The organism is Actinosynnema sp. NPDC020468, from assembly GCF_040642015.1.
In the GTDB taxonomy this organism is placed as follows: domain Bacteria; phylum Actinomycetota; class Actinomycetes; order Mycobacteriales; family Pseudonocardiaceae; genus Actinosynnema.
Genome location: NZ_JBFAEO010000023.1, coordinates 56,924 through 114,594, shown reverse-complemented (window position 1 = coordinate 114,594; position 57,671 = coordinate 56,924). Strand labels below are relative to the sequence as shown.

General features: G+C 73.0%; 49 protein-coding genes and 1 other RNA gene. 22 read left to right on the top strand and 28 right to left on the bottom strand.

What is annotated here, in order from left to right:
- Positions 1 to 128 precede the first annotated feature (128 nt).
- Positions 129 to 977 carry a helix-turn-helix transcriptional regulator gene (locus AB0G50_RS18450; protein ID WP_360109567.1) on the top strand — a complete coding sequence of 283 codons (849 nt, stop codon included), beginning with the start codon at positions 129 to 131 and terminating at the stop codon, positions 975 to 977.
- 20 nt (positions 978 to 997) lie between these two features.
- Positions 998 to 1,186: a DUF397 domain-containing protein gene (locus tag AB0G50_RS18445; protein WP_360109564.1), complete on the top strand. Its 189-nt coding sequence runs from the start codon at positions 998 to 1,000 to the stop codon at positions 1,184 to 1,186.
- Here AB0G50_RS18445 and AB0G50_RS18440 read toward each other — a convergent pair.
- Positions 1,183 to 2,064 (bottom strand): helix-turn-helix transcriptional regulator, encoded by an 882-nt coding sequence (locus AB0G50_RS18440; protein WP_360109561.1) that lies wholly within the window; start codon positions 2,062 to 2,064, stop codon positions 1,183 to 1,185. The two genes, AB0G50_RS18445 and AB0G50_RS18440, sit on opposite strands and share 4 nt — an antisense overlap.
- A gap of 121 nt (positions 2,065 to 2,185) precedes the next feature.
- Here AB0G50_RS18440 and AB0G50_RS18435 point away from each other — a divergent pair, with 121 nt between their 5' ends.
- Positions 2,186 to 2,935, top strand: a complete 750-nt coding sequence (locus tag AB0G50_RS18435; RefSeq protein ID WP_360109558.1) for an SDR family oxidoreductase — start codon at positions 2,186 to 2,188, stop codon at positions 2,933 to 2,935.
- A 3-nt stretch (positions 2,936 to 2,938) separates the two neighbouring features.
- Here the strand turns inward: AB0G50_RS18435 and lysX are convergent, their stop codons facing one another.
- Positions 2,939 to 6,247: a bifunctional lysylphosphatidylglycerol synthetase/lysine--tRNA ligase LysX gene (gene lysX, locus AB0G50_RS18430; protein ID WP_360109555.1), complete on the bottom strand. Its 3,309-nt coding sequence runs from the start codon at positions 6,245 to 6,247 to the stop codon at positions 2,939 to 2,941.
- On the opposite strand from lysX, the gene AB0G50_RS18425 reads away from it, so the two are divergent.
- The 3 genes from AB0G50_RS18425 to pip all read left to right on the top strand — a co-directional run bounded on the left by AB0G50_RS18425 (position 6,246) and on the right by pip (position 9,493).
- Positions 6,246 to 7,052 (top strand): alpha/beta hydrolase, encoded by an 807-nt coding sequence (locus AB0G50_RS18425; RefSeq protein WP_360109552.1) that lies wholly within the window; start codon positions 6,246 to 6,248, stop codon positions 7,050 to 7,052. The genes lysX and AB0G50_RS18425 overlap by 2 nt on opposite strands.
- A gap of 578 nt (positions 7,053 to 7,630) precedes the next feature.
- Positions 7,631 to 8,491 (top strand): 3-methyl-2-oxobutanoate hydroxymethyltransferase, encoded by an 861-nt coding sequence (panB, locus tag AB0G50_RS18420; protein ID WP_360109549.1) that lies wholly within the window; start codon positions 7,631 to 7,633, stop codon positions 8,489 to 8,491.
- Positions 8,492 to 8,554: 63 nt separating this feature from the next.
- On the top strand, positions 8,555 to 9,493 hold the full coding sequence (gene pip / locus AB0G50_RS18415; protein ID WP_360109546.1) for a prolyl aminopeptidase: 939 nt from the start codon (positions 8,555 to 8,557) through the stop codon (positions 9,491 to 9,493).
- Here pip and AB0G50_RS18410 read toward each other — a convergent pair.
- The 10 genes from AB0G50_RS18410 to AB0G50_RS18365 form a co-directional block, all read right to left on the bottom strand.
- Positions 9,490 to 10,239, bottom strand: a complete 750-nt coding sequence (locus AB0G50_RS18410) for a helical backbone metal receptor (protein WP_360109543.1) — start codon at positions 10,237 to 10,239, stop codon at positions 9,490 to 9,492. The genes pip and AB0G50_RS18410 overlap by 4 nt on opposite strands.
- Positions 10,240 to 11,655, bottom strand: a complete 1,416-nt coding sequence (locus tag AB0G50_RS18405; protein WP_360109540.1) for an RNB domain-containing ribonuclease — start codon at positions 11,653 to 11,655, stop codon at positions 10,240 to 10,242.
- 19 nt (positions 11,656 to 11,674) lie between these two features.
- Positions 11,675 to 11,866, bottom strand: coding sequence for a hypothetical protein (locus tag AB0G50_RS18400; RefSeq protein ID WP_360109537.1), 192 nt, complete (start codon positions 11,864 to 11,866; stop codon positions 11,675 to 11,677).
- A 72-nt stretch (positions 11,867 to 11,938) separates the two neighbouring features.
- Positions 11,939 to 12,442, bottom strand: a complete 504-nt coding sequence (locus AB0G50_RS18395; protein WP_360109534.1) for a hypothetical protein — start codon at positions 12,440 to 12,442, stop codon at positions 11,939 to 11,941.
- A gap of 11 nt (positions 12,443 to 12,453) precedes the next feature.
- Entirely contained in the window at positions 12,454 to 13,455 is a 1,002-nt protein-coding gene (locus AB0G50_RS18390; RefSeq protein ID WP_360109531.1) for a C40 family peptidase, read from the bottom strand.
- 1 nt (position 13,456) lies between these two features.
- Entirely contained in the window at positions 13,457 to 14,059 is a 603-nt protein-coding gene (locus AB0G50_RS18385; RefSeq protein WP_360109528.1) for a hypothetical protein, read from the bottom strand.
- The gene (locus AB0G50_RS18380; protein WP_360109525.1) at positions 14,059 to 15,993 is read right to left on the bottom strand and encodes a hypothetical protein; all 1,935 of its coding nucleotides are present in this window, start codon (positions 15,991 to 15,993) and stop codon (positions 14,059 to 14,061) included. The genes AB0G50_RS18385 and AB0G50_RS18380 overlap by 1 nt, the downstream gene beginning before the upstream one ends.
- Positions 15,990 to 18,746 carry an ATP-binding protein gene (locus AB0G50_RS18375; RefSeq protein ID WP_360109609.1) on the bottom strand — a complete coding sequence of 919 codons (2,757 nt, stop codon included), beginning with the start codon at positions 18,744 to 18,746 and terminating at the stop codon, positions 15,990 to 15,992. Before AB0G50_RS18375 ends, AB0G50_RS18380 begins: the two co-directional genes overlap by 4 nt.
- Positions 18,747 to 18,828: 82 nt before the next feature.
- Positions 18,829 to 19,311, bottom strand: coding sequence for a hypothetical protein (locus AB0G50_RS18370; RefSeq protein ID WP_360109522.1), 483 nt, complete (start codon positions 19,309 to 19,311; stop codon positions 18,829 to 18,831).
- 4 nt (positions 19,312 to 19,315) lie between these two features.
- Entirely contained in the window at positions 19,316 to 19,594 is a 279-nt protein-coding gene (locus AB0G50_RS18365) for a hypothetical protein (protein ID WP_360109519.1), read from the bottom strand.
- 384 nt (positions 19,595 to 19,978) lie between these two features.
- Here AB0G50_RS18365 and AB0G50_RS18360 point away from each other — a divergent pair, with 384 nt between their 5' ends.
- Positions 19,979 to 20,323 carry a hypothetical protein gene (locus AB0G50_RS18360; RefSeq protein WP_360109516.1) on the top strand — a complete coding sequence of 115 codons (345 nt, stop codon included), beginning with the start codon at positions 19,979 to 19,981 and terminating at the stop codon, positions 20,321 to 20,323.
- Between the two features lie 248 nt (positions 20,324 to 20,571).
- On the opposite strand, the gene rnpB is transcribed toward AB0G50_RS18360, so the two are convergent.
- Positions 20,572 to 20,958: RNase P RNA component class A (gene rnpB / locus AB0G50_RS18355), an RNA gene on the bottom strand.
- Positions 20,959 to 21,179: 221 nt separating this feature from the next.
- Between rnpB and ssuE the strand changes: the two genes are divergently transcribed.
- A complete protein-coding gene (gene ssuE / locus AB0G50_RS18350) occupies positions 21,180 to 21,737 on the top strand; it encodes an NADPH-dependent FMN reductase (RefSeq protein WP_360109513.1) in 558 nt (185 codons plus the stop codon).
- A gap of 4 nt (positions 21,738 to 21,741) precedes the next feature.
- Here the strand turns inward: ssuE and AB0G50_RS18345 are convergent, their stop codons facing one another.
- The 5 genes from AB0G50_RS18345 to AB0G50_RS18325 all read right to left on the bottom strand — a co-directional run bounded on the left by AB0G50_RS18345 (position 21,742) and on the right by AB0G50_RS18325 (position 26,460).
- Positions 21,742 to 22,860, bottom strand: a complete 1,119-nt coding sequence (locus AB0G50_RS18345; protein ID WP_360109510.1) for a bifunctional RNase H/acid phosphatase — start codon at positions 22,858 to 22,860, stop codon at positions 21,742 to 21,744.
- Complete coding sequence (locus AB0G50_RS18340; RefSeq protein WP_360109507.1) at positions 22,857 to 23,594, bottom strand: C4-type zinc ribbon domain-containing protein; 738 nt, start codon at positions 23,592 to 23,594, stop codon at positions 22,857 to 22,859. The genes AB0G50_RS18345 and AB0G50_RS18340 overlap by 4 nt, the downstream gene beginning before the upstream one ends.
- A complete protein-coding gene (locus AB0G50_RS18335; RefSeq protein WP_360109504.1) occupies positions 23,591 to 24,736 on the bottom strand; it encodes a Nif3-like dinuclear metal center hexameric protein in 1,146 nt (381 codons plus the stop codon). Before AB0G50_RS18335 ends, AB0G50_RS18340 begins: the two co-directional genes overlap by 4 nt.
- Positions 24,733 to 25,770, bottom strand: a complete 1,038-nt coding sequence (cobC, locus tag AB0G50_RS18330; RefSeq protein ID WP_360109501.1) for an Rv2231c family pyridoxal phosphate-dependent protein CobC — start codon at positions 25,768 to 25,770, stop codon at positions 24,733 to 24,735. Before cobC ends, AB0G50_RS18335 begins: the two co-directional genes overlap by 4 nt.
- A gap of 222 nt (positions 25,771 to 25,992) precedes the next feature.
- Positions 25,993 to 26,460: a hypothetical protein gene (locus AB0G50_RS18325; RefSeq protein WP_360109498.1), complete on the bottom strand. Its 468-nt coding sequence runs from the start codon at positions 26,458 to 26,460 to the stop codon at positions 25,993 to 25,995.
- 54 nt (positions 26,461 to 26,514) lie between these two features.
- On the opposite strand from AB0G50_RS18325, the gene AB0G50_RS18320 reads away from it, so the two are divergent.
- Genes AB0G50_RS18320 through AB0G50_RS18305 form a run of 4 tightly spaced genes read left to right on the top strand, consistent with a single transcriptional unit; the run spans position 26,515 to position 29,188 of the window.
- Complete coding sequence (locus tag AB0G50_RS18320) at positions 26,515 to 26,970, top strand: low molecular weight protein-tyrosine-phosphatase (protein ID WP_360109606.1); 456 nt, start codon at positions 26,515 to 26,517, stop codon at positions 26,968 to 26,970.
- Complete coding sequence (locus AB0G50_RS18315) at positions 26,967 to 27,791, top strand: fructosamine kinase family protein (protein WP_360109495.1); 825 nt, start codon at positions 26,967 to 26,969, stop codon at positions 27,789 to 27,791. Before AB0G50_RS18320 ends, AB0G50_RS18315 begins: the two co-directional genes overlap by 4 nt.
- Positions 27,792 to 27,798: 7 nt before the next feature.
- A complete protein-coding gene (locus AB0G50_RS18310; RefSeq protein WP_360109492.1) occupies positions 27,799 to 28,362 on the top strand; it encodes a DUF1349 domain-containing protein in 564 nt (187 codons plus the stop codon).
- 16 nt (positions 28,363 to 28,378) lie between these two features.
- On the top strand, positions 28,379 to 29,188 hold the full coding sequence (locus AB0G50_RS18305) for an SURF1 family cytochrome oxidase biogenesis protein (RefSeq protein WP_360109489.1): 810 nt from the start codon (positions 28,379 to 28,381) through the stop codon (positions 29,186 to 29,188).
- A gap of 1,036 nt (positions 29,189 to 30,224) precedes the next feature.
- On the opposite strand, the gene AB0G50_RS18300 is transcribed toward AB0G50_RS18305, so the two are convergent.
- A complete protein-coding gene (locus tag AB0G50_RS18300) occupies positions 30,225 to 31,211 on the bottom strand; it encodes a cobalamin biosynthesis protein (protein ID WP_360109486.1) in 987 nt (328 codons plus the stop codon).
- A gap of 51 nt (positions 31,212 to 31,262) precedes the next feature.
- Here AB0G50_RS18300 and AB0G50_RS18295 point away from each other — a divergent pair, with 51 nt between their 5' ends.
- Genes AB0G50_RS18295 through AB0G50_RS18285 form a run of 3 tightly spaced genes read left to right on the top strand, consistent with a single transcriptional unit; the run spans position 31,263 to position 37,926 of the window.
- Entirely contained in the window at positions 31,263 to 32,741 is a 1,479-nt protein-coding gene (locus AB0G50_RS18295; RefSeq protein ID WP_360109483.1) for a DUF2397 domain-containing protein, read from the top strand.
- On the top strand, positions 32,741 to 33,913 hold the full coding sequence (locus tag AB0G50_RS18290) for a TIGR02678 family protein (RefSeq protein WP_360109480.1): 1,173 nt from the start codon (positions 32,741 to 32,743) through the stop codon (positions 33,911 to 33,913). Before AB0G50_RS18295 ends, AB0G50_RS18290 begins: the two co-directional genes overlap by 1 nt.
- On the top strand, positions 33,910 to 37,926 hold the full coding sequence (locus AB0G50_RS18285) for a TIGR02680 family protein (protein WP_360109477.1): 4,017 nt from the start codon (positions 33,910 to 33,912) through the stop codon (positions 37,924 to 37,926). Before AB0G50_RS18290 ends, AB0G50_RS18285 begins: the two co-directional genes overlap by 4 nt.
- A gap of 10 nt (positions 37,927 to 37,936) precedes the next feature.
- Here AB0G50_RS18285 and AB0G50_RS18280 read toward each other — a convergent pair whose 3' ends face one another.
- Positions 37,937 to 38,404, bottom strand: coding sequence for a MarR family transcriptional regulator (locus AB0G50_RS18280; protein ID WP_360109474.1), 468 nt, complete (start codon positions 38,402 to 38,404; stop codon positions 37,937 to 37,939).
- A 56-nt stretch (positions 38,405 to 38,460) separates the two neighbouring features.
- Between AB0G50_RS18280 and AB0G50_RS18275 the strand changes: the two genes are divergently transcribed.
- Complete coding sequence (locus tag AB0G50_RS18275; RefSeq protein ID WP_360109471.1) at positions 38,461 to 39,324, top strand: NmrA/HSCARG family protein; 864 nt, start codon at positions 38,461 to 38,463, stop codon at positions 39,322 to 39,324.
- On the opposite strand, the gene nudC is transcribed toward AB0G50_RS18275, so the two are convergent.
- From nudC to AB0G50_RS18255, 4 genes are all read right to left on the bottom strand, one after another.
- Positions 39,321 to 40,271: an NAD(+) diphosphatase gene (nudC, locus tag AB0G50_RS18270; protein ID WP_360109468.1), complete on the bottom strand. Its 951-nt coding sequence runs from the start codon at positions 40,269 to 40,271 to the stop codon at positions 39,321 to 39,323. The genes AB0G50_RS18275 and nudC overlap by 4 nt on opposite strands.
- Positions 40,268 to 41,656, bottom strand: coding sequence for a pitrilysin family protein (locus AB0G50_RS18265; protein WP_360109465.1), 1,389 nt, complete (start codon positions 41,654 to 41,656; stop codon positions 40,268 to 40,270). The genes nudC and AB0G50_RS18265 overlap by 4 nt, the downstream gene beginning before the upstream one ends.
- Positions 41,653 to 42,939 (bottom strand): pitrilysin family protein, encoded by a 1,287-nt coding sequence (locus tag AB0G50_RS18260; protein WP_360109462.1) that lies wholly within the window; start codon positions 42,937 to 42,939, stop codon positions 41,653 to 41,655. Before AB0G50_RS18260 ends, AB0G50_RS18265 begins: the two co-directional genes overlap by 4 nt.
- Positions 42,940 to 43,003: 64 nt before the next feature.
- On the bottom strand, positions 43,004 to 44,644 hold the full coding sequence (locus AB0G50_RS18255; RefSeq protein ID WP_360109459.1) for a DUF2207 domain-containing protein: 1,641 nt from the start codon (positions 44,642 to 44,644) through the stop codon (positions 43,004 to 43,006).
- A 135-nt stretch (positions 44,645 to 44,779) separates the two neighbouring features.
- Here AB0G50_RS18255 and AB0G50_RS18250 point away from each other — a divergent pair, with 135 nt between their 5' ends.
- Both AB0G50_RS18250 and AB0G50_RS18245 read left to right on the top strand, forming a co-directional pair.
- Positions 44,780 to 46,111, top strand: coding sequence for a neutral zinc metallopeptidase (locus AB0G50_RS18250; RefSeq protein WP_360109456.1), 1,332 nt, complete (start codon positions 44,780 to 44,782; stop codon positions 46,109 to 46,111).
- A 16-nt stretch (positions 46,112 to 46,127) separates the two neighbouring features.
- Positions 46,128 to 47,024, top strand: a complete 897-nt coding sequence (locus AB0G50_RS18245; RefSeq protein WP_360109453.1) for a neutral zinc metallopeptidase — start codon at positions 46,128 to 46,130, stop codon at positions 47,022 to 47,024.
- On the opposite strand, the gene AB0G50_RS18240 is transcribed toward AB0G50_RS18245, so the two are convergent.
- Positions 46,994 to 47,404 carry a hypothetical protein gene (locus tag AB0G50_RS18240; protein WP_360109450.1) on the bottom strand — a complete coding sequence of 137 codons (411 nt, stop codon included), beginning with the start codon at positions 47,402 to 47,404 and terminating at the stop codon, positions 46,994 to 46,996. The two genes, AB0G50_RS18245 and AB0G50_RS18240, sit on opposite strands and share 31 nt — an antisense overlap.
- Positions 47,405 to 47,823: 419 nt before the next feature.
- Here AB0G50_RS18240 and AB0G50_RS18235 point away from each other — a divergent pair, with 419 nt between their 5' ends.
- Both AB0G50_RS18235 and AB0G50_RS18230 read left to right on the top strand, forming a co-directional pair.
- A complete protein-coding gene (locus AB0G50_RS18235; protein WP_360109447.1) occupies positions 47,824 to 48,498 on the top strand; it encodes a response regulator transcription factor in 675 nt (224 codons plus the stop codon).
- Positions 48,499 to 48,509: 11 nt separating this feature from the next.
- Positions 48,510 to 49,793 (top strand): HAMP domain-containing sensor histidine kinase, encoded by a 1,284-nt coding sequence (locus tag AB0G50_RS18230; protein ID WP_360109444.1) that lies wholly within the window; start codon positions 48,510 to 48,512, stop codon positions 49,791 to 49,793.
- Between the two features lie 338 nt (positions 49,794 to 50,131).
- Here the strand turns inward: AB0G50_RS18230 and AB0G50_RS18225 are convergent, their stop codons facing one another.
- Both AB0G50_RS18225 and AB0G50_RS18220 read right to left on the bottom strand, forming a co-directional pair.
- Positions 50,132 to 51,202: a potassium channel family protein gene (locus tag AB0G50_RS18225; protein WP_360109441.1), complete on the bottom strand. Its 1,071-nt coding sequence runs from the start codon at positions 51,200 to 51,202 to the stop codon at positions 50,132 to 50,134.
- Entirely contained in the window at positions 51,199 to 52,611 is a 1,413-nt protein-coding gene (locus tag AB0G50_RS18220) for a M20/M25/M40 family metallo-hydrolase (RefSeq protein ID WP_360109438.1), read from the bottom strand. Before AB0G50_RS18220 ends, AB0G50_RS18225 begins: the two co-directional genes overlap by 4 nt.
- 59 nt (positions 52,612 to 52,670) lie before the next feature.
- On the opposite strand from AB0G50_RS18220, the gene AB0G50_RS18215 reads away from it, so the two are divergent.
- A complete protein-coding gene (locus AB0G50_RS18215; RefSeq protein ID WP_360109435.1) occupies positions 52,671 to 53,051 on the top strand; it encodes a hypothetical protein in 381 nt (126 codons plus the stop codon).
- 79 nt (positions 53,052 to 53,130) lie between these two features.
- Positions 53,131 to 53,673 (top strand): hypothetical protein, encoded by a 543-nt coding sequence (locus tag AB0G50_RS18210; RefSeq protein ID WP_360109433.1) that lies wholly within the window; start codon positions 53,131 to 53,133, stop codon positions 53,671 to 53,673.
- On the opposite strand, the gene AB0G50_RS18205 is transcribed toward AB0G50_RS18210, so the two are convergent.
- Positions 53,670 to 57,161 (bottom strand): UvrD-helicase domain-containing protein, encoded by a 3,492-nt coding sequence (locus AB0G50_RS18205; protein ID WP_360109430.1) that lies wholly within the window; start codon positions 57,159 to 57,161, stop codon positions 53,670 to 53,672. The two genes, AB0G50_RS18210 and AB0G50_RS18205, sit on opposite strands and share 4 nt — an antisense overlap.
- Between the last annotated feature and the right edge of the window lie 510 nt (positions 57,162 to 57,671).

The following is a 57,671-nucleotide window of genomic DNA, read 5'->3' as shown; positions in this document are numbered from 1 at the left end:
GTCACGTGGTTCCGGATATGTGTCGTCAAATCTTGACGGCAATACTTGATTCGTCTGCCCGATGGGAATGGCGTCCCCCGCCCCGGTGATCGTGCACACTGTTGCGCGATCACCGAGGAGAGCTGGGCATGGTGCGAGAGCAGAACCCGACGAGCTACAAGCTGCAACTGGGCGCGGCGCTGGAGAGGTTCCGGCTGCGTGCCGGTTTGCCGCGCAAGGCGGCGGCGGACGAGCTCGGGTGCAGCGAGGGGAAGATCGGCACGATCGAGCGCGGCGACGTGGCCATCCGCGCCGCGGAGCTCAAGGTCGTGCTGGACCTCTACGGTGTGACCGGCGACGAGCGCGCCGACGTGGAGCACCTCGCCTCGGAGGCCAAGCGCCGCCGGCCGCGAACACCGTGGGGCAGCGTGATCCCCGACCGGCTGAAGAAGTTCTTCACGACCGAGGAGACGGCGGTCGCCATCGACGCCTACCTCCCGGAACTGCTGCACGGGCTGGTGCAAACCGAGAACTACGCACGTGCGGTCCTTTCCACCAACTCCGCGTTCCGCCCGGAGGAAGTGGAACGGCTGGTCTACGCGCGAATGGCCCGACAGGCGTTGCTGGAGACCTCCGACGCGCCGGCACTCACCCTGGTGGTACCCGAATCGGTGATCCGGGCGCAGGTCGGCGGGCCGGCCGTGATGGTCGAACAGCTCGCCCACCTGCGCCGGCTGGCCCGCCGATCGGAGATCACCATCCGGGTGATTCCCACCGCCTTGGGTGCGCACGCCGGTTCGGGTTTGCCGTTCACGATTCTCACTCCCCCGCAGGGGCGACGCCGAATGGTGTACGTCGAAACGCTCACGGACGGGTTGTTCGTGGACGAGCCATTACGTGTGGCGAAATACGAGGTCGCCTTCCGGGAAATGCTCGGACAGGCACTCTCGCCGACCGCCTCCACCGCACTCATCGCTAGTGTCGCCGGGCAACTGTGAACACCAGCGGAGGAGTGGGCATGATCCCGCAACACGAAGAGGTGTGGCGCAAGAGCAGCCGCAGCGGCAACAGCGGTGGCCAGTGCGTCGAGCTGAGATCCGGGCTCACCGCCGTCCGGGACTCAAAGAACACCGACGGCCCCGTGCTCGAGTTCCGCAGGGGCGTTCTGGCGGTCTTCCTGTCCGCAGCGAAGACCGATCGCCTCTAGGCAGAAGCGGAACCCGGCCGCGTCCTCCCGCCGGGCGCGGCCGGCCCAGCGTCACCCGCCGCGGCCGACGCGGCCCAGCTCGCGAGCAGCTTCAGGCGCTCCTCGGTCGGCGAGCCCGCGGGCGCGGTGTAGAACGCGAGCGACAGGTGCTCCTCGCCGGGCAGCCGCAGGCTCTCGTAGTCCAGGTCGAGGTCGCCGACCACGGGGTGGCGCAGCAGCTTGGTCCCGTGGGTCTTCTCCAGCACCGCGTGCTGCGCCCACAGCTTGCGGAACCCCTCGTCCTTGACCGACAGCTCGCCCACCAACGCGGCCAGCCTGGGGTCTTCCGGGTGCGCCCCCGCGTCCAGCCGGAGGTAGGCCACCACGTCCGCGGCCACCGAGGGCCAGTCGCGGTAGAACGTCCGCGCCGCCGGGTCCAGGAACGCGTACCGGGCGCTGTTGCGCAGTTCCGGGTCCTGCTCGGCGAAGCCGTAGAGGGCGCCGGCCAGCGGGTTCCACGCCAGGATGTCCGACCGCCTGCCCATCACGAACGCCGGCACGTCGCCCGTCATCTCCAGCAGCCGCCGCACGCCCGGCCGCACCCGCTGCGGCGCGGGCCGCCTGACCTTGGCCGGGCGGACCAGGTTGCGCAGGTGCAGCCGCTCGGTCTCGTCCAGCCGCAGCACGCCCGCGACCGCGTCGAGCACCGCGTCCGACACCGCCGGGGTCCGGCCCTGCTCCAGCCGCATGTAGTAGTCCACGCTCACGCCGGCCAGCAGCGCCAACTCCTCGCGCCGCAACCCCGGCACGCGCCGCCGACCGCCTCCGGGCAGGCCCACGTCGTCGGGGCGGACGCGGGCCCGGCGGGTGCGCAGGAATTCGCCGAGGTCGTGGTTCACGCGTCCCAGTATGGCCGCGGACACCGGCACCGAACCTGGTCCTGCCAGTCCTAGGGTGCGGGCTTCCCCAGGACGAACGGGGCCTCGGGTACCGGCGCGCCCGGGGTCCACCGTTGGTCCCATGACCTACGACCTCACCAACCGGACCGCAGTCGTCACCGGCGCCGCGAGCGGCATCGGCGAGGAGACCGCGCTGCTGCTCGCCCGTTCCGGCGCGAAGGTGGCGCTGCTGGCCCGCCGGGCCGACCGGCTCGCCGACCTGGCCGCGAAGATCACCGCCGAGGGTGGGCGGGCGCTCGCCGTGGCGGCGGACGTGACCGCCGACCTGTCCGAGGCCGCCGCGACGATCCGCGACGCCTTCGGCCGGGTGGACCTGCTCGTCAACAACGCGGGCGTGATGCTCGCCAACCCGATCACCGAGGGTCGCTCGGACGAGTGGTCTCGCATGATCGACACCAACATCTCCGGTTTGCTCAACGTCACCAGGGTGTTCACCGAAGACCTGGTCGCGGCGGGTGTCGACGGACCCGCCGACCTGGTGAACATCTCCTCGATCGGGGCGCACCTCACGTTCCCCAACTACGCCGTGTACACGGCCACCAAAGCCGCCGTGACGCACCTGTCCGCGAACCTGCGCACCGAGTTCGGCCCGCTCGGCGTGCGGGTCACCACCGTCGAACCCGGCCTGACCGGCACCGAACTCGGCACCCACATGGACAACCCCGAGGTCGACGCGCACCTGGCGCGGTGGCTGGCCGCCGTCGAGCCGCTGGCCGCCGCCGACCTCGCCGACGCGGTGGCCTACGCGACCAGCCGGGCCCGGCACGTGAACCTGAGCCACCTCGTCGTGCAGCCCACCGCCCAGGTCTGAGCCCTACTCGGCGGGCCGGACGAACGGGAACAGCACGGTCTGCCGGATCGAGGTGCCGGTGAGCATCATCAGCACCCGGTCCACGCCCATCCCGAGCCCGCCGGTGGGCGGCATGCCGTGCTCCAGCGCGGTCAGGAAGTCCTCGTCCAGCTCCATCGCCTCGACGTCGCCGCTCGCGGCCTTGAGCGACTGGTTCTCGAGCCTGCGGCGCTGCTCCAGCGGGTCGGTCAGCTCCGAGTAGGCGGTGCCGATCTCCGCGCCGAACGCGACCAGGTCCCACCGCTCGGCGAGCCTCGGGTCCACCCGGTGCTGCCGGGTGAGCGGTGAGACCGAGATCGGGAAGTCGGTGTAGAAGGTCGGCTCCACCGTGGTCGGCTCGACCAGCTCGTCGTACGCCTCCTGGACGAGGGCGCCGTGCTCGGCGTCCTCGTCCGGCTCGATGCCGCGCTCGGCGAGCAGCGCGCGCAGCAGGGACACCGAGGTGTCCGGCGTGATCTCCTCGCCCAGCGCGCGCGACACGGCCTCGTGCACCGGCACGACCGGCCACTCACCCGAGATGTCCACCTCGACGCCGTCGCGCAGCGCGATCTGCGCGCCGTGCGCCGCCACGGCCGCGTGCTGCACCAGCTGCCGCATCAGGGTCAGCATGTCCCGGTAGTCGGCGTAGGACTGGTAGGCCTCCAGCATGGTGAACTCGGGGTTGTGCGTGGCGTCCGCGCCCTCGTTGCGGAAGTTCCGGTTCAGCTCGAACACCCGGTCCACGCCCGCCACGCACAGCCGCTTGAGGTACAGCTCGGGCGCGATCCGCAGGTACATCCGCATGTCGTAGGCGTTGATGTGGGTGACGAACGGCCGGGCGTTCGCGCCGCCGTGCACCGCCTGGAGCATCGGGGTCTCGACCTCCAGGTAGTCCCGGTCGTGCAGGAACTCCCGGATGCCGCGCACCACGTCGCTGCGCAGCCGCAGCATCCGCGCCGAGTCGGGGTTGACCACCAGGTCCAGGTAGCGCTTGCGGATCCGCGCCTCCGGGTCGGCGAGGCCCTTCCGCTTGTCCGGCAACGGGTGCAGGCACTTCGCGGTGACCGCCCACCCGTCCGCGAGCACGGACAGCTCGCCGCGCCGCGACTTGATCACCTCGCCGCGCACGCCCACGTGGTCGCCCAGGTCGACGCCGGACTTCCAGGTGTCCAGGCCCGCGCCGAGGCGCTCGGCGTCCAGCATGACCTGGAGCTCGCCGGTGAAGTCGCGGATCCGGGCGAAGCACAGGCCGCCCAGCTCGCGCAGCGCCACCACCCGGCCGGTCACCGACACCTCGTCGCCGAACCGCTCGCGGGCACCGGCCAGCGACGTGGTGCGGGCGAAGTTCACCGGGTACGGGTCGACGCCGTCCGCGCGCAGCCGTTCCAGCTTGGCGATCCGGACCCGCACCTGCTCCGGGCGGCGGACCTGCTTGGCCTCGACCTTGAGCGCGTCGATCTCGGCCACCGCGGCGGCGAACCGGGTGCCTGCCGTCTCGTAGCGCAGCGCCCGGTCCGAGCCGCGCTTGAACAGCGAGCGCAGACTGGGCACGAAACCCTCGGCCACGCCCGCGGCCATGCTGACCCGGGGCAGGTACGCGGCCCGGCTGTAGCAGAGGTAGCGGGGCAGCCACTCGGGGCTGTACTTGGCGTTGGACCGGTAGAGGGACTCCAGCTGGAAGAACCGGGACGCGAGCCCCAGCACCGACCGCCAGGCCCGCAGCACCGGGCCCGCGCCGATCTTCTCGCCCTCCTCGAACACCGCGCGGAACATGGCGAAGTTGAGCGAGATCCGCTGCACGCCCAGCTTGCCCGCCGCGTCGGCCAGTTCGGCCACCATGAACTCGTTCAGGCCGTTCTCGGCGCCCCGGTCGCGGCGCATCAGGTCCAGCGACACGCCGCGCCTGCCCCACGGCACGAACGACAGCAGCCCGCGCAGGTCGCCGGAGGAGTCGTAGGCCTCGACCATCACGCACCGGCCGTCGGTCGGGTCGCCGAGCCTGCCCAGGGCCATCGAGAAGCCGCGCTCGGTCTGCGCGCCGCGCCACCGCTGCGCCAGGTCCAGGATCGAGGCCATCTCGTCCGGGGGGATCTCGGCGTGCCGGCGCACGCGGGTCGTGTAGCCGGCCCGTTCGACCCGGCTCACCGCCTGCCGCACGGCCCGGCGCTCGGGGCCCGCCAGGCTGAACTCGCGGACGTCCAGCACCGCCTCGTCGCCGATCTCCAGGGCTTTGAGGCCCGCGTCGGTGTAGACGTGCGCGCCGCGCTCGCTCGCGCCCAGCACGCCCGGCAGCCAGCCGTACCGGCGTGCCTCGGCCAGCCACGCCTCGACGGCGGCGGGCCACGCGTCCTCGTCGCCGATCGGGTCGCCGCTGGCCAGCGTGGTGCCGGCGAGGACGCGGTAGGTCAGCGCGGCCCGGCCGTTGGCGGCGAACACCACGCTCTTGTCCCGCCGGGTCGCGAAGTAGCCGAGCGAGTCGGGTTCGCCGTGCGCGGCCAGCAGTCGGCGGACCTCCAGCTCGTCCTGGTCGCCGAGCAGCCGGCTGCTCCGCTCGCCGCGGAAGAACACGTACAGGGTGGCGATCGCGACCAGCGTGCCGGCGAGGCCCAGGACCACGCTCAACCACTGCGGGCCCGCGCCGACACCGGCCCGCTTGAGCGGCAGCACCTCGCCGGTGACCTGGTTCGCCGCCCAGATCAGCTTCTCGCCCGCCTCGGTGAGGGTGCCGGGGAACAGCTCGGTGAGCCCCCAGCCGACCAGGCACCACAGCACGATGCCGGTGAGGAACGTGACCAGCGCCTTGCGCCACGCGCCGGGCGCGAGCCGCGCGGGGAAGGCCGGTCGGATCAGCCACAGCAGGATGATGATCACCGCGGAGGTCGCGATGCCGCCGCCGAGGAAGAGCTCGGCCTGGTCGAGGTCGAGCTCCTCGCCCTCCAGCAGCACGTTGTCCGGCGCGACGAACACCAGCAGCACCGCGAGGGTGGTCAACCCGAGGCCGAGGACCTCGAACAGCAGCAACGTGGACAGGGCGGCGCGCTTGCGGCGGCGCAGCGCGGAACCCAGGACCACGAACACCAGGACGATGAACAGGTTCGCGTCGACCGGGAGGCCCAACGCGTAGCCGCCGAGGAAAATGGCGTCCGCGACCGGCGAGTCCTCGTCCACCACGAGGAGGACCAGCGACGCCAGTGCCGCGAGTTGCACGATCGTGGCGACGAACCCCGCCGCACGAGTCTTCCACCTGGCCACTGGCACCACACGCTCCCGAGAGGTACTCGACTTGCCCACCATGATCGCCTCACTCGCCGGGTCCGTGCACGTCCGCGGCGCCGGTCCGGCCGGCGGTCCGCTCGTCGTGGTCAGCTCTGGGCTCGGCGGCGCGTGGTTCGACTGGGACGCCACGGTATCCCTGCTGGCCCCGAGGGCGCGGGTGGTGGTCTTCGACCGGCCGGGCACGGGGCGCAGCGGACCGGCCCTCGCGCCCGCGTCCCTGGCCCGCGAGGTGGCCGTGCTGGACGCGGTGGCGGGCGACGCGCCGTCGGTCGTGCTCGTGGGTCACTCGATGGCGGCCCTGCACGTGGAGGCGTGGGCCCGGCTGCGGCCGACCAGGGTGCGCGGGGTGGTGCTGGTCGACCCGGACCTGGAGGTGCCGGGCGCCGGGCGGCCGTTCGACCTGTCGGCGCTGGTCGCGCGGGTCCTGTTGCGGGTGCGGGCGGACCGCGTGCTCGCCAGGCACGGCGTGCGACTGCGGCGGTGGGCGGTGTCGGGGTCCACGCTGGGTCGACGCGATCCGGCCGACCCGGCGTTGGTGCGCGAGGTGTACACCCGGCGGGAGGTGTCGGCGGCGGTGCTGGACGAATTGGCCTCGTACCCGGGTCAGGTGGCGGCGGTGGAGCGGCTGCGGGTGTTCCGACCGCTGCCGGCGGTGCCGTTCACCGTGCTGACGGCCGGTCGGCGACCGTGGGCCGAGCACACCGCCCTGGCCGCCCTGAGCCCGCAGGGGCGGAACGTGCTGGTGCCGGGCAGCAGGCACATGGTGCCGCTGGACCGCCCGGACGCGGTGGCGCTGGCCGTGCGGCGGGTGCTGGAGCGCTGAACGCCCTTCCGGACTCCGCGAGCCGCGCCGACCGCGCGGGAACGCCCACTCGGCGTCACGGCGAGTGCCGGGGAGCTTCGCGAGCCACGCCGACCGGGTGGGGACGCCCGGCCGGCATCTCGGCGAGTGCCGGGAGCTTCGAGCGCCCGGACCGCGACCACCCCGCAGAAGGCGCGCCGGACCGGAGCGACCCCGCAGAGGGCGCGGCCGGACCGCGGCCACCTCGCCAAGAGCGCGGCCGGACCGCGACCACCCGCAGAGGGCGCGGCCGGACCGGAGCCACCCCGCCAAGAGCGCGGCCGGACCAGAGCCGCCTCACCGAGGGCGCGGCCGGACCGCGGCAGCCCCACCGAGAGCGCGATCCGCGCCAGGGCGGCCGCGAGCGGGTCCGGGTGTCGGGACCGCCGGTCTCGTTCGATTCAGCGGGCGTTCCGGCGCACGCGGCCGGCAGGCGGGTTGTGAAACTACTCGCACCCGGTGCGCGCGACGCCCCGTCCGGTGTCACCCTGGGCTGGTAACCGTGCAACGAGACCCGGAGACCCGCGACGCTGCGGGCTTCGAGGGAAGGACGGTCCACGATGACCTCTTCGGCTGAGCTGGCCGCGCCCTACGGCAGCGGCTCCTCCCCCGCCGCGAACCCCGGCAAGCGGGTGCGGATCCACCACCTGCGGGAGCTGAAGGAACGCGGCGAGGCGTGGCCCATGCTGACCGCGTACGACATGTACACCGCCGAGCTGTTCGACGAGGCGGGCATCCCGGTGCTGCTGGTCGGCGACTCGGCGTCGAACAACGTCTACGGGCACGAGACCTCGCTCCCGGTCACCGTGGACGAGCTGCTGCCCCTGGTCCGCGGCGTGACGCGGTCGGTGAAGCGCGCGCTCGTGGTGGCGGACCTGCCGTTCGGGTCCTACCAGGTGTCGGTCGAGCAGGCGGTGGCGACCGCGGTCCGGTTCATGAAGGAGGGCCACGCGCACGCGGTCAAGCTCGAGGGCGGTGCGTACTTCGCGCCGCACATCCGGGCGATCACGGCGGCGGGCATCCCGGTCATGGCGCACATCGGGTTCACCCCGCAGAGCGAGCACCAGCTGGGCGGGTACCGGGTGCAGGGCCGCGACGACGCGTTCGACTCCGTGGTGGCCGACGCCCTCGCCGTGCAGGAGGCGGGCGCGTTCGCGGTGGTGCTGGAGATGGTCACGGCCGAGGTGGCCAAGCGGATCACGCACGACCTGGCGATCCCGACCGTCGGCATCGGCGCGGGTCCCGACACCGACGCCCAGGTGCTGGTGTGGCAGGACATGATGGGGCTGCGCCGAGGCCGCGCGCCGCGCTTCGTGAAGCGGTACGCCGACGTGGCGGGCGTGCTGAAGTCGGCCGCCGAGCAGTTCGCCGCCGAGGTGCGCGGCCACGAGTTCCCCGGGCCCGAGCACACCTTCCACTGACCACGACCCCGCGGGGCCCGCACGGGTCCCGCGGGGCCACCCGGTTCGGGCACAGTGCTGGGTATGTATCCCGAGATTGAGCCCCACGAGCACGGTCTGCTCGACGTCGGCGACGGCAACCGCGTGTACTGGGAGGAGTGCGGCAACCCCGACGGCAAACCCGTGGTGTTCCTGCACGGCGGACCCGGCGGCGGCAGCACACCGGGGCACCGGCGGTTCTTCGACCCGGCCGCGTACCGGATCGTCCTGGTGGACCAGCGCGGGTGCGGGCGGTCGCTGCCGCACGCCGCGGACGACGACTACGACCCGGCGGTCAACACGACCTGGCACCTCGTGGCCGACCTGGAGGCGTTGCGCGCGCACCTGGGCGTCGACCGGTGGCAGGTGTTCGGCGGGTCGTGGGGCAGCACGCTGGCCCTCGCCTACGCGCAGACCCACCCGGAGCGGGTGTCCGAGCTGGTCGTGCGCGGCGTGTTCACCATGCGGCGCAAGGAGGTCGACTGGTTCTACGCCGGCGGCACCGGGTTCCTGTTCCCCGAGGCGTGGGCCGAGTTGACCCGGTTCGCGCCCGACGGCGACGTGGTCGGCACGTACGGGCGACTGCTGGAGGACCCGGACCCGGCCGTGCACCTGCCCGCGGCGGTGGCGTGGAGCGTGTGGGAGGCCTCGACGATCACCCTGCTGCCCCGGCCCGAGCTGGTGGCGGACTTCGCGAAGGACCGGTTCGCGCTCGCGTTCGCCCGCATCGAGAACCACTACATGCGCCACGGCGGCTTCCTGGAGGAGGGGCAGCTGCTGCGGGACGCGGGTCGGCTCGCGGGCATCCCGGGCGTGATCGTGCAGGGCCGCTACGACGTGGCGACGCCGCCGACCACCGCGTGGGAGCTGCACCGCGCGTGGCCGGGCTCCGAGCTGGTGATCGTGCCGGACGCCGGGCACTCGGCCGACGAGCCGGGCATCGCGGCGGCGCTGGTGGCCGCCACCGACCGGTTCCGCAGCTAGTCCGCGCGCAACGCCACCTCCAGCGCGGACCTGGCCTCCACCAGCGCCGGGCCGTACCAGGTGAGGTGTCGACCGGACACGAAGACGGGCCGCAGGGCCGGGAACCACTGCGGCCCGTCCTCCGGCGTGAACACGTACGGCTCGTCCGGCAGCACGACCACGTCGGCCTCGACCGCGAGCAGCTCCTCGTGCGCCGGCCTCGGGTAGCGCTCGGCGTGCCCGGCGTAGGCGTTGACCACGCCGAGCCGGCGCAGCACGTCACCGGCGAAGGTGTCCCGACCGACGACCACCCACGGCTTGCGCCACACCGGCACCACCGCGCGCAGCCGCGGCCCGACCTCGGGCCGCCACAGCCGTTCGGCCTCGACCAGCCAGCCGGGCTCGACGTCCCACGCGGTCGCGAACAGCCGGCGCAACGACGCCAGCGCCGCCGGCACCGTCGCGGGCGCCTCGGTGACCCACACCGGCACCCCGTCGGCGCGCAGCCGCGCCACGTCCTCGGGCCGGTTCTCCTCGCTGTTGGCCAGCACGAGATCCGGCCTCAACGCGAGCACCCGGTCCACCTTCGGGTACTTCGACCCGCCGACCCGCGGCACGTCCAGGTCGGCCGGGTGCGTGCAGTAGTCCGTGGCGCCGACCAGCACGGCCGGGTCCACCGCCTCGGTCAGCGACGGGACCAGGCTCACCACCCGCACCGGGGGCGCGGGCAGCGGCACGGGTTCGCCGAGGTCGTCGACGGGAAGCATTCAGGCCCTTTCGAAGATCACCTTGCGACGCGCCGGATCGGCCTCCAGCAGCCGGACCCGGATGGTCTCGCCCTCGGGGAGCTCGTCGCCCGAACACCGGCCCATCACCGGCGGCTGCGCCACGAACACGTCCGCGCCGTGCCCCTCGGCCCGCAGCACGACCGCGTCGAACTCCGCGCCGACCCGGTCCGCCAGCACCCAGGCCTCGACCTGGTCCAGGCACGCCCGCTCGACCTTGCCCGCCACCGCGTCCGAGCCGCCCATCAACGACGGCAGCAGCGGCAGCGCGTCGCGCAGCCACGCGGGCACCTCGCGGCCGGCCGTGACCGCCAGGCACACCTCGGTGCCGAACCGGTCGACCAGCCGGCGCAGCGGCGCCGTCACGTGCGCGTAGGGCGCGGCGACACCGGCGTGCGTCGTCACGGCGGGCAGCGTGCCGTCGAACGCGGTGTACCCCGCGCCGCGCAACAACTTCGTGGCGTCGGAGAACAGCGCCAGCGACTCGGGCCGGGTCGGGTCGAGCCCGGCGAGGAACCGCGACGGCGTCACGCCCTCGGGCCAGGGCACGCCCAGCGCGTCCGCCGACCGGCGCAGCTTCTGCACCGCGCCGTCGTCCGCGTCGGGCAGGGTGCGCAGCACGCCCACCCGCGCGTCGATCATGATCCGGGCCGCGGCCATGCCGGTCATCAGCGAGATCTCGGCGTTCCACGCGTCCACGGCCGCGCGCGGCCGCACCACGAGCTTCCAGTCACCGCCGCCGTTGGGCACGATCTCCTGCTCGGGCAGCTGCAACTCGACCGCGCCGCGCTCCACGGCGAGCTGCCGGCGCAACCGGCCGAAGTCCGGCAGCGCCTCGACCGACGGGTGCGGGGTGCCCGCGTCGAACGACTTCTGCACGCCCTCGTAGTCGAACCGGGCGACGGAGCGCACGATCGCGTGCCGAACCCGGACGTCGACCGGCTCGCCGTCCGCGCCGCACTCGAAGGTCCACAGCACGGCGGGCCGCACCTGGTCGGGCAGCAGGCTCGCCGCGCCCTCGGACAGCACCGTCGGGTGCAGCGGCACGTTGCCGTCGGGCAGGTACAGGGTTTGGCCACGCCTGCGCACCTCGGCGTCCATCTTGCCGCCGGGCACCACGAACACGCCCAGGTCGGCGATGGCGTAGTGCACCCGGAACCCGGCACCGACGCGCTGCACCAGCAGCGCCTGGTCGAGGTCCTTCGACCCGGGCGGGTCGATGGTCACCAGCGGCAGGTCGGTCGCGTCCTCGCGGCCCGCGACGGTGTACCCGCGGGCCACCGCCCGTTCCGCCTCGACCAGCACTTCGGGAGGGAAGGCGGACGGCAGTCCGAACTCGGTCCGGATGCCGCCGAAGTCCAGGTCCGCGCGGCCGGTTCGGATCACCATGGAGGCCATGGGCGCACCCTAACCCGCGCTACCGGCCCTTCCACTCCTTGTCGGCCTTGTCCTCGGCCGCGGTCCGCTCACGGGCCAGTTCCAGGGCCCGCTTCGCGGTCGCCTCGTCCGGGTAGGGACCCATCCGGTCCGCGGCGCGGCAGCCCACGCCCTTCTCGGCCTTGGCGTGGGTCAGGCAGTAGTACCAGGCGTTCTCGTCCACAGCGACCATGCCCCCAGGTTTCCATGCGCGAGCACGCATGTCACCCGGAGGCGATCACGTCGGCCTCTCAACCCCTCGGGCTCACCACGTCCGCGGCATCGAGATCGGGCCGGACTCCGGGTGCGTCGGCTGCGGCCGGGGGAACCCGCGCGGCGGCGTGTTCTGGTTGGCGTTGGCGTACTCGCCGGGAATCGGGTCGAGCACCGACACCAGCGCGCTCTGCTCCTCGGGGTTGTCGATCCGCCGGCCGCCCCGGTCGCGGTAGACGACGTCGCCGTCCGAGTCGATCTCCATGATCACGCCGATCTCGGACAGCTGGTCCTCGTCCAGGTCGACCAGCCGTTCCCGGCGGGACGGGATCACCCGGTACGCGGGCCACTCCAGGTGCGCGTAGGCGCGGTGGAACTCGGCCAGCAGGTGCGTCATCTGCTGCTGCCACACCAGCGGCATGGCCTCGACCAGCGACCTCGGCAGCACCGCGTAGGACTGGTCGACGCCCGGCGGGCGGGAGTCGAGGTAGTCCCTGGTCGGTGTGTGCGACGCGGGCGGGCCCGGATGGCGCTGGATCGGGTCGTGGTTGTACATGGCGTCTCCCCTTACACGCCCGGCCGGACGGCCAACGGCATCAACTCGGGGTAGTCCCAGTTGATCGTGCTGATCTTCACCACGTCGCCGGTCTGCGGCGCGTGGATGTACTGGTTGTCCCCCAGGTACATGGCGACGTGGTGCACGCTCACCGGGTCGGCCGGGTTGGTGGCCCAGAAGATCAGGTCACCCGCCTTGGCCTCCTTGACCGGCAGGTGCGCGCCGCCGGACATGTACTGGTCGTTCGCGACGCGCGGGATGGTGATGCCCGCCTCGGCGAACGCCTTGACCAGGATGCCCGAGCAGTCCCACGCGTCGGGGCCGTTGCCGCCCCACAGGTAGGGCTCGCCGAGCTGTTCCTTCATGAACTTGATGGTGACCTCGGCGGCGTTGGACGCCAGCAGCACGTTGCCGCCGGCCGCCGCGCCGCAGCCCGCCGGATCGGCCACCTTGCCCAGGTCGCCGATCAGGAAGGCGGCCATGCCCTCCCACTGGTGGTAGCGGTCCGGGAAGCCCGACCGCTCCACGGCCTGCGCCGCGTCACCGGGCCTCATCCGGTCCCAGCCGTCGACCAGGAGCAGCACGTCGTAGAACTTGTTGATCGCGTAGACCGGGTCGGTGACCTCGGACGCCAAGCCCCAGCCCTGCGAAGGCCGCATCTGGAAGATGCCGAGCGAGTCCCGGTCGCCGTAGTTCAGGCTGCGCAGCCCGGACTCGGTCATGCCCGCCTGGATCGCGACCTGCCACGCCAGCGGCGGAAGCTTGCGCTCCTGGCCGATCGAGATGATCTTGGCGACGGTGCCGCGCTGCTCCTCGGTGAGGTTGGCCGCGGCGTTCTTGCCCTGGTCCGCGCCACCGCCCTCCCACGGCCCGATGGAGGCGTTGCAGCTGACCGCGCGGATCGACAGGTCGTCCTGCGCCGTCGTCTGGTTGACGACCGTCGAGACGCCGTTGACGACGGCGATGGTGATCACGGCGACGACCGCCGTCGCCGCCAGCACGATCTTCAGCATGTCAGGCCACCTTGTCGAACTGGTGCACGCGCCAGCCCTCGGGGAGCTTGACGACGGTCAGCACGAGCTTGCCATTCGACAACGGCACTTCGAACTTCACCGAATCGGTGACAGAGCGGACGGGTTTGATCTTGTCCTTGATCACTGCGGGTACGTTCGCAGGGTCGATTGAGTCCAATCGGGGGAAGAGTTCCTCCGAGGTGTACTTCTTCAGGTCCGCCAACCACTTCTCCTTGGTGGAGACCCCGGGCTTGAAGCTCCCGTAGACCTCCACCCAGAGCTCGGCGGTCATCTGGGCGTCGGCGGGCACCGCGACCGTGGGCCCCGACGCGGTGGGCGGCGGCGCCTTGGTCGGCTGCGGCGTCGTCGGACCGGTCGCGGTGGGCAGCACGCCCACCTGGGTGCCGGTGGTCGTCGCCGCGGCGCCCTGCTGGGTCCGCGGCCCGGCCGGCGCGCCGAGCACCCGCGGCAGCACGAAGCTGATCGCCAGCACCAGCGCGGTGAACACCACGATGGTGATCACGAGGTGGCGGGGCGAGCGCAACGGCCAGCCCCAGAGTCGGCGGTACACCGCGGCCCGGCCGCGGTTGGTCCTGATCGGCATCAGCTGTCCCTGACTTCCAACCCGCGTGACGGCCGGTAGATCACGTGCACCTGCCGGCCCGCCACGACCTCCGTCTCGGCCCTGCGCGGGCCGGGCACCACGGGGTTGTCCGCGATGCGCTGGAAGCCGTGGTTGGCGCGCGAGGGCACCAGGACCGCGTCGTCGGACCGGTCCCAACCGCGGTCGTGCTGCGCCACGTCGGCGAGCCTGGTCCGCCGGCCGGCGGGCAGGGCCGCGACCGCCGGTCCGCCGCCCGCGGGCAGTGCGGCCCGGGGCGCGGTGGACTGGGACCCGCCGATGGCCGACAGCTCGCCCGCCGAACCGCCCGCCGAGCCGCGGTCCAACCGCTGCGCGGTCGCGACCACCGGGTTGTTCGCCTCGGGACGCACCCGCCGCCGGTCGCGCTGCGGCACCTCGGGTCCGTCCGGATCGGTGTCCCGGACCTGCTCCCAGAACTCCTCCTGGGGCGTCGGCCCGGCGTCCTTCTTGCCCCGGAACCGGGACAGCAGGCCGCCGCGCATCGGCAGGGCGTCGCTCGCGCTGCCCACCGACATCTCGACCATCTGCCACATCCGGCGCAGCGGTTTGCCGATCATGAAGCAGACCAGCGTCAGCATCAGCCCGAGCAGCGTCCTGGTCAGCAGCGACAGGCCCGTCGCGCCGAAGATCGCCTGGAGCAGCAGCGCGTGCGTGCCCGCGAGCACCGCCAGCACCAGCACGTTGAACACCGTCACGGCCGCCGCCCGGCCGACCTTGCGCAGCAGGTCATGGTGGATCAGCGCGACCAGGCCGATCAGCGGTCCGGCCAGGGTCAGGATCCGCAGCAGCAGCTGGGCCAGCAGCACCGCGGCCTTCGCGAACAGCTGGAACAGCGAGAACGCGACCGCCTGGAGCAGCGACAGGAAACCCGCGCCGGTCCGGCCGCCGTCCGCGCCGGTGAAGTAGCCCTGGGTCGGGCCGAGACCCTTGTAGATCTCCTCGTACTGCTTCTTCTTCGCGTCGAGCGCCGCCTGGTCGCCGTCCTTGTGGTCGGCCAGCTCCTGCACCGTCCACGCCTGCGCGGCCAGCAGCTTCGGGCCGAACTCGGTCGCCTGCGGCGCCTCCGGCGAGCCGAACTCGCCGCGCAGCCAGCTCTGGTAGACCACCGAGTCGTGCAACCGGGTCGGCAGGACGTCGAGTTGGTCCTTGCCCGCCTCGACGTCCACGAAGCCCGCCTGGATCTCCGAGGTCCTGGTCACCAAGGTGCTGTCCAGGAAGTCGTAGAACTGGGGCAGCGCCAACGTCGAGGTGGCGAGCCACATCGCGGCCAGCGCCCACATGCCGCGCTTGCTGATCGCCGCCAGGTCGCCGTTCCAGATCTGGCGGAACATCAGCACCGCCAGGATCAGCGCCACCAGCCCGAACCAGCGCAGGTAGACGTTGTCGTAGACCTTCTGCACGCCCGAGCGCACCGCGTCGTCCAGCGGCTGGAGCAGACCCTGGCCGACGACCGTGTAGTGCAGGGCGTTCGTCGCGCCGACGATGTTCTTGCCGGCGTTGAACAGCTCGTTGCCCATCCACGTGTCGATCACCGCGGTGGTGTCCGGCAGCTTGACGCAGTCGGTTTGGTAGGCGTGCCACACCATGCCCGCGTACCCGTAGGTCAGGTACGGGGTGTCCTTGGCGCCGTTGCCGATGGGCGGGTCGATCGCGCCGACCATGCCCGAGCCCGGCCGTTCCGGGTTCGGCACGTCGCAGGTCGCCGCGTTCGCGGTCGGCGCGCCGATGACCGCCTGGAGGAGCACGATCGACACCACGCCCGCCATCGCGGGCCAGCGGACCCGGTTGCGAGGAGTCCTCAACTTCCCGGGGTTCCCCTGGAGAGGGCGCTTAACCCGCCGACGCGCGAAAACCACGAACGCGACGCACGCCGCGGCCAGGAGGAGGGTGCTCATGCCGCACCTTCCCGGCCGTTGCGGCGGTTTCCTCCCTCACCGTGGCTCGACTCGACCAGGTCGTCCGTCAGCCCGACCTCCAGGTCGGCGGCCAACTCGTCGTCGTACTCGTCGGTGAACTCCTCGGCGTAGGCGAACGGGTCCTCCGGCGGCGAGGAGACCTCGCCGGTCTCGCCGGAGTCCGCGCCCTCGCGCAGCGCGTCGGGCGTGGTGTCCAACGAGTTGCGCAGGTGCTCCAGGTGCGGCCCGGAGAAGTCGATCCGGATCCGCTCCACGCCGCCCGCGCCGTCGCCGAAGATGAACTGCCGCGGCGCGCGGTCCCGCTCGACGGTGTTGCGCACGCCGCCCGGGCGCCGCCCGAGGCTCGCCACCACCTGCTCGTAACCCGCGCCGATCGGCACCTTCAGCAGCCGCAACGCGTCCGCCTGCGCCTGGTCGTCGTCCAGCCGGCCGACGAACACCGAGTCGAGCAGCGCGACGAAACCCTGGATGCGCAGGAAGTCCGCCGGGATCTGCGAGGACAGCAGCACCCGGACGTTCCACTTGCGGGAGTCGCGGGCGAACCGGTTCATCAGCACCCGGCCCGTCGGCACCTCGGACAGGAAGAACGCCTCGTCGATCCAGACGCCCTTGCGCAGGTCCTTGGGCCGCTCGTAGATCGAGCGCTGGGTGAGCCAGGCGGCCAGGTTGAGCATCTCCACGCCCAGCGCCTCGGCGTCGGTCCAGTGCTCGCGGCCGACGCCGTCCTTGGGCAGGTTCAACCCGGCCATGGTCAGCACGGTCAACCGGTCGTCGCGCGCCTCGTTGTACGGGTCCGCGTCCTGCTCGGGGATGAGCAGCGACATCCGCTCGCGCATCTCGTCCAGGAAGTCGGCGACCACCACCGCGTGCTCGTGGTGCTCGGAGGCGTCCCGGCGCAGCGCCTCGAAGACCTGGCCGGGGTGCGCGTCCGGCCGGCCGCCGACCGTGCGGACCGCACGCAGCAGCACGATCCGGGTTTGCGGCAGTCTGGCCACCTCGAAGGGCAGCAGACCGGTCAGCACGTCGAGCACGAGCCGGCGTCGGGTCGCCGCGGCCAGCGCGCGCTCCCGCCGCCAGGTGCGCTCCGGGTCCTCCTCGTCCAGGTAGTGGTCGAGTTGCGGCTCGGCCACCACGCGGTACGGGTTGAGGATGCCCGGCTGGGCGTTGAGCAGGTTGATCGGCCGGGCGTACGGGCGCAGCTCGGGCAGCTCGCACAGCGCGGCCAGCGGGCCGGACGGGTCGAGCAGCGTCCAGTGCGCGCCGGCCCGCAGCGTCTTGTAGACGATGCCGCCGCCCAGGAACGACTTGCCCGCGCCCAGGCCCGCGACCATCGCGGTCAGGCCCGAGGCGTCCCGGAGTTCCTGCGCCATCCACGGGTCCCACGCGACCGGGCGGCGGGTCGCCGTCACGGTCTCGCCGAGCAGGATGCCGCGGCGGTCGCCGACCTCGGCCGTGGCCGTGGGCACCGCGGAGGCCGCCCACAGCACCGAGCCGCGGCGCAGGTACGCCGACGCGGACAGCGGCTCACCGGGGATGAACTCCCGGGCGATCGCGTACTGCGCCTCGGGGTGCTCGATCGCGACCTTCGGCTTGTAGAGGTCCAGCAGCAGCTGCGCGAGCCGCAGCGCGTCGCGCTCGGTCGGGCCGGACACCGCGAGCCGCCACCACGAGCGCACCCGGGTGCCCAGCGCGGTGAAGCCCGAGGTCATCTCGTCGTCGATCTCGAGCACCCGGCCCGCCTGGCGGGCCAGCGACTGCGGCGGTTCCAGCTCGTGCTCGTCGGTGTAGTGCCTGACCTGCGAGCGCACCTTGTTCATCTGGCGCTGGAGCTCGCCGGACACCTCCTCGGGCCGGCGCACGTAGATCCGGGCGGACCACTCGACCGAGGCCGGCAGCCGGTCCGCGCGCTGCACCCACGGGTCGTCCACCTCGGGGATCTGGAGACCGTGCATCAGGCCGACGGTGAGCACCGCGACGTGCCGGCGGATGCCCGCGTTGGAGCCGGTGCGGCCCCGGACGGTGACCGTCGGCGCGTACGGCTCCTGGTGGAAGTCGGCGGCGTCGGTGAAGCTGGCCAGGTCCTCGGGCTCCCACGGCGCGCCCGGGACGGCAGGCAGGTTGCGCGGCGCGGGGAGACCCAGCGAGCACGACCGGTGCATCAGCCACGACATCTCTTCGGCCGTCGCCGGCCTGCCCTCGAGCCCGGCGGAGCCGATCACCTGGTCCAGGTGGTCGACCTCGGACTCGATCGCCACCAGCTCGGCGTCGACGGCGTCCGGGAAGACCTTGCGCAGCACGGGGGCGGCCCGTTCGACGGCCCGGTCCATCATGTTGCGGGTTTGCACCTGGACGCCGAGGTAGACCTCCTTCTCGGCCATCGACCGGCCCATCAGCTGCTGCTGCTCGCCGACCATGTAGTCGTCGAAGCTCAGCGTGCCGGGGGTGTCCGGGAGCCTGCGCACCGCGTTGTGCACGTGCGCCTCGGCCCACATCCGGATCGGGTAGGGCCTGGTCGTCACCCGGAGGTGCATCCAGCGGCCCTGGAGCTCGGCGTACTGGCCCGCGATCGCGGCGATCAGGTCCTGGCGCTGCGAGTCCGACCGGAACGACCAGCGCTGCGGCGCGAGCCGGTACCAGGCGTAGACCTCCTGGCCGGTGCGCAGCAGGTGACCGTCGATGGAGCGGGCGGAGATCGACGGCGTGTAGCTCGGCATCGCCTGCTCGCCCGGCAGGCGGCGCCCTCGCTTGCTGTAGACCTTGCGGTCCTGGCTCGCGGCGGCGGCGTGCTGGGCGACGTGCGTTGCGGAGCGACGATCACGGTCTCGCCGGCGTCCGAACACCGCGAACCTCCTTCTTACGGCGAGCTGGCCTGCGGTCCTGGGATCGGGTGGCGCTCGCCGCGCGTTTCGCCCCCTTCTTCTGCTTCACGCGCTTGCGGGGGCGCTCCCGGCTGACCCGGATGCGCGCCGCGCTGGCGGCGCCGCCCCGGCTGTCGGTCTTCTCCCGCGGCGACGTCAGCTCGCGCACCCACATGGTCATCACGGCGCCGAGCGGTCTCTCGTGGCTGATCCGCGCGCAGATGAAGCGGGTGAGGATGATCGTCGCCACGAAAGCCCACGCCGTGCTGAAGAACCCGAACCCGATGCCCATCTGCCGTTCGACGGTCATGACCAGCAGGAACACCACGATCCCGACGCCCCAGGCCACGTAGCGCGCGCGCCACGGGAAGGTCGCCTTGGGCGGGCCGAGCCAGACGGCGTCGACCCGGTAGACCTCGTCGTCAGTGCGTACCCGCAAAGGGTCACCCGCCGGTGAACAGGCCGGCGATCCACGAGCCGATGTTCGAGCCGGCGTTCGTGGTCACGGCGAGGCCGATGATCGCCAGGGCGATGATCACGCCGCCGAGACGGCGCATCACGCCCGCGTTGTCGCCCTTGCCGCCACCGAGCCAGAGCAGGAGCAGCGCCACGGTCAGCAGGAGAAGCGGCACCAGGTTGTCCAGAATCCACTGGCGCACGCCTGTTGTGCCGACTGCCGGCGTCTGTTGCTGCGCGAGTGTTACCAGGGTCATGGCGGTCATCTCGTACTCCTGGGTACGCAGGACTTCGCCGGGCGGGCCGAGGGGTGCCCGTCCGGTTCGTGCGTCATCGAGTAGAACACGTCTTCGTCACGAGGTGTATCCGTCGGTGAGCGGTCGGTAGATCATCAACCGTTCCCCTGTGGCTAGATTACGTCTAATCTGACCACAGTCATCATGGTTCGAGGCGAAGCGGTGGTGAACCACCGAAGCTGGATTCTCCCGATTGCGAAGGCAGTTCACCCGACTGCGAACCCCCTGGTCACGCACGGTGTGCACGACCTCCGGCCCCCTGTCCGTCCAGCGCTGCCCAATGACCCGTTCGGACCTGACGGCTGCCCCGAACGGCCCCGCACCCCGGAGCTACCCGGCCGAGGAGACCCGCACATGACCCAGCCGCCCGAAACCGCGCCCGAACCGACCGCCGGAGTGAACGAGATCACCGTGGCCGTCACCGTTTCGGGCGATGATCAGGTTACCGGTGGCGGGCGCGCGTCGGGGCGGCGGGTGCAGCGGACGGTCAACTTCGACCAGGAGGTGCTGGAGCGGGCCCGGGCCGCGGCCACCTACCTCGCGGCGTACGAGGCCGACGCCGGGGTGCGGAGCCTGGCGGACATCGTGAACCCGGCCGTGGCGGCGTACGTGGAGGAGTTGGAGCGGCGGTACAACGGCGGGGAGGCGTTCCGGCCGGTGGTTCGGATGCCGCCTGGGCGGCCTGCCAAGAGGGCTTGAGGGCCGGCGGGTGTGGGACGGTTCGCAGCGGTCTGTGAGGTGCTGAGGGGTGTGCCCCGTCGGGGTGGCGCGTTCATGGGTGGGGATGGGCGGCTTGAGGGTGGTGCGGGGTGTGGGGGACGGAAGTTCGCTTCGCTCCTTTGGGGAGTGCGAGCCCGGGCGGCGGCCGTTGGCCAGGTGACTGGGGGCTGTACGGGAGGTTGCTGCGCTCCTCCGGGGGTTCTTCGAACTCGCTCGCTCGTTCGAAGGGGATGAGCCGGCATATAAGCCGGATTCTGTGCCGCCCGCGAGCGGGCGGTGGTGGCCATCCATCTAGGCCCGTCGTTGCCGGCGGGCTCGTGCGGCCTACCCGCAGGCATCGGGCGGGCAGCCCTCGAACGCCTGCGCAGGCGCCTGGGCGCCCTCTTGGCCTTGCTCCGGGTGGGGTTTACCTAGCCACCCCTGTCACCAGGGGTGCTGGTGGTCTCTTACACCACCGTTTCACCCTTACCCCGGCCGGAGCCGGGGCGGTCTGTTCTCTGTGGCACTGTCCCGAGGGTCGCCCCTGGTTGCCGTTGACAACCACCCTGCCCTGCGGAGTCCGGACTTTCCTCGGCGGCAGACATTCCTGCCGACGCGGCCACCCCGCCGACTCATCCCAGGCGGGAGTTTAGCCGACCACGTCCCAGGACGTGGAACCAGGTGCCCGAATGCTTGTCGCGATCCGGGCACGGCTGTTCTACTCGCAGCATGGCAGGAATCGGGGGATTGACCCGCCGCCGCTATCTGGACTTCGGCAGGACGGCGGCCGACATCTGTCGCGGCCGACATTTTATCTCGTAGTCCGAGCTATAACCGAGAGAGGCGTCGGCCGAGCATGTCCACCATTCTGACCATTTCCGGCAGTCCTTCGCCCGCGTCCCGCACGGGCATCGTGGCGGCGTACGTCGACGACCTCCTGCGCGCCGCGGGCTACGACGTGCAGACCCTCAACGTGCGACGACTGCCCACGTTGAGCCTGCTCACCGAGGACCTGCACGACCCGGAGATCGCCGACGCGGTGAGCGCCGTGCTGCGCGCCGACGGCATCGTGGTCGCCAGTCCCGTTTACCGCGCGGCCTACAGCGGTCTGGTCAAGGCGCTGCTCGACCTGCTGCCGAAGAAGGCGCTGCGCGGTCGGGTCATCCTGCCGCTGGCCACCGGCGGGTCGCAGGGTTTCCTGGTCGCGATGGATTACGCGCTGAACCCGCTGCTCGCGAGCAAGGGCGCGGACAACGTGCTGCGCGGCGAATTCGTGCTGGACCCCGACATCGTCGGCGACGCCATCGCGCCCGCTTCCGCCGAGGCCATCGACGCCGCGGTCGAGCGGTTCGTCCGAGCGGTCGAGGACACCCGCGACAAACGCCGCCGGACGCACCTGCGCCCGGCGGTGTGAGCCGCTACGCCAGGTGCGACGTGTCGTTGACCAGCCGGACGGACGCGTGCCCGTCCGGGTAGAACTCGACCACCGACAGCGACGCCAGGTCCAGGTGCAGCCGGAACAGCAGTGACGGACCCACGTCCAGCGCCATCCGCAGCAACGACTTGATCGGCGTCACGTGGCTGACCACCACCACGTTCCCGCCGCCGTGCCGGGCCAGCAGCGCGTTGCGCGCCCGCCGCACCCGGTGGTGCACCTGGTCGAAGCTCTCGCCGCCCGGCGCCGGCACCGACGGGTCGCCCAGCCAGCGCGGGTGCACCTCCCGGTCCCGCTCCGCCGCCTCGGTGAAGGTGAGCCCCTCCCACGCGCCGAAGTCGGTCTCGATCAGGTCCTCGTCCACCGCGACGTCCAACCCGGTCGCGCCGCCGACGGCCCGCGCCGTGTCCAGCGCCCGACCCAGCGGCGACGACACGATCGCCGTCAACCCCTCGACCTTGCCCAACCTCCGGGCCGCCGCCTCGGCCTGACCGCGACCGAGTTCGGTGAGCGCGGGGTTGCCGCGACCGGAGTACCGGCGGGCCGCGGACAGCTCGGTCTGACCGTGCCGCAGCAGGTAGAGCCGGGTGGGCTCGCCGCGCGCGCCGGTCCACGACGCCGGTGAGGCGGTGTCCGCCGCGACCTTCGCCGACGCCTTCGCCGGTTCCGCGACCTCCGCCGACCCGGCGGGCTTCGCGACACCCGCCTGCTCGTCCATCGCGAGGTTCGCCAACCGGTCCGCGTCCTTGTTGCGCTCGCGCGGGATCCACTCGTAGCCCACCCGGGAGAACCCGGCGGCCACCTCGCGGGCCCGCGCGGCCAGCGGCTTCATCGACGGGTGCTTCACCTGCCAGCGGCCGGACATCTGCTCGACCACGAGCTTCGAGTCCATCCGCACCTCGACCACCGAGGCGCCCAGCTCGGCCGCCGCCTCCAGGCCCGCGATCAACCCGCGGTACTCGGCGACGTTGTTGGTCTCGCGGCCGATCCCGTCGCGGCGCTCGGCGAGCAGCTCGCCGGACTCGGCGAACACGGCCGCGCCGTACCCGGCCGGACCGGGGTTGCCCCGCGACCCGCCGTCGGCGTAGACGACGACCTTCACCGGCCCGGCTCGCCCAGCCGCACGAGGATCGCGCCGCACTCGTCGCACTGCACGACCTCGTCGGACGCGGCGTCCTTGAGCTTGCTCAGCGTGCTGCGGTCCAGCTCGATCCGGCACGCGCCGCAGCTGCGGGTCTGGAACGTGCCGGCGCCGATGCCCTTGTGCAGCCGCACGCGGTCGTAGAGGGCGAGCAGCGGCTCGGGGAACTGCTTGGTCATCAGCGACCGGTCGGCGCTGCGCTTGGCCTCGGTCGACTCCAGGTCGGCGAGCGCGCTGTCCCGGCGGCGGGCCGCGTCGGACAGCGCCTCCTGCGCCTTGTCCAGCTCGACCCTGGCGTGCTGGACGTCGGCGTCGACGGCCTCCCGGCGTTCCATCAGCTCGAGCAGGTCGTCCTCCAGCGCGGAGCGGCGACGGCCCAGGGTGGCCAGCTCGTGCTCCAGGTCGGACAGCTGCTTCGCGCCGACCGTGCCGCCCTGGAGCAGCTTGCGGTCCCGCTCCTCGCGGGCCCGGACCTGGTCGATCTCGGTCTCCTGGCGCTTGACGTCCCGCCCGAGATCGCCCGCGGTGGTCTCGATGGTGGTCAGCGCGTCCTGCTTGGCCCGCACCGACTTCTCCGCCTCGGCGATCTCCGCGATCTCGGGCAGCGTGCGGCGTCGGTGGGTGACGCGGGACAGCTCCGCGTCCACCTCGGCGAGGGCGAGAAGCCTGCGCTGCACGGCGGGATCGGCTTTCACTTGTGCGGTCCTCCAGATTTGGTCGTCGCGCCGACGGTCCACGGGTCGGTCCGACGGGCGGAGACGAGTGCCTTGACGGTACCGCCGAAGGCGGTGGTCACGACGCCGGCCGCCTGGCCGCACCACGGCCACTCGCCGGCCCAGTGCGCCACGTCCACCAGGGCGGGTCCGCCGGCGGCCAGGTGGTCACCCGCCGGGTGGTGCCGCAGGTCCGAGGTGACGTAGGCGTCGACGCCCGCCCGACGGGCCGCGGCGAGGTAGCCGTCGCCCGATCCGCCGCACACCGCGACCCGCCGGATCGGCCGTTCGGGGTCGCCCGCCGCGCGGACGCCCCACGCGGTCGCGGGCAGCGCGGCGGCCACCCGGTCCGCGAACACCCGCAGCGGCTCGGGCTCGGGCAGTTCGCCGATCCGGCCGATGCCGGTGTCACCCGGCAGCGCGGCGATCTCGTTGAGGTTGAACGCGACCTCTTCGTACGGGTGCGCCGCGCGCAGGGCCGCGACGACGGACGCGCGCAGCCGCCGGTCCAGCACGATCTCGATCCGGGTTTCGGCGACCTGCTCCAACTCGCCCAGCGCGCCGATGGTCGGGTTCGCGCCGCCGACCGGGCGGAACCGGCCGGTGCCGTCGACCACCCAGGCGGTGTCGCGGTAGTCGCCGAGCGTGCCGGCGCCGGCCGCGTGCAGCGCCGCGAGCACCGCCTCGGCGTCGGCCCGCGGCACGTACGTGGTCAGCACGTCGAGCTCGCGATCGGACGCGGGGGTGAGCGGGCCGGTGACGGTCAGACCCAGCGCCTCCGCGAGCGCGTCGGACACGCCCGGGTTGGCCGCGTCCGCGTTGGTGTGCGCGGTGAACAGGCCGATCCCGGTGCGGATCAGCCTGTGCACCAAGGCGCCCTTGGGGTCGTCGGCGGGCACGCCGGTCACCCCGCGCAGCAGCAGCGGGTGGTGCGCGACCAGCAGTTGCGCGCCCACCTCGACCGCTTCGTCCACAGTGGACTGCGTGACGTCGACGCAGAACAGCGCGGTGGACACCGGTTCGGCCCGGTCGCCGCACACCAGCCCCACCGCGTCCCAGGACTCGGCGGTGCCGGGCGGGTAGACCGCCTCCAGCGCCGAGACGACGTCCCCCAGTGTGGTCACCGCTCCTCCAACACGACTCGCAGCGCGTCCGTCAACAGGTCGAACTCGGCGGGCGGGCGGACCGCCACCCGCAGGTGGTCGGTGGTCAACCCGGGGAAGGTGTCGCCGCGGCGCACCGCGATCCCCTTGTCCCGCAACGCTTCGCGCACCCGTTCCCCGTCCGGCACGCGGAGCAGCAGGAACGGCGCGGCCGGCGGGACCACCACGTGCGGGCGCACCAGGTCGTAGGCGTACCGGGTGTGCCCGGCGACCTCCAGCGCGGCGCGGGCGGCCGACTCCAGCGCGGCCGGCTCGCAGCACGCCGTCACCGCCTCCAGCACCAGCGAGCCGACGGGCCACTGCGGGCGGTGCCTGCCGAGCCGGGCCAGCAGGTCGGGCGCGCCGAGCGCGTAGCCCGCGCGCAACCCGGCGAGACCCCAGGTCTTGGTGAGGCTGCGCAGCACCAGCAGTCCGGGCAGGTCCAGGCCCGCCACCGACTCCGGCTCGCCGGGCACCGCGTCCATGAACGCCTCGTCCACCACCAGCACCCGGCCCGGTCGGGTCAGCGCGGCGACGACCTCGGCCGGGTGCAGCACGGACGTCGGGTTGGTCGGGTTGCCCAGCACCACCAGGTCGGCCTCGTCGGGCACCAGGTCGGGCGCCAGCCGGTAGTCGGGCGCGGGCAGCGGCACGTGGTGGACCGGCACGCCGGCGTCCCGCAGCGCCACCTCGGGCTCGGTGAACGACGGGTGCACCACCGCGGCGAGCCTCGGGCGCAGCGACGGCAGCAGCGCGAAGCCCTCGGCCGCGCCCGCCAGCACCAGGACCTCGTCGGGCCGCCTGCCGTGCCGGGCCGCGACGGTGCTCCGGGCGCGTTGATCGGCGGTGGCGGCGGGGTAGGCGCCCAGGGTGTCCAGCGCGGCGACGAGCCGGTCGCGCAACCAGGGCGGCGGTGCCGGCACCCGCACGTTCACCGCGAAGTCGGCGAGGCCGGGCGCGGCGTCCACGTCGCCGTGGTGGCGCAGGAGGTCGCGGTGCGGATCCGGGCTGGTCATCGCGGCGAGTCTAGGCGATCGGAGGAGCGCCCCCGGTCGCGGTGGGCGGTCCCTACAGGACCGACGCGGCCACCGCGAGGAACACCACGAGCAGCGCCGCCACGAGGTGCCAGGGCAACGGCGCGCGGGATTGTCGCGCGGTAGCCGGGAACAGTGGCTCGGTCACATCGCCCTCCCCCGAATTGCATTACAGCTATTTCTTCGCTTTCGTCCGTTCGAGCGTTACCCCTGGTCCGACTCGTCACGGCGGCGGAGGGTGTCATTGACAGCGAGTAGCAATTCCGCGCGTTCGAGGCGTTCTTTCTCCCTCTTTCGACTATTCCGCACCAGTGCGGAGACGTCCTGCGCGCGATAGCCGACCGCCTCGGTGTGGAAGCCGTCCTCGTACCACCACCACGTCCGCGGCCCCAGCCGCGCGACCCGCACCGGCTCCTCGCGGCGGCGCTCGGCCAACTCCCGGAACCCGGTCACCGGCGTCGGCGGGCAGCCCGTGCCGAGGAAGAACGCGCGACGGCCGAACAGCGGGCCGCGGTCGTGCAGGAAGCCCGCGTTGGGATCGGCGCGCAACTCCGACGTCGCCGCGCCCGCGCCCGCGGCGGCGAACGACGGTGTCGGCGGACTTCCGACGCGCAGCAGCGAGAAACCGGCGAGCGCGGCCACCACGGCCACCGCGAACCACACCAACGACACCGAAGACCCCCACGAACGTCCGGGTCAGAGCCGGCAGACTCCCCCGCCGTGACCCTGCACGTGTCGTTCGTCTGCACCGGCAACATCTGCCGCTCCCCGGTGGCGGCGATCATATTCCGCGAGCACCTCCGGCGGGCGGTACCGGGTGACCTCGTGACCGTGACCAGTGCCGGCACCGACGGCTGGCACGTCGGCGACCAGGCCGACCCGAGGTCGCGGAAGTCGTTGGCGGACAACGGTTATCCGACCGAGCACACGGCCGCCCAGGTGGCCGACGAGCACCTGTCCGCCGACCTGCTGGTGGCGCTGGACTCCGGGCACGCCCGCGCGCTGCGCCGGCTGGTGGCCGACCCGGACCGGGTGCGACTGCTGCGGTCGTTCGACCCGGACGCCGACGGCGTCGACGTGCCCGACCCGTACTACGGCGGGGCGAGCGGGTTCGCCGAGGTGGTCGTGATGGTCGAGGCCGCCGTGCCGGGGCTGCTCGACTGGGTGCGCGAGCGGCTGTGACACCGCGGTCGGTGGCGCTCGCGCTGACCGGGGTGGCCGCCGCGACGACCCGGCCGCTGGGCGGCGAGGTGCACGAGGTCGGGTTGGCCGACGGCGACGTGGTCGTGGTGAAGCGGCACCCGGACGCGGCCGGCGCGGCGGCCGAGGCGGCCGGGTTGGCGTGGTTGGCGGTACCGGGCGGGCCGCCGGTGCCGCGGGTGCGCGGGACGTCCGGGCGGTGGCTGGGCGTCGACCGGGTTCCGGTGGGCCGGCCGACGGTCGAGGCGGCCGAGGAGTTCGGGCGGGCGTTGGCCGTGCTGCACCTCGCGGGCGCGGAGGCGTTCGGCGTGCCGCCGCCCGGCGGGCCGGTGGAGGCGACGATCGGCGCGGCCCCGATGCGCAACGTCGCGGCGGACTCGTGGGCGCCGTGGTTCCTGGAGCACCGGATCGCCCCCTACACGCGGTCGGCCGTGGACGCCGGCGTGTTGACGAGCGCCGAGGCGGCGCTGGTGGAGCGGGTCGAGGTGGCGGCGCCCGAGGAGCCGCCCGCCCGGCTGCACGGCGACCTGTGGCGGGGCAACGTGCTGTGGGGGACCCGCGCGTGGCTGATCGACCCGGCCGCGCACGGCGGGCACCGGGAGACCGACCTGGCGATGCTCGCGCTGTTCGGGTGCCCGCATCTCGATCGGGTGATGGGCGGCTACGCCGACGTGGCGCCGCTCGGTGCCGGGTGGCGCGCGCGGGCGCCGTTGCACCGGCTGTTCCCGCTGCTCGTGCACGCCGTGCTGTTCGGGCGGGGTTACGCGGAGCAGGCACTGGAGGCCGTGCGGGCGCTGCCATGATGGCCGCATGGGGATCCACGCGTTCGACCGCGACGACTGGCGCTGGCTGAACGAGCCGTCCCGGTGGGCGGTGGCGGGCGGGCTGACCGTGACGACCGACCCGGACACCGACTTCTGGCGCACGACGCACTACGGGTTCGTGCGGGACAGCGGGCACGTGCTCGGCGTGCCGGTGGTGGGCGACTTCTCGCTGGAGGCGTCGTTCGGGGCGGACTACGCGGCCCAGTACGACCAGGCCGGGATCGTGCTGCGGGCCGACGAGCGGAACTGGATCAAGTCCGGTGTCGAGCTGGTGGACGACGAGTACCAGGTCAGCGCGGTCGTGACGCGCGAGGTGTCGGACTGGTCGGTGGTCGCGGCCGGCCGCGCGGAGCGGGTGACGATCGCGGCGGCGCGCGAGGGTGACACGGTGACCATCCGCTACGGCCTGGGCGAGGCCTCGGCGACCACCATGCTGCGCCTGGCGTACTTCCCGCCCGAGGCGCCGGTGTTCGCGGGTGTGATGGCGGCCGCACCGACGGGGCCCGGTTTCACCGCGCGGTTCGACCGGGTGCGGGTCACAACGGCGTAGGGCTTACCGTGGTCGGGTGCGGTTGAGGTTCCTGTTGCGACCCGGGTGGCTGGCGTTGACGTTGGCCGTGTGGGTGTTCGCGGGCGCCTGCTACGCGCTGCTCGCGCCCTGGCAGTTCGGGCGGGACGACGAGCGGTCGGCGCAGAACAACGCCGTTCTCACGTCGCAGCGCACCGAGGCCGTGCCGGTGACGTCGGTGCTGGGTCGGCCGAACTCGGAGATCGAGTGGCACCGGGTGACGATGACCGGGCGGTACCTGCCCGCGGGTCAGGCCGTCGCCCGGCTGCGGACCGTGCAGGGCGAGGCGGCGTTCGAGGTCCTGACGCCGTTCGCGCTGGCGGGCGGGCCGGTCGTGCTGGTGGACCGGGGGTACGTCCGGCCGGTGAACGGCATCAAGGTGCCGGCGCTGAAACCGGTGCCGGAGACCGAGGTGACCCTGACCGCGTGGGTCCGCGCCGGTGAGCTGGACAACCGCGACGCGTTCGAGCAGGACGGCCATCGCCAGGTGTACGCGATCAACTCGGCGGTGGTGGGCCGCGCGGCGAACCTGGACATCCGCCCGGGCTACTTCCAGTTGACCGACGGCTCACCGGGAGTGGAGGAATCCCTCCCCCTGCCCATCCTGGAAGCCGGCCCGTTCTTCTCCTACGCCCTCCAGTGGATCGCCTTCGGCACGATGGCCTTGGCGGGTTGGCTCTACTTCACCATCCGGGAAGCCCGCCCCGGCGGAGCCCTGACCACCGATCCCCGCCCCACGAAGCGCAAGTCGGTGGCCGAACTCCTCGCCGAGGACGACCACCACCCCGCCCCACCGGTCCACACCTGAGCCGGTCCCGCGGGACCTCGCGCTCCCGGCACCTCTGTATCCCGGCACCTCCCGCTCCCACCCCTCGCGGTCTCACCGCCTCACACGCGAGGCCTAGCGGTTGTCCGATCGCCGGATTGTTGAACAACAGAACCACTCAACAACGACATGGGGCACACCCAGGATTGTCGAACAACAACATCGTTCAACAATCGAACAACCCACCTGAAGTCCACCCAAACCCACCAGCCGCGCCCCGCCCAGCCCCAACCCCCAACCCACCGACCGCGTCGCCCAGCCCAGCCCCAAGCCCCCGCCCAGCCCAGCCCCAACCCGCAGCCCTAGTCCCAGGCCAAGCCCCAAGCCCCCGCCCAGCCCAGGGCCTTGCCCTGCTCAAGCCCCCGCCCTAGCCCGACCCAAGCCCCCACCCCGCCCAACCCCGCCCAGCCCAGCCCAACCCAGGCCAACCCAACCCAGGCCAACCCAGGCCAGGCCAGGTCAGGTCAGGTCAGGTCAGGTCAGGTCCGAGCCTCGCCCGACTCAAGCCCCAAGCCACAAGCCCCGGCTCCCGACCCGAGCCCTGCTCTGCCCTGGCCCAAGCCCCGGGCCAAACGCCGACCCTCGCCCGGCTCAGGCCCCAAGCCCCGACCCTCGCCCGGCTCAGGTCCCAAGCCCTGGCCCTCGCCCGACTCAAGGCCCAAGCCCCAAGTCCCGCCCTAGCCCCGGCCAAGTCCCAGTCTCAGCCCAGCCCCAGCCTCAGTCCCCGGCCCCGGCCCCGGCCCCGGCCTCAGTCCAGTCCCGGCCCAGTCCCGGCCTCAGTCCCGGCCCCAGCCTCAGTCTCGACCCCGACCCCGACCCCGGCCTGGGCCTGGGCCTGGGATCGTTGGCGCCGAGGATTGTGTGGTTGTTGAACAACCGGACGATTGAGCGATTGGACAGCTCGGCATGGTGGCCTGAGGGTGTCTCGCGCGGGCCGGATCATCGTAGGTGCCGAGGATTGTGGGATTGTTGAACAATTCGGCAACTCTACGATCCGGCGATTCTATGATTCTACGAGTTAGCGCTGCCTCGAAGTCGCGCCGGCGCGACGGGAACGGGACGGGGAACCGGAGCGGGGGCGGAAGAGGGCCAGGGCGGCGGTCAGGGCGGCGGCGGTGCCGCCTACCACTCGGGAGAGTTCCACCGCCCTCGTCACGTGGCCGGCGTCCGGGTTGCGGCCGTGGCCCAGGACGGGGCGGTCTTCGGCGCCGTGGGAGTAGACCGTGCGGCCGCCCAGGCGGATTTCCAGGGCTCCGGCGAAGGCCGCCTCCACCTGGCCCGCGTTCGGGCTGGGGTGGGCGTTCGCGTCACGGCGCCACGTCGTCCACGCCTCGCTCGCCGACCCGCCGACCACCGGCGCGCCCGCGGTCGTCAACAACGCCGCCAGCCGCGACGGCACCAGGTTGGCCGCGTCGTCCAGACGGGCCGCGGCCCACCCGAACCTCCGGTACCGCGCGTTCCGGTGCCCGACCATCGCGTCCAACGTGTTCGCCGCCCGGTACCCCAGCAACCCGGGCACCCCGGCCACCGCGCCCCAGAACAACGGCGCCACCACGGCGTCCGACGTGTTCTCCGCCACCGACTCCACGGTCGCCTTGGCCAACCCGAGGGTGTCGAGCTTCGCGGGCTCCCGGCCGCACAGGTTGGGCAACCGCCGCCGCGCCGCCTCGATGTCGCCGCCGTCCAGCTCGCGCCCCATCGACGTGCCCTCGTCGGCCAGCGACGACCCGCCGAGCACGACCCACGTCGCGACCGCCGTCGTCAGCGCCTCCAGCACCCGGGACCGCCGCGACACCCGCTCGACCGCCACCCCGGCGAGCACCGTGCCACCGACCAGCACGGCCGTGTGCACCGCCCCGGACACCTGGTGATCGCGGTAGACCCGCCGTTCCAACGCCGCCGCCGCCCGGCCGAATCCCGCTACCGGGTGAAACCTCTTCGGGTCGCCGAGCACCGCGTCCGCGGCCACGCCCAGCACCAACCCCACCGCGCGTCCCACGCTCACACCGGCACGGTAGCCCGCGCCCGGAGGCACCCCGCACTAGGGTGGCCCACCGTGGAACCAGCCCGCCTGAAGCTCTACGCCTACCTGGACGCGCGCGACCACCAGCGCACCTACCTGGCGATCATGCGGTTGTTCACGTCCACCCTGCTGGCGGACCTGTCGGCGGGCGAGGTGGCGGGCGCGCTCGCGGGCGCCGAGCGCGAGGGCCGGGTCGACCAGGGCGAGTCGCGCATCGAGAACGTGATCAACCGGCTCCGCCAACTGGTCGAGTGGGGCAACCTGGTGCAGGGCAGGCGCGAGGTGGTCGCGTCCAGCATCGCCGAGTTCCAGCACGGCAGCGTGCGCTACCAGGTGAGCAAGCTGGCCGTCCGGGTGCAGCGCGACGTGGACGAACTGCTGCGCGTCCCCGAGGGCGCGCGCGAGGTGTCCCGCGAACTCCTGCCCGCCGTGCAACGGGGTTTGGGTCAACTGGGCCAGTCGCTCTCGGCGGCGCTGGTCGGCGGTGGTCGGCGGCCGCGCGAGGTGCTGGCCGAGCAGGTCACCACGGTGTTCCTCCAGCACGCCGAACTGGCCGCGACGGTCCGCGACTTCTACGCCTACCTGGGCCAGGTCGTGACCCGGCACCACCTCGCGCCGGACGAGATCGCCGGGTTCCGCAACCTGCTGGTCGAGTACATCCAGATGGTCGTGGAGGACGTGCTGCGGCACACGCCCGCGATCGCCGACGCGCTCTCGAAGCTCACCTCCGCCCGCGCCGAACTCCTCGGCCTGCTGGGCCGCGCGGACCTGGGCGACCGGGTGGAGCGCGCCCGCGGTCGTTCGGCGGAGGACTGGCGGGAGCTGACCGACTGGTTCGTCGACCGACCGGGCCGGCCGAGCCAGGTCACCGCGCTGCGCGACGCCACGGCCCGCGCGATCGGCTCGCTGCTGGCGGGCGTGAAACGCGCGACCTCGGGCGGCGGCCTGCTCCCGGGCCGACGCGCCGAATTGCTGAAACTGGCCTCCTGGTTGGACTCCGCGACCCGCGGCGACGCGCACACCCTGTACGCGGCGGCGTTCGGGCTGCACCCGTCGCGGCACCTCTCGCCCGCGCCCGAGCACGACAGCGACAACGAGCGCACCCCGTGGCGGGACGGCCCGGTGGTCGACGTGCAGGTCAGCGTGCGCGGTCGCGGCGACCGGGGCGCCCGCGCCCGCACGTCGCGGATCCTGGACGACCCGATGACCGAGCAATCGCTGCTGGCGCAGGCACGGGAGGCCGACGAGCGCCGGGCCGCGTCGGTCGCGGAACTCGCCGCGGCGGCACCGAACCTGGACACCACCACGCTGTCCGGCGAGGCGCTCGGCGTGCTGTGCGAACTGCTCACCCTCGCCATGGCGCAACGCGACGGCACGCGGGACCCGGGTTCGGCGACGGACCCGGTGCGCGGCCTGCGGGTCACCGTCGAGCACTCGGCGGGCAGGCACACCCGGATCACCTCCGCCGCGGGCACGTTGACCCTGCACGACTCGACGCTGGTGCTCGACTGATGCCGGTGGAGGACCTGTCCGAGATCGACGCGCAGAACGTGGTCCGCTGCGCGCGCACCCTGCTGCGCCGCCCGTTGCTGCGCTCCGACGGCCCGGACGGCGAACTGCTGACCCTGGTCTACCGGCACCGCGCCGCGCTCCAGGACCTGTTCGCCCGGCTGCTCGGCTACCGGCTCGTGGTGGAGCGGCGCTACGCCCGGCTGTACAAGTCGGGTCCGGGCCACGACGACTCGCGCGGCGCGAACGCGTTGTCCCCCAGGGGTTACGCCTACCTGGCGCTGACCCTGGCGGTGCTCACCGGGGTGGGCAGGCAGGTCCTGCTGTCCCGGCTGGTCGCGGACATCCGGTCGGCCGCGGCGGAGGCGGGCGTGCCGGTCGTGGACGACATGACCGATCGCCGCGCGCTGACCGCCGCGCTGCGCCACCTGGTGGGTCTGGGCGTGCTGCACGAGACCGAGGGTTCGGTGGACGTGCAGGCGGAGGCGCTGATCACGTTCGACACCGACCTGCTCGGCCACCTGCTCGCGGGTCCGGTGGCCGAGGCGACGAGCCCGGAGCACCTGGTGGCGCTGGCCGCCCGGCCGGGTCCGCGCGGGGTGGAGCACGCGGTGCGCCGACTGCTGGTGGAGAACCCGGTGGTGCGGTACGCGGACCTGCCGCCGGACCAGGCGGAGTGGTTGCGGCGCAACCAGCGCAGGGAGTCCGCGCTGCTGGAGTCGTCGTTCGGGCTGCGCACGGAGTGCCGGCTCGAGGGCGTGCTGGCGTCCGACCCCGAGGACTACCTGACCGACCTGTACTTCCCCGGCACGTCGACGGTGGCGCGGATCGCGCTGCTGGCGCTGCCGGAACTGCTGTCCGGCGAGCCGGACGCGGACGGACTGCACCCGGTGGCGCGCGAGGCGCTGCTCGCCGAGTGCGAACGGCTGGTGCTCGACCACCCGACGGCGTGGTCGAGGCAGTTCACCGACGACCGGGACCGGTTGGCCGACGAGGTGCTGGAGCTGTTGCGCCGCATGGGACTCGCGGTGTCCACAGCGGACGGTTGGCGGCTCGCGCCGACCGCGCACCGCTGGTGCCCGGAACCGGACGGCGTGCCCGAGCGCGAGGCGGACCGACCCGAACCCGCGCCCGAGCCGCCGAGCTGGTCGCTTTTCGACGAGGAGAACGCGTGAACAGGTGGCGGTTGCACCGCGGCGGCATCGTCAACGTCTGGCAGTACACTGAGCAGGAGTTCGACTTCTCGGGCGGCCGCGCGATCTTCCAGGGCACCAACGGGTCCGGCAAGTCGCGCACCCTGGAACTGCTGCTGCCGCTGTGCCTGGACGGCGACCTGCGGCAGGTCGGCTCCAAGGGTTTCGACACGGTGAGCCTGCGCCGGCTGATGCTGGACGACTACGACGGCGGCCCCAACCGGATCGGCTACGCGTGGGTCGAACTCACCAGGGGCGACGACGAGTTCCTGACCTGCGGTCTGGGCGTGAAGGCGTCCAAGACCTCGCAGGCGATCACCGACTCGTGGCGTTTCGTCACTCCGGAACGGGTCGGCCACGACTTCTTCCTGGTGGGCGCCGAGCGCACGCCGCTCGGCCCGACCCAGCTGCGCGACCTGATCGGCGCGGACTGCGTGCTCGAGGAAGCCGCGTTCCGGGCCAGGATCGCCGAGACCGTCTACGGCGTGCCGGCCACCCGGTACGGCGACCTGCTGCACCTCCAGCGCACGCTGCGCAACCCGGACGTCGGCCTGAAGGTGTTGGAGGGCCAGCTGGAGCAGATCCTGTCCGACGCGCTGCCGCCGCTGGACCCGGCGATGGTCGAGCAGCTCGCGACCTCGTTCGACGACCTGGAGTCGATCCGGGAGAACATCACCCGGCTGTCCGCCGCCGACGTGGCGCTGGGCACGTTCCTCAGGACGTACTCGGACTACGCCCTCGGTGGTCTGCGCACGGCCGCGGACAAGCTGACCGCGGCCGAGGAGGCCGTGCGCAAGCTGGAACGCGCGTCGACCAGGCTCCGGGTGTCGCTGGACGAGGCCGGGGCCGAGCGCTCCGCCGCCGAGTCCGCGCTGGAGGCGTTGGAGAACGGCGAGCAGCAGGCCGAGGACACCATCGGCGCGCTCAAGGAGCTGCCCGCGTTCCGCGACCTCCAGGACCTGCAAACCCGCGAGAAGCTGGTGCAGGAGAAGCGTTCCTCGGCACTCGCGGCGCTGGACGCGGCGAGCAGGCAGCGCCTCCAGGAGGACGGCGCGGTGGACGGCGTCCTACGCCTGCTCCGCCGGTTCGCCGACGATCTGGCCACCGCCGAGGACCTGGTGGAACCGCTGCGCCACCACCTGCGCACCGCGGGCCTGGACCCGAACCTCGCGCCGGAGATCCCTCGACTGTCCACTGTGGACGCCTCCACCCGCACGGACCCGGTGCGCGCCAAACCGGATCCCGAGGCCGACCCCCTGCCGATCGAACGCCGGGTGCCTCCGCCCCCGCCCGAGCCGGACCTCGCGCCCGTCGTCGCCCGAACCGCCGAGATCGCCTCCACCGCGCGCCGACGCGGCGCCCTGGCGCTCGCCCTCGGCGACCAGGCGACCGCCCTGGACGAGGCCGCCCGCCGCGTGGACGCGCTCCGCCAAACCGCCCAGGACGCCCGCCACACGGCCACCGAGGCGGTGGCCCGGCGCGAGCAGGAGGCCACCGAGCTGGCCGAGGTGACCCTGACGTGGCTGGACGAGGTGCGCGCGTGGCGCGCCCAGGGTCCGCCGGCGGACACCGAGTTCGCCCTGCCACCGGCGATCGAGCCGACCGGCGCCCGAGCCCTGGCCACCGCGGCCCGCCAGTGGATCGCGCCCCACGTGGCCCGGGCCCGCGAAGCCGCCCACACCGCCGCCGCCCGCCGCGACGACCTGCACGCCACCATCGACACCCTCGACGCCGAACTGGCCACCCTCCGCGCCGGCACCTCCCAGGCACCCGACCGCGGCCGGTTCACCGCGGCGGACCGCGACCCGGCCACCGGCGCCCCGTTCTACCGCCTGGTCGACTTCCGGTCCACAGTGGACGAACAGACCCGCGCGAACGTCGAAGCGGCCCTGGAGGCCTCCGGCGTCCTCGACGCCTGGGTGGGTCACACCGAGTCCGACGACGTCCTCGCGACCCCGCTCGCCCCGGTGACCCCGTCCCTGGACTCGATCCTGACCCCGGCCGTGGAACCGGGCTCACCGGTGTCCCCGGACCTGGTGGCCCGCCTGCTCTCCTCGATCTCCCTGGCGGACACCGACACCCCGGCCGCCGCCTCGATCGGCGTCACCGGGAGCTCGGGCGGGTGGCGATCCGGCGTCCTGACCGGCCGGTGGCACAAGGCCAGGGCGGAGTTCATCGGCGCGGGCGCCCGTGAATCGGCCAGGCGACGCCGCATCGCCGAGCTGGAGGACGACCTGGCCCGCCGGCGGACCGAGGCGGGCACCGCCGAGTCCGACCTGGCCGCCGCGCACGGCGTGGTCGACCGGTGGGAGTCCCACCTCCTGCGCTTCCCGCCGGATCGCGACCTGGTGGCCCGCCAGGGTCGCCTCCAGGCCGCCCAGGAAGCCGCGGACCGGCTGACCCGCCGCGCCGAGGACCTCCGCGCCGAGGTGGACACCGCCCGGACCCGCTCCGACGCGAGCCGCGCCGAGGTGGTCCGGCACGCCGCGGAAGCCGACCTCCCGGACACCTCGGAGGGCCTGCGCCAGGCCAGGGAGTCCGCCGCCGAGGCCCAGCGCACCGCCGACCGCCTGGGCGACGTCCTGCGCCGCCAGTGCGCGGGCACCCTCGCCGACCTGACCGACGCCACCCACCGCCACCACTCGGCCGTCGAGGACCGCGTGGCGGCGGAGGCCGACGCCGAGGCCCGCTGCGTCGACTACGCCTCCCAGGCCGCGACCCTGGCCGAACTGACCGACGCGATCGGCGGCGAGGCCAAGGAGATCGCCACCCAGCTGGCCGACCTCGAGCGCTCCCGCCAGGACATGCGCACCGAGCTGAAAGCCGTCCGCGAACGCGTCGCCGCGGCCCGCGAGGAAGCCGCGACCCTCAACGCCCGCCTGGAGAACGCCGCGGACCAGCTCCGGGAGGCGCAGGACACCGCGAGCCGAACCCTGGCCCGGTTCACGGAGGCCGTGCACGCGCCGGGCGTCCTGGCCGCGGCCCTCCCCGACACCGACCCGACCGTCGAGGAGGTCCGCGCCGTTCTGTCCACATCGGACCGACGCGCCGCCACCGAACCCACCGTGATCACCCGCCTGCAAGCCCTGCAAACGGCGTTGGCCGGCAGCCACGACATCGCCGCCGAACAGCACGCGGGTCTGCTGACCGTCACGGTGACCGGCGAGGAGGGCGCCCGCCCGGTGGCCGTGGCGGCGAAGCGGGTGACCGCGAGGTTGACCGAACAGCGGGGTTTCCTGGACGAGCGCTACCAGGGCATCTTCGCCGACTACCTGATCCGGGACCTGGCCGAGTGGCTCCGCGGCCAGATCGCGGTGGCCGAGGACCTGTGCAAGCGCATGAACGACGTGCTGGGCCGGGCGAGGTCGAGCCAGGGCGTCCACGTGAAGCTGTCCTGGAAACCCACCGCGGCCCTGGACGAACCCACCCGGGACGCCCTGGCCCTGGTCCGCCTCCCCTACGCCGACCGCACCCCGGACCAGGACACCACCCTGCGCCGCGTGTTCACCGAGCGCATCGAGTCCGAACGGGACTCCCACACCGGCGGCTACGCCGAGATCCTGGGCCGGGCCCTGGACTACCGGACCTGGCACCAGTTCACCGTCACGGTGGCCGACACCGGCCCCGACAACGCGCCCCGGGAACGCCGGCTGCGCCAACTGTCGTCCGGCGAGACCCGGCTGATCTCCTACGTGACCCTGTTCGCGGCGGCGGCGTCGTTCTACGACGCGGTGAGCGACGACTTCTCGCCGCTGCGCCTGGTCCTGCTGGACGAGGCCTTCGAACGCCTGGACGACCCCACGATCGCCAGGATGCTGGGACTCCTGGTGGACCTGGACATGGACTGGGTGATCACCTGGCCGAGCGGCTGGGGGGTGTCGGACAGGATCCCGAAGATGCACATCTACGACGTCCTGCGCCCCAAGAACGGTCGAGGGGTGGCCTGCACCAAGACGACCTGGGACGGCGCGACCCTGGACCGGGTGGACCCGTAGGCCCGACGCCTCAGGTGGCGAAGCGCCGAGCGTCCCACTTCCCGTGGGCCTCGAGCAGCTTCCGCCCGACCCGCCTGAGATCGGCCACGTCCCGGTCGGTGAGCACGGTCGTGAAGCCCTCCTCCACGGCCGCCCGGTAGGCGGGTCCGGTGATCCCCTCGAGCACCGCGACCCCCTCCTGGGTCAACTCGGCGAACACCACCCGCCGATTCTCCGGTGGCTGGTACCGCCGCACCCACCCGCGAGCCACCAACCGCTCCACCAGCCGGGTCACCCCGGACGGCGTCACGGCCAACAACTCGGCCAACTCGGACATCGGCAGCCGCCCGTTCATGTCGATCCGGTACAGCGCCTCGTGCTCGGGCAGCGAACAGCCGACGGCCTCCATCCGCGCCCCCATGGCGACCCGCACCGCGTCCACGCCCTGCTGCACGTACAGCCACGCCAACAACGCGTCACTCGCCGGGTACCGGTCCACCCCACCAGTCTACAACGAACTTGACAACAGAACATTTCCACAGTCAACCTTTGCCCATGGAACTGACTTTGGTCACCGGCGCCACCGGCGCACAGGGTGGCGCGGTGGCGAACCTCCTCCTGGACCGCGGCCACCCCGTCCGAGCCCTCACCAGAACCCCGGACAGCCCGGCCGCCCAAGCCCTCCGAGCCCGCGGCGCCCACCTGGCGCAGGCCGACTACGACAACCCGGAAAGCCTCCGCCGAGCACTGGACGGCGTCGCCAACGTCTTCGCCGTCACCACCCCGTTCGGCCCGAACACCAACCCCGCCAAGGAAACCCGTCAGGGCATCGCCCTGGTCGACGCGGCCGGGGACACCGACCACCTCGTCTTCACCTCGGCCTGCAACGCGAACCGCTCCACCGGCATCCCCCACTTCGACAGCAAACAGCGCGTCGAGGAACACCTGGCCGCGACCGGCCGGAGCCACACCGTCCTCGCGCCGGCCGCGTTCATCGACGACAAGTTCGGCGAGTGGTCGCTACAGGGCCTGCGCGACGGCGTCCTGGCCCTGCCCCTGCCCGGCGACACACCCCTGCACCTCATCGCGGTCCGGGACATCGCGAAGATCGCCGTCCACGCCCTGGAGCACCGCCCGCGAACCCGCCTGGACCTGGCCTCCCAAGCCCTGACCCCGAACGAGATGGCCGAGGCCCTGACCACCGCGACCGGCCGCCCGATCCGCCACCACCAACCCCCGACGGAGCAGGTGGAACGCCACTCGACCGACCTGGCCGCGATGTTCCGCTACTTCACCGAACCGGGCACCGACGTCGACACCGCCGCCCTGCGCGCGGCGTACCCCGACATCACCTGGCACACCTACGAAGACCACGTGCGAACCCTGCCGTGGCCCGAACTCCTGCACCCGACCCGCTAGTCCGCGGCCGCCCAGGACTCGATCATCCGGTAGGCGATCGAGGCGCCCGAGGCCAACTTCAGGTCCTCGACGCTCCCCGGCGAGGCCAACGCCCGCCGGACCTCGGCCCGGGTGACCCACTTGGCCGCCGCGATCTCCCCGTCGGCGGGCCGCAACGGCTCGTCCGGATCCCCGACCGCCTCGAACCCCACCATCAACGACCGGGGGAACGGCCAGGGCTGGCTGCCGAGGTACCGGACGTCCCGCACGGTCACCCCGACCTCCTCCAGCACCTCCCGGGCGACGCAGGCCTCCAACGACTCACCGGCCTCGACGAACCCGGCCAGCACCGAGTACCGCCCCTCCGGCCACCCGGTGCCCCGGGCCAGCAACATCCGGTCGCCACCGTCGTGCACCAGGCAGATCACCGCGGCGTCGGTGCGCGGGTACTCCTCGCGCCCGCACCGATCGCACACCCGGGTCCACCCGGCCTTCACCGCCTGCTGCCCACCACCGCACCGGGCGCAGAACCTCGCCGACCGGTGCCAGTGGAACAGCGCGACGGCCGTGGTGAACAACCCGGCGCCGGTGGCGTCCAGGAAGGCGCCGCAGGACCGCAGGTCCAACCACTGCGGCTCCTCGGTGGGATCGGGCCGCTCCCACACCCGCGCGTCGGGCGTGGCGTCCGCGGTCTCGTCCTCGGCCAGCGGCACACCCCAGTAGGCGACGCCGTCCTGCTCGCCCAGCAGCACGGCGTCGCCGGGAGGGACGGCCCCGAAGTCCGAGGCCTCCCGCTCCACCACGCGACTCCCGCGCTCGGCCACGAGCGTCCGCCCGAACCGGTCGACCACGATCACCCGGGCCTTGGCCCAACTCCGCGCCAACCGCTCGAGGTCACCGCGCAGCGGCTCCTGCCGGTCGACCGTGAACCGCGACAACGCCGGCAGCGCGACCAGGTCGAAGCTCACGGCAGCGCGACCCCGCCCAGGGCGCCCAAGCGGGCCGACAGCACCTCGGCGTCGCCGACGACGACCCCGGTGAACGCGCTGGGCGCGAAGAACTCCAGCGCCACCTCGGACACCTGCTCCACCGTCACGCCCGCCAACCGCTCCGGGTGCCCGGCGAACCAGTCGATGCCCAGCCCCAACCCGGCCAGGTTCACCAGGAACGACGCCAACCCGCCCTGCGACGACGTCGCGGTGAGCAGCGACCCGATGGCGTACCGCCGGGCCGTGTCGACCTCGGCTTCGGTCGGCGCGACCAGGCTCAACCGGCCCAGCTCGTACCGGGTCTCCAGCAGCGCCGCCGCCGTGACCTCGCTCGCCGTGTCCGCGTCCACCAGCAGCGCCGCGCCACCGGGCGTGAACTCCGGGTGCGACCGCGCGCTGTAGGTGTAGCCCTTGTCCTCGCGGATGTTCTCGACCAACCGCGACGAGAAGAACCCGCCGAAGATCAGGTTCGCGACCTGCAACGCCGGGTACCGCGGGTCGGTGCGCTCCAGCCCGCGACCGGCCAGCCGGATCTGCGACTGCACCGCGCCGGGCCGGTTCACCAGCAGCAGGTCGCCACCGCGCACGGCGGGCAACGGCCGCAGCGCGACCGCCTCGCCGGCACCGACCCACGTCTCCAGCGCCGCGCCGACCGCGGCCACCGCGGCGTCCGGCTCCAGATCGCCCACCAGCACCAGCACGGACCCGCGCGGCAGCACCGCGCGGGCGTGCAGGTCCGCCACGTCGTCGCGCCCGACCGCCGCGACCTCGTCCGCCTCGGGCATCTCCTTGGCGTACGGGTGGTCGCCGTACAGGTGGTCCTGCAACGCCTCGCGCGCGATCACGTTCGGCTGCGACCGGGCCAGCCGGATCCGCTCGACCAGCCGGGCGCGCTCGCGCTCGACCTCGTCGGCCGGGTACACCGCGCCGGTCAGCACGTCCCGCAGCACGTCGAGCAGCGTGTCCAGCCCGGACACCAGCGCGTTGCCGGAGAACGCCAACCGCTCCGGGTCCACCACCGCGTCCAGCTCGCCGCCGACCAGCGCCAGCTCGGTGTCGATCGCCACCCGGTCGCGCGCGGCCGTGCCGGTCAGCACGGTGCTCGCGAGCACCTCGGACCGGGCCGCGTGCGCGGAGCCGACGCTCGTGTCGGCCGGGTCCGCGAACGGCACCCGCAGGCGCAGCTCGACCAGCGGCACCGACGAGCGGCGCACCGCGATCACCCGCAACCCGTTGGGCAGCACGGTGTCCACACTGGACAGATCGGCGGCGGCCCTCTGCTCGCCGAGTTCCGGCAGCGGGCGCGGCCCTTGTTCGGTGCGACCGATCTCCTCGGCGCTCCGGTGCGACGTCGGGGCGCTCACTCGGTACCTCCGTTGGCGGGCTTGAGGATCAGGACGGCGCGCGAGTCGGCCCGCAGCGCCTTGGCCGCCGCGGCGACCTCGTCGGTGGTGATCGCGGCCAGCTTGCCGGGCAGCTCGTAGAGCAGCTCGGCGCGGCCGTAGAGCAGCTCGGCCGAACCGAGGCCGAGGGTGCGGCTGGTCAGCCGGTCGTGCTCGCGGTGCATGGTCGACACCCAGCGCGCGGTGATCTTGGCCAGCTCCTGCGCCGTCGGACCGTCCTCGGCCAGCTTCAGCAGTTCCTCGTCCACCGCCGCGATCACCTGCTCCGCGGGCACCTCCGGCGGGTGGATCGCGGTGATGCTGAACGTGTCCGGGTCACGCGCCTCGAGCGGGCCGAACAGGCCGCAGCCCGCGCCCACGTCGACCACGATCGCGTCCCGGTGCACCAGCCGCTGCTGGAGCCGGGCGCCGTCGCCGTCGGTCAGCACGCCCGCGAGAACCAGGTACGCCAAGTAGGAGTCCACGTCGTCCACCGGGTCCGGGATCCGGTACCCCAGCGCGAGCGCGGGCATCGGCGCGTGCTGGTCGGTGTGCTCGGCGCGCCGCTCGCCCTTGGGCGCGTCCTCCGCGAACGACGGCCGCACCGCGACCGGCCGGGCGGGCACGTCGCCGAAGTGCTTCTCCACCAGCGCCTTCGCCCGCGGCACGTCGAGGTCGCCCGCCACCGTCAGCACCGCGTTGCCGGGCGCGTAGTAGGTGTCGAAGAACGCCGCGCAGTCCTCGACGGTCGCGTTCTCCAGGTCGGTGAAGTCGCCGTACCCGTTGTGCGCGTTGGGGAACGTCGTGAACAGCACCGGCGGGAGCAGGATCCACGGGAACCCGCCGTAAGGCCGGTTCAGCACGTTGAGCCGGATCTCCTCCTTCACCACGTCGATCTGGTTGCGGAGGTTCTCCTCGGTGATCTTGGGCGCGCGCATCCGGTCGGCTTCCAGGAACAGCGCGCGCTCCAGGGCCGCGCTCGGCAGCACCTGGTAGTAGTCCGTGTAGTCCGGGTGCGTCGACCCGTTGAACGTGCCGCCCGAGGACTGCACGATCCGGAAGTGGGCCAGCTTCTCGAGGCTCTCGCTGCCCTGGAACATCAGGTGTTCGAACAGGTGCGCGAAGCCCGTGCGGCCTTCGGGTTCGGAGCGGAACCCCACGTCGTAGTGCACGCTCACCCCTACGACCGGTGCGCTGGGATCGGGGGCGAGCACGACCCTCAGACCATTGGGGAGCGTGAACCTGTGCAGTTCCGGTAGCGCCATGGACGCAGCCTACGGGTTTGCGCCCGCACCCGGAGTGGAGGTCGCCCGGCTCGCCCGAAGGCGTTCACGCCTTGAGCGAACGCAGGTGCCCCGCCTGTGCCAACACGCCGTCCAGCGCGCCCAGGAACGCCGGGAACCGCTCCGCGAACCGCGCGAGGTCGGCCGACTCCTCGGCCGCGCCGTACCAGTACAGGCCCGACCCGCTGCCCGCGAACGCGCGCAGCCACCGGTCGGTCTCGCCCAGCACCACGGCGTAGGGCAGCGACCGGGAGAACACCATCTCGCGGTCGGCCTCCGGCACGTCCCGCGGCGTCGCGCCGACCAGGTAGCCCCGCAGGCCCCGCACGTGCTCCAGCAACGCGCTGCCCCGCCGGGTCCGCGCGGGCATCCAGCGCGCGCCCACCGCGATCGCCGCGCCCGCCACCACGACCACCAGCCCGAACAGCGCCGGACCGGCGGTGAGCGCGAACACCACCGTGCCCACCGCGCCGACCAGGCCGAGGCCGAGGCCCACCCACCAGAACAGGCTGCGCTCGGCGTCCGGACGGCGGGCGAACCAGTTCTTGGCCACCACGTCCGCGTACAGCTCGTCGCGCACCTTCGTCAGGTCGATCCGCCGGGACCGCAGCTCGGACAGCAGCACCGCGTCCACGCCCTCGGGCAGGAACGCGTCGTAGACCGCGCGCTCGTAGCCCGACAGCGACGGGTCGGCCGGGTTGCGCCGGACGAGCCGCCAGTCCAGCCCGCCGACCTCCTCGACCCACAGGTAGTTGCGCACCGCGAGGTCCACGACCGTCGCCGTCACGTCCACCACGTCGACGTGCTCGTCCACCACCGTGCCGACCTGGCCCGGCAGCACCCCGTCCGGCGAGGCGAACTGGACGTGCCCCGCCGCGTCGGGCACCAGCACGTGCACCGGCCCGACCTCGCCCGCCAGCGCCTTGGCGTCCCGGCCGCGCAGCGTCCACAGCAGCACCACGCCGCCCAGCAGGAACACCACCAGCACCACGAGCCCGACGGTGGTCGCCGGGGTCAGCGCGAACGCCGCCGCCAGCACCGAGGTCTCCTCGACCCGCGCGTTGGCCGGCGCGGCGCCGTTCTCCAGACCCACCGCGACGTCCACCCGGTCGCCCGCGGCGAGGTTGATCTGGGTCGCCCGCACGCCGCGGCCGTCGCCCAGCTCGGCCGTCGTGCACGGCCTCGACGTGCCCGGCTGACCCGCCAGGCAGTTCACCGACCTGGGCGGGTCGGGCGTGATCACCGACACCTTCACCTGGTCGAGCACGGTGTCCCAGCCGCTCGCGGGCTGCCAGCGCAGCTCCAGCGTGTCGCCGATCTTCGCCACCGCGCCGTCCACGACGTAGCCGACGGTGGACGTGCCGGCGTCCAGCGAGATGGCCAACTCCTCGCCGTTCGCGGTCGCGGTGCCCTTGCCGTCGACCTTGACGTCGGAAACCCCGAAGACGCGGTCGCGGGATTCCCCGACCGCGATGCGCAACGGAACCACCCGCCTGGCCGTCCTACCCTCGGGAACGGTGACCACCTCGGTGACCGAGAGCCTGCCGTCGCGCTCCAGCTTCAGCCGGACGTCGGCGCCCGCGGTGCCGGGCAGGTTCGCCGAGCTGCTCTCCTGCGCCACCGCCGGACCGGCGGTGAGGCAGAGAGCCGCCGCGGCGAGGACCACCGCTCCCCAGTTTTTCAACACGGCCGCGGAGGATAGCGGAGTTCGCCTAAGCTCCAGTGCTGATTCGGGCATCCGCGATTTGGGGGACCACCAGCGATGACGCAACCACCACCGCCGGGTGGCTGGCCGCCACCACGACCGGTCGGGCCTCCGCCCGTGCCCGCGCCGCTGAACCCCCAGCCGACCCGCCCGTACCCCGTCCCGCCGCCGCAACAACAGCCCCACCAGCAACCACCGCCACCACAGCCGCAGTACCCGCCGCAGCAGCGCCCGCAGGGTTTCCCACCGCCACCGCCCGGCTACCAGCAGCCCGGCTACCAGCAACAACCCCCGTTCCCCCCGCCCGCACCGCAGCCCGCGGCCCAGCCCGGCACCGGTCCCGGCGGCTTCCCCCAGCAGTGGCCGAGACCGCCCATGGCGCCGCCACCCGCCGCGCCACCCCAGCCGCCGCCGGCCCAGTGGTCGCCCCAGCCCGGGTGGCCGCCGCAGCAGCCCTACGCGCCGTACCCGCCGTTGCCGCGGAAGAAGAGCGGCGGTCCGCTGGTCGCGTTCCTGATCATCGGCGTGGTGGTGCTCGGCATCGCCGCGGTCGGGATTTTCGCGACCCGGACCAAGAACAAGAGCGTGGACGATTCCGCGTATTCCGGATATTCCACCTACACCTACTCGGCCCCGCCGACGACCGCCACGACGTCCGCCGGTCCCGGCACCAACACGTCCCCGTCGACCAGGACGTCGCCGACCACCACGACCAAGGCCGGGCCGAAGGCCGTGATCGCGTTGGGGGACAACCCGATCCACAGCAAGGACATCGGCGCGTTCGACCTGAAGAACGGCTGCGCCCTGCCCTCGATGGACTACTCGGTCGGCGGCCAGGAGACGTTCCTGCGCGCCGCGCTGCCGTGCATCGAGGAGATGTGGAAGCCGGCGTTCGCCAAGGCCAACCTGCCCTACCAGCCCGCGGAACTGGTCATGGTGACCTCGCAGATCACCAACTCGTGCGGCTCGATGGGTCCGGACCGGACCGCGATGTACTGCGAGGGCACGATCTACTGGACGCCGCTGCACTACGCGGGCGAAACCGGGTCGGCCAACCCGAACCACCCGGGCAAGTACCTGGGTCAGCTCGCGCACGAGTACGGCCACCACATCCAGTGGCTCTCCGGCATCCTCAAGGCCTCCGGCCAGGCCCAGTACGACAAGGGCGGCTGGGACACCCCCGCCGGGCTGGAGCTCAACCGGCGCAAGGAGTTGCAGGCCACGTGCTTCGGCGGCGAGTCGCTCGCCCCGCTGTCGCACGGCGCGGTGCCGATCGACGTGATCCAGGTCGCGATCACCGACGCGGGCAACCGGGGCGACTACCCGGTCTACCCGAACCGGGACCACGGCGCGCCCGAGAAGAACATGTCGTGGGTGCAACAAGGCTACAAGAACAACTCCACCGCGGCGTGCAACACTTGGACCGCCAGCGCGGCCGACGTCAGCTAGCGCCTTCTGGAGGATCGTGCACCCGCCCGAACAGCCCAGGAACAACCCGGCCGTGCTGACCGGAGTGTTCGCGGCGATCGTGTTGAGCGTCCTGGGTCTGGCCCTGGTGTCGCGCGTGGAGCCCTCGGACAAGGTGACGGGCCGCGCCGTCGCCGTTCCGGGCGGGCTGCCCGCGCCCGCCACCGCCGAACCGCAGCGCCCGCGCGCCGTGCACCGGCTGGCCGACCACCCGCTGCTGCTCGACGCCGGCACGCTGCCGCCGGTGCGGTGCGCGCTGCCGGAGTTCGGGCCGTCCGACGCCGAGCTGACCGCGTACTACCGGGCCGGCGTCGCGTGCCTGGACCTCGCGTGGCAGCCCCTGCTGGCCAAGGGCAACCTGCCGTTCGACCCGCCCGGACTCGACGCGTCGGCCACGCTGGGCGCGTCACCGTGCGGCGAGGCGCCGTCGCCGGACGAGGCGGTGGCGTTCTACTGCGGGCGCAACCGGACGATCTACATGCCGACGTCCCGGTTGCGGGACAACGGCGGCGGCGAGCGGCCCAGTTCGCACCTGGCCACGTTGGCGCACGAGTACGGGCACCACGTGCAGGCGTTGTCCGGCATGCTGCGCGCGGCCGACGGCAAGATCACCGACGCGGGCGAGAAGTCGCCCGCCGGGCTGGAGATGTCGCGGCGGATCGAGTTGCAGGCCAACTGCTTCGCCGGGTTGTTCCTGGCCGCGGCGACCGACTCGCTCGGGTGGGACCTCGCGTCGCAGGCGGCGGACGACTTCCAGTACGCGGTGGAGGAACCGCCGGAGCGCAACGGGCACGGCAACCCGGTGAACCAGGCGCGGTGGGCGTCGAACGGGTTCGACGGCGGCACCACGGCGTCGTGCAACACCTACGCGGCGTCGGCGGAGGACGTGGCCTGAGGTCGGGGGCGGAGGCGGTGGGCGAGGAAGCCGCCCGCGACGCCCGAGAGGCCCAGCAGCGCCACCCAGAGCCGTGTCGCCGACGAACCGTCCGGCACCGTCGAGGCGGCCTGCACCACGCCGTCCGGGCCGACGGGCACCACCACGTCCACGGTCTGGCCTGCGGCGTGCCCGCATCCGTCAAGCCGGGCCCGCGTGACGGTGCCGCCCGCGTCGACGTCCACCACGTCGAACCCGCCACCCGCGCACGACGCCGAGTCGACCACGACCGCCCGGCCGCGCGGCGGCGATTCCGCGCTCGGGGCGCCCGCGATCGCGCCCACCACGACGAGCACCGCGCCCGACGCGAGCGCCGGCAGCACCAGACCCCAACGCGCCACACCGTGGATGGTGGCAGAACCCCGTCAGCCCCGGGCGCCCCACCCACCCCTAAGCGGAGTCCCCTCCATTTCACCCGATAGGGATCTTGCCTGACTCGAACCCCTGTTCGAAAATAGTCCCATGAACAGCACCTCTCCCGCCGCCCACCGCCCGGCCGCCGCCGTGCGCCCGCCGACCCGAACCCTCTCGCGCCGCGGTCCCAGGCCGCCGTTGGTCGGCGCCGGCGGGTCTCCGCCCGGCGTGCTCTCATCGGCTCGTCGGCCACCTCGTCCCGCCCTTCCACTCGCGCCCTCCGCCGCCTCCGGCACCCGCCTCGCCCGCCTGGCGCGGTCCTCTTCCCGTGCCTCGCCGGCCCGTCCGGCTGAGCGCACCCTGAAGACCTGGGCGGGAGGGGGTGGTTGTTGCGCAGAATGTGGGGGTGTCGACTGCCGCCAGGGTTCTGGTCATCGAGGACGCCGAGGCCATTGGCGCGGCCGTCGGGTCCGCGCTCCGCGAGGCCGGGTTCCAGGTCCAGATCCGCCCCGACGGGCGCGACCTGGAAGGGGAGCTGACCCGGTTCCGGCCGGACCTCGTCGTGCTCGACATCATGCTGCCCGGTCGGGACGGGTTCACCCTGCTGGAGGTGATCCGGCGGACCAGCGGCGCCGGGGTGGTGATGCTGACCGCGCGTGACGGGGTGAGCGACCGGTTGCGCGGGCTCGACCGCGGCGCGGACGACTACGTGATCAAGCCGTTCGTGCTGGCCGAGCTGGTCGCGCGGGTCAGCGCCGTCCTGCGGCGGCTCGGGCGGACACCGTCGACAGTGCAGATCGGCGATCTCCTGGTCGACGCCGACTCGGCCGTCGTGCTCCGGGCGGACGCGCCGATCGAGCTGACCGCGACCGAGCTCCGCCTGCTGCGCTACCTGGCCGCCCAGCGCGGGCGGGTGGTGGGCAAAACCCAGATCCTCACCGCGGTGTGGGGGTACGAGGACTACGACCCGAACCTGGTCGAGGTCCACGTGAGCGCCCTGCGGCGCAAGCTGGAGGAGCACGGCCCCCGGCTGCTGCACACCGTGCGCGGTCTCGGGTACGTGCTGCGGGCGGAGGAGTGAACCTCCGGACGGTGTCACTGCGCCGGCGGGTCACGCTGTCCACGATCGGCGTGCTCGCGGTGGTGCTGGTCGGGCTCGTTCTGCTCGTGGACGCACTGTTCGCGGCGCAGTCCCAGCGCGACGCGGACACCACCCTGCTGGAGAAGTCGCGCGTCGCCCAGCAACTCGTCAAGCAGCGCGTCCGCGGCGCGGACCTGGTCAACCGGCTGGAGGGCCGGGGCATCCGGGCCAAGGTCGTCATGGCCGACGGCACGGTGTTCGGCCACGAACCGGAAGGAGACGTCAGCAAGGAGATCAGCCGCCCCCTCGCGGACGGCTCCACGATCACCCTCTACGCCGAGGCCTCGGTGATCACCGTCGCCCAGGCGCGGCTGCGCCGGCTGCTGGTGCTGGTCGGCTTCGGCGCGCTGGCCGTGACGGCGGTCGCGCTGATCATCGTGGTGGGCAGAGCCTTGGCGCCCCTCGACGCGATGACGACCTTGGCCAGGTCCATCGCCCGAGGTCACCGCGGCTACCGCCTGAACCCGTCCCGCACCGACAACGAACTGGGTCGTACCGCGGCCGCGTTCGACGACATGCTCGACTCACTGGAGGGATCCGAGGAACGGACGAAACGCTTCGTCGCGGACGCGGCGCACGAACTCCGCACGCCGATCGCGGGCGTGCAGGCGGTGGCCGAGGCCCTCGTCCAGTCCGGCAGCGCGGAGGAGCGCGAGCAGCTGAACCTCCTGCTGGTCCGCGAGTCCCGACGCGCGGGCCGGCTGGTGGACGACCTGCTCGCACTGGCCCGGATCGACGCGGGCCTGGAGCTCCAGCGGGAGCAGGTGGACCTGCTGGCGCTGGCCGAGTCCGAGGCCACGCGGACCAGGCTGATGGCGCCGGACTTCGACATCACCGCCACCGGCGAGCGCGTCCACGTGGAGGGCGACCCCCAACGCCTGGCCCAACTGCTGGCCAACCTGGCCGACAACGCCCGGCAGGCCACCGGCCCGGAGGGTCTGGTCCGCCTGACCGTGCACGCGGACGACACGTGGGCCTACCTGCTGGTCACCGACAACGGTCCGGGGGTGCCCCCGGAGGACCGGGAACGCATCTTCGACCGCCTGGTCCGCCTGGACGAGGCCCGAGACCGCCGTTCGGGAGGGTCGGGCCTGGGCCTCCCCATCGCCAGAGGCGTGGTCCGCGCCCACGGCGGCGACCTGACCTGCGTGGAACCCCCCACCACCGGAGGCGCCTTCCAAGTCCGCCTACCCCTGTCCGAAATCACCCGCCCCATCCGCCGCCCGCTCGCCTGACGCGGGGGGGCACTCGCGTGACGCGTGGGGGCAGCCGACGGCACGAACACGCACACGGAGGTCCCGCACGACAGCGCCGACCGCACTGACCACACCGACCGACGCCCCGACCCGACCGCTGGGACACCCGACCGCGGGACCACCGAGGCACCGGGACACCTGGGCAGTGAGGCCCTGGGGCACTGGGGCAGGGCCACCTGTTGACGCTGCCTCCCAAGACCACTTCTGCGACCGCAGCCGAGAGCCACGCCGGCCCACTCCCGGGCGCTTCCCGAGACCACGGCCGGGAGTCGTCGCTGGGCCGTGCCGGTGGGCGTGGTTCGGCGCGGGTCTCCGTCCTACGAGGACTCGCCGGGTGGGGTCACCTTCTTCACGTAGAGGAGGCGGTCGCCTGCCTCCACGGCGTCGGCTTCGGGGGCGTCCACCCGGAACAGTTTGCCGCCGCGGACCACGCCCAGGACGATGTCGGGCAGGTGGCGGGGTGAGCCGCCGACCTCCGACGGCTCCACGTCGCGTTCCGCGATCGCCAGGCCCGAATCCGGCGTGAGCAGGTCCTCGACCATGTCCACGACGGTCGGGGTGGCGGTCGCCATGCCCAGCAGACGGCCGGCGGTCTCGCTCGACACCACGACCGAGTCCGCGCCCGACTGGCGGAGCAGGTGCTCGTTCTCGCGTTCCCGCACCGACGCCACGACCTGGGCCTTCGGGGCGAGTTCGCGCGCGGTCAGCGTGACCAGCACCGCCGTGTCGTCCCGGTTCGCCGCGACCACGATCGCCCGCGCCCGCGGCACCCCGGCGACCTGGAGCACGTCGTTGCTGGTCCCGGACCCGAGAACGGTCACGAGACCGATCGCGGAGGCCGCGTCCAGGGCCGGCTGCGAGGTGTCCACGACGACGATCGAACCGGGCTCGGCCCCGTCGCCCAGCAGGGCGCTGACCGCGGACCGGCCCTTCGTGCCATAGCCGACGACGACAACGTGGTCCCGCACCTTGGTCCTCCACTTCTGGATCCGCAACGCCTGCCGCGAGCGCTCGGTGAGCACTTCGAGGGTGGTACCGACCAGCACGATCAGGAACAGCACGCGCAGCGGCGTGATCACCAGCACGTTCACCAGCCGCGCCGACGACGAGGCGGGCGTGATGTCGCCGTAGCCGGTCGTGGACAGTGACACGGTCGCGTAGTACACCGCGTCGAGGAACGACAGGCCGTCCTCGTTCACGTCGCGGTACCCGTCGCGGTCGAGGTAGACGATCAGGACCGCCGCGAGCAGCGCCGTCAACGCGCCGACGACGCGCTTCAGGATCGCCCGGACCGGGCTCTGCGCCTGGTCGGGCATCCTGATCACGCCGACGAGCGAGTGGCCCGGCCGCTCGCTCAACGGCTCGCCAGGCTGGAACCGGCGGATCATGTCAACCTCTCGGGGAGTACCCGCCACAGTCGCGCGGCGGCCTCGGCGCCGCGCAGGAGCTGCGACACGACGACGCGCTCGTTGGGCGCGTGGACCCGATCATCCGGCAAGGTGACGCCGAGGTAGACCACCGGCACGCCGAGCGACTGGTGCAGCACCGCCGCCGGCCCCGACCCACCCGACCGGGCGAACCTCACCGGCTGCTCGAGCGCCGCCTCGACTACTTCCCGCAACGCCACCACGGCCGGGTGATTGATGTCCACGGCGTACGGGGGAACGCCGTCACCCCGCGGGATCACCTCGGACCGGATCCCCGGCGGCGTGTGCTCGGCCACGAACACCCGCAACGCCTCGGCCACCCGCTCCGGCCGCTGACCGGGCGCCAGCCGGAACGACAGCTTCACCTCGGCCCGCGCCGGCACGATCGTCTTGAGCCCCGGCCCGGTGTACCCGCCGACGAACCCGTTGACCTCGGCCGACGGCCGGACCCACACCCGCTCCAGCGTCGACCAGCCCTCCTCGCCGGCCGCCACCCGCGCGCCACCGGAGTTCGCGAGCCACGCGTCCTCGTCGAACGGCAGCGACGCGTAGTCGGCGCGCTCGGCGTCCGTCGGCGGCACGACGTCGTCGTAGAAGCCGGGCAGCGCCACCGCGCCCCGTTCGTCGTGCAACGCCGCCACCAGCCGGGCCAACGCGGTCACCGGGTTCGGCACGCCGCCGCCCGCCCGGCCGGAGTGCACGTCCGACGAGCCGCCGACGAACACCACCTCGGCCCCGTACACCCCGCGCTGGCCGGTGCACACCGTCGGCGCGTCCCGCGCGTACACCGGCGTGTCGGAGAACACGACCAGGTCCGACGCGAGGTCCGCGCGGTGCGCGTCGAGCAGTTCCGGGAGGTGCGGCGAGCCGATCTCCTCCTCGCCCTCCACGAACAGCTTGAGGTTCACCGCGGGCGCCGACCCGCCGGTCGCGGCGAGGTGCGCGCGCACGCCGAGCAGGTGCATCGCGACCTGCCCCTTGTCGTCGCTGGCGCCACGCCCGAACAACTCGTCGCCCTCGACCACCGGCTCGAACGGCGGACGCGTCCACTCCTCGACCGGGTCGACCGGCTGCACGTCGTGGTGCCCGTAGACGAGCACGGTGGGCGCGGACGGGTCGGCCGAGGGCCACGAGGCGTACACGGCCGGCAACGCCGGGCCCTCGTCCCACACCCGCACGTCGGGCCAGCCGTCCCGGCGGAGCGCGTCGGCGAGCCAGGTCGCGGACCGCGCCACGTCGCCGAGGCGCGCCGGGTCGTTGCCGATCGACGGGATCGTCAGCCACTCCACCAGTCCGGCCACGAAGTCGGCGGACAGGCCGTGCACGGCCGCGCGCTCGGGTTGTTCGGATTTTTCCGGATCACCGCTCACGGTGCCGGAGGATAACCCTGGGAACGCGGTTCGGCGGGCGGCATGACATCGTGAACATCATGGAACCGACTCGTTCCCGATCATGGCCGGCGCTCGCGTTGGCCGGACTGCTCGGCGTGGCGGGTGTGACGCACTTCGCCAAGCCGAAGCCGTACGACGCGATCGTGCCCCGCGCGCTCCCCGGCAAGCCCCGGACCTGGACCTACGTGTCCGGTGTCGCGGAGCTCGGGCTCGCCGCCGCGGTCGCCGCGCCGCGCACGCGGAGCCTCGGCGGACTGCTCGCGGCCGGTTTCTTCGCCGCCGTGTTCCCGGCGAACATCAAGATGGCCTACGACCTGCGCGGCAAGTCGCCGAAAACGCGGGCCGTGGCGTTCGGCAGGCTCCCGCTCCAGCTCCCGCTGATCTGGTGGGCGTTGAAGGTGCGCCGCTCGGCCCGCTGATCACTCTCGGCGCCGGGGTGACCACCCAGAGCGCCGACAGGACTGTCATTGAACCCGCAACCAGCTCTAGGATGCCCGAGTGCAACCGCTCCTCCACGCCGCCGCAGCGGCACTGGGTTGGCGCGGCATCGTCGTTCCCGACGTCGCCGTCCTCGGCCACCAGGTGTCCGCCGTCGTGCGGGTGCGTGCCGACGTGCACGAGTGGCGCAGCGCGAACGGCTGGCCACCCCAGGCGGACCCGTCGTGGTTCCGCTCCTGGTTCGAACCCGCGGCACACGACCGGCTGCCGGTGTCGGCCGTCGAACTCGTCGGCGTGCTGGTCGGCGAGTCGACCGCGGACCGGGCGCTCCAGTCCTGCGGCACGCTGATGACCCTCGCGCCGTGCTCGGTGGTGCTGCCCGCGCCGCAGGGCAAGGGCGCCCAGTCGTGGCCGCTGATCGAACTCGACTACTACGGCATCGGCGTCGTCGCGGTGGACGAGGCCGGCGCGGCCGAGCTGCTCGTGCCCCCGGAGGACCGGTCGACCGAGTTCGGCCCGTCGCTGTTCGGCCGCTGGCTGCTCGAGGTGCTCTACGACCGGGTGCTGAAGGAAGTGCCGGCGCACGCGCGGGTCACCCCCTAGCGCGGCACCGACCTGATCAGCTCGCGCAACCCGTCCGCGTCCAGCAGGTCCGTCGGCCGCAGCGTGTGGTCCTGCCGCACGTAGTGGAACGCGGCCCGGACCTTCTCCACCGGCGTGTCCGACAACGCCGCCCAGGCCAGCCGGTACGCCGCGAGCTGCACGGTCAACGCGGGCAGCCGCTCCTCCTCGGGCACCGCGCCGGTCTTCCAGTCGACCACGGTCCACCCGCCGTCGTCGTCGGCGAACACCGCGTCCATCCGGCCCCGCACCGAGAAGCCGTCGATCTCGGCCTCGAACGGCACCTCGACGTCGTGCGGCGCGCGGTCGGCCCACCGGCTGGTGAGGAACGCCTCCTGGAGCCGGGACAGGTCGGCGTCCGGTGACGCGCCCTCGTCGGCCGCGCCGGGCAACTCGTCCAGGTCGAACAGCCTGGTCGCGCCGAACCGCTGCTCCAACCAGGTGTGGAACGCGGTGCCGCGCCTGGCCAGCGGGTTCGGCGGGAACGGCAGGGGTCGGCGGAGCCGGTGCGCCAGCTGGTCGGGGTCGGCGGCCAGTTCCACGAGCTGGCTGACCGACAGGTTGTCCGGCAGCACGACCCGTTCCCGCCGGTCCGCGGCGGCGGCCCGTTCGGCGAGCAGCACGTCCACGTCGCGCGCCCAGCCCTCGGGGTCGTCGGGGTTCTCCGGCTCGTCCCCGGGCTCGTCGGGGTGCTCGGCGGGCTCGGCGTCCTCGGCAGGCGGCACGATCGCGTCGAACGGATCTTCGAGCGGCTCGACGTCCTCGGGCGGCTCCTCGTCGTACGGCGGCTCCTCCAGGTCAGCGTCGTAGGGCGGTTCGTCGTGGGGGAACGCCTCGGGCGGCCCGTCGTCCGGCGGCTCCGGCGGCAGCTCGACGTCGACGGGGTCCGGTTCGGACAGTTGGCGGTCCAGGGCCGCCAGCACCAGCTCCGCCCCGTCCACCACGGCCTCGCGCCGGCGGCCGAGCGGATCGGCCGGCCACTGGGCCGCCTTGGCCTGCGCGGCGAGCGGGTTCTCCTCGTTCTCGGCCGGCGGCGGCGACCACGTCGTCACGTCCGCGGGCGGGTGCGCGGCGGCGGTGACCGCGGTGTGCAGCTCGGTCAGGAACGCCGACGGCCCCTTCGGCCGGTCACCCGTCTCGGCCCACCAGTGGCCCGACACGAGCAGGCAGTGCTCGGCGCGGGTGAGCGCCACGTAGAACAGCCGGCGCTCCTCGACGAGCCGGCGCTGCTCGAACTCGTCGGCGTGCAGGTCGAGGGCCTGCTCGACCTCCTTGCGGTTGGCGTCACCCGGTATCCGCAACGTCGGCAGGTCCTCGGCGTCACCGCGCAGGTCGGCGGGCAGCTCGGCGACCGCCTTCAACCAGCACGACGACTTCTTGCGCCCCGGGAACACGTCCTTCACCACGTGCGGCACCGCGACGATGTGCCACTCCAGGCCCTTCGCGGAGTGCATGGTCAGGATCTGCACCCGGTTCTCGGCGACCTCCACCTCACCGGGTTCGAGCCCGTCCTCGGCGGACTCGGCGGTGTGCAGGTAGTCCAGCAGCGCGGGCAGGGTCGCGGACGGGCTGGCCGCGGCGAAGTCGGCCACCACGTCGGCGAACGCGTCCAGGTGCGCCCGCCCGACCAGACCGGGCCTGGCCAGCGCCTCGATGTCCAGCAGCAGGGTCCGCTCGACGTCCGCGACCAGCTCGGGCAGCGGCTGGTCGAGCCGGCGGCGCAGCGCGGACAGCTCCGCGCCCAGCCGGCGCACGCGCCGGTAGCCCTCGGCGGAGTAGACGGTCGGGTCGCCGGGATCGTCCAGCGCGTCGGCCAGCCCGGCCTGTTCGGCGTGCTCGCCCGGCAGCGCGTCGGCGATCACGGCCAACGGGTCGTCCACCACCGTCTGCCGCGAGGGCGAGCCCGCGAGTTCCCGGGCCCGCTGCCACAGCGCGGCCATGTCGTAGGCGGCGACCCGCCAGCGCGAACCGGTCAGCAGCCGGGCCGCCGCGGTGCCCGCCAGCGGGTCGACCAGCACGCGCAGGGCGCTGACCAGGTCGCGCACCTCGGGTTCGTCCAGCAGTCCGCCGAGTCCGACCACCTCGACCGGCAGGCCCCGGTCGCGCAGCGCGGCGGCGATGGCGGCCATGTCGGCGCGGCGGCGGACGAGGACGGCGGCGGTGGGCGGCTCGTCGCTGGTGTCGAGGTGGTCCTGCCACTGGCCCGCGACGCTGTCCGCCACCCAGTCCAGCTCGTCGCGGACCGTGTCGAACAACGCCAACCGCACGTCACCCGGTTCCGCGCCCGGACGGGCCTTGAGCGCGTCCACGTCCAGACCGGACTCGCGCAGCGGCAGCGACACGGCGTTGGCCAGCTCCAGCACCTCCGGCGGGTTGCGGAAGCTCGTCAGCAGGCCGTACTTGCGGGCGGGCGGGAAGTCGTGCACGAACCTCGGCAGGTTGGCCGCGCTCGCGCCGCGCCAGCCGTAGATCGCCTGGGCCGGGTCGCCGACGGACGTGACGGGCATCGGCGTGCCGCGGCCGAACAGGGCGCGCAGCAGCACGCGCTGGGCGTGGCCGGTGTCCTGGTACTCGTCCAGCAGCACCGCGCCGTACCGCTCGCGCTCGCCCTTCGCGACCTCCGGGTGCTCCTCGGCGAGCCGGGCGGCGAGCGACATCTGGTCGGCGAAGTCCATCGCGGCCTCGCGGCGCTTGCGGGACTGGTAGGCGTCCAGGAGCGGGAGGAGCGCGACGCGCAGGCGCTGGGTGGTGACGACGGCCTTGAGCGACTCGGGCAGCTTGTCGTGCTGGCGCGGGGTTTTGGGCGCGTCCTCGATGATCCGGGCGAGCGCGTCGGCGTGCGACCGCAGCTTCTCGGGGTCCACGAGGTGTTCGCCGAGTTCGCCAGCGAGGGCCAGCAGGTAGCCGGTGACGGTGGCCGGGACCTTGTCGGTGTCGAGGTCCTCGGCCCAGGTGGACACGACGCGGTGGGCGAGCTGCCACGACGCGGTTTCGGTGAGCAGGCGCACACCGGGTTCGACGGGCAGCCGCAGGCCGTGCTCGCCGACCAGCCTGCCCGCGTAGGCGTGGTAGGTCAGCACGACGGGTTCGGTCGTGAGCACCGCCGCCCGCCGCTCACCGCTGGGGTCGAGTTCGTCGAGCAGCCCGGCCCCGCCGAGCCGCCGCAACCGCAGCCGCACCCGTTCGGCGAGCTGCCTCGCCGCCTTGCGGGTGAAGGTCAACCCGAGCACCCGGTCCGGCGTCACGAACCCGTTGGCCACCAGGTAGACCACCCGAGCCGCCATGGTCTCGGTCTTCCCGGCGCCGGCGCCGGCGACGACGAGGGCGGGAGCCGTGGGAGCCGCGATGACCGCGGCCTGCTCGGGCGTGGGCGGGTGCAACCCCAACGCCTCGGCCACCTCGAACGGACTGGCAAGGCGTCCTCCCCCACCAACCCGCTCGACCCCGTCCGGCGCAACCACGCCCAGCATTCTCCGATGTCCACCCCCACCCTCTCCGCCCACCCGCCCCCGACGCGCCGAACGACCGACTCAAGAGGTGAACAACCCCCGATTTCCAAAACCACAGGTCACCACCCGACCACTCACCGCCGCCCCGCGACCCTTCACCCACAATCGTTCAACAATCCCACAATCACCCGCCAGGAGAGGATCGTTCAACAATCCAACACCCACCGCTGCCAGCCGGGGCCGGACGAGCAACCGCACGAACGAGGGCAGGCACACAAAGTCTGGAGAGACACCATCGCAGCCGGCGAACGTCGGACGAACGGGCCGACCCAGCTGCGCAACGGCCGCCCAGGACCCGGACCGGGAAACGAGGGACCGAGGCAGGCCACCGACACCAAACCGCGAATGCGCTGTGGTAGACGCACCATCGGCCAGGCGGCCAGGCGGCCAGGCGGCCAGGCGGCCAGGCGGCCAGGCGGCCAGGCGGCCAGGCGGCCAGGCGGCCAGGCGGCCAGGCGGCCAGGCGGCCAG

Excerpts from the sequence above, each read along its gene's own strand:
- AB0G50_RS18215 (WP_360109435.1), top strand. The coding sequence starts at position 52,671 with ATGGAACCGACTCGTTCCCGATCATGGCCGGCGCTCGCGTTGGCCGGA.
- AB0G50_RS18395 (WP_360109534.1), bottom strand. The coding sequence starts at position 12,442 with ATGTACAACCACGACCCGATCCAGCGCCATCCGGGCCCGCCCGCGTCG.
- pip (WP_360109546.1), top strand. The coding sequence starts at position 8,555 with ATGTATCCCGAGATTGAGCCCCACGAGCACGGTCTGCTCGACGTCGGC.
- AB0G50_RS18385 (WP_360109528.1), bottom strand. The coding sequence starts at position 14,059 with ATGCCGATCAGGACCAACCGCGGCCGGGCCGCGGTGTACCGCCGACTC.
- ssuE (WP_360109513.1), top strand. The coding sequence starts at position 21,180 with ATGTCCACCATTCTGACCATTTCCGGCAGTCCTTCGCCCGCGTCCCGC.
- panB (WP_360109549.1), top strand. The coding sequence starts at position 7,631 with ATGACCTCTTCGGCTGAGCTGGCCGCGCCCTACGGCAGCGGCTCCTCC.
- AB0G50_RS18205 (WP_360109430.1), bottom strand. The coding sequence starts at position 57,161 with ATGCTGGGCGTGGTTGCGCCGGACGGGGTCGAGCGGGTTGGTGGGGGA.
- lysX (WP_360109555.1), bottom strand. The coding sequence starts at position 6,247 with ATGGTGGGCAAGTCGAGTACCTCTCGGGAGCGTGTGGTGCCAGTGGCC.
- AB0G50_RS18390 (WP_360109531.1), bottom strand. The coding sequence starts at position 13,455 with ATGCTGAAGATCGTGCTGGCGGCGACGGCGGTCGTCGCCGTGATCACC.
- AB0G50_RS18275 (WP_360109471.1), top strand. The coding sequence starts at position 38,461 with ATGGAACTGACTTTGGTCACCGGCGCCACCGGCGCACAGGGTGGCGCG.
- AB0G50_RS18260 (WP_360109462.1), bottom strand. The coding sequence starts at position 42,939 with ATGGCGCTACCGGAACTGCACAGGTTCACGCTCCCCAATGGTCTGAGG.
- AB0G50_RS18450 (WP_360109567.1), top strand. The coding sequence starts at position 129 with ATGGTGCGAGAGCAGAACCCGACGAGCTACAAGCTGCAACTGGGCGCG.
- AB0G50_RS18225 (WP_360109441.1), bottom strand. The coding sequence starts at position 51,202 with ATGATCCGCCGGTTCCAGCCTGGCGAGCCGTTGAGCGAGCGGCCGGGC.
- AB0G50_RS18380 (WP_360109525.1), bottom strand. The coding sequence starts at position 15,993 with ATGAGCACCCTCCTCCTGGCCGCGGCGTGCGTCGCGTTCGTGGTTTTC.
- AB0G50_RS18290 (WP_360109480.1), top strand. The coding sequence starts at position 32,741 with ATGCCGGTGGAGGACCTGTCCGAGATCGACGCGCAGAACGTGGTCCGC.
- AB0G50_RS18445 (WP_360109564.1), top strand. The coding sequence starts at position 998 with ATGATCCCGCAACACGAAGAGGTGTGGCGCAAGAGCAGCCGCAGCGGC.
- cobC (WP_360109501.1), bottom strand. The coding sequence starts at position 25,770 with ATGACCAGCCCGGATCCGCACCGCGACCTCCTGCGCCACCACGGCGAC.
- AB0G50_RS18425 (WP_360109552.1), top strand. The coding sequence starts at position 6,246 with ATGATCGCCTCACTCGCCGGGTCCGTGCACGTCCGCGGCGCCGGTCCG.
- AB0G50_RS18410 (WP_360109543.1), bottom strand. The coding sequence starts at position 10,239 with ATGCTTCCCGTCGACGACCTCGGCGAACCCGTGCCGCTGCCCGCGCCC.
- AB0G50_RS18400 (WP_360109537.1), bottom strand. The coding sequence starts at position 11,866 with ATGGTCGCTGTGGACGAGAACGCCTGGTACTACTGCCTGACCCACGCC.
- AB0G50_RS18310 (WP_360109492.1), top strand. The coding sequence starts at position 27,799 with ATGGGGATCCACGCGTTCGACCGCGACGACTGGCGCTGGCTGAACGAG.
- AB0G50_RS18435 (WP_360109558.1), top strand. The coding sequence starts at position 2,186 with ATGACCTACGACCTCACCAACCGGACCGCAGTCGTCACCGGCGCCGCG.
- AB0G50_RS18405 (WP_360109540.1), bottom strand. The coding sequence starts at position 11,655 with ATGGCCTCCATGGTGATCCGAACCGGCCGCGCGGACCTGGACTTCGGC.
- AB0G50_RS18360 (WP_360109516.1), top strand. The coding sequence starts at position 19,979 with ATGACCCAGCCGCCCGAAACCGCGCCCGAACCGACCGCCGGAGTGAAC.
- AB0G50_RS18365 (WP_360109519.1), bottom strand. The coding sequence starts at position 19,594 with ATGACCGCCATGACCCTGGTAACACTCGCGCAGCAACAGACGCCGGCA.